The following is a 57,671-nucleotide window of genomic DNA, read 5'->3' as shown; positions in this document are numbered from 1 at the left end:
ATTCCAATCTATATCTTGCATGCTCACTTCGGTATGGTAAATCCATACTTAGCCATAATATTCAGAGATTCTTGCGATTGTAGGTATGCATAAAAGTCTTCGGCTTCTTGAATGTGCTTTGAAGCTTTGACAATCCCGATTGGATACTCAACAGGTAAATAGGTTTTGGGATCCACCTCAAAGGCGATTTTTGCCTTCTGTGAAGTCAACGCATCTGTTTTATATACAAATCCGACATCAGCATTCCCCGTTTCCACATATTGCAGCACTTGTCTAACGTCTTTTGCTTGAACCAGCTTGCTCTGTAACGTGTCCCAAAGCTTCGCTTTCATCAGCGCTTCCTGTGCGTAGTTGCCCGCAGGGACACTTTCAGGAATTCCGATCGCAACTTTCTTCACTTCTTTTTTTGTTAAATCGGTTACACTCGCGATGTTCATCGTCCCGTCTGCAGGGATAACCGCGACCAATTCGTTCGTCAGCCACGTTTTTTGTTTTTTTGTATCTATTAACTGCTGATCAACAAGGGACTTCATGTTTTTGGTCGAAGCGGACAGAAACAAATCCGACGGCGCTCCTTGCTCAATTTGTTTTTCCAACGCACCAGAGCCGCCGAAGTTAAAATTCAATTTGATGCCTGTATGGGTTGATTCGTATGAATGCTGAATTTCTTTGAGCGCATCCGTTAAACTTGCTGCTGCGGATATGGTAAGCTCAATAGTTTCAGCCGTTTTCGAAGATGTCTGGCTGGAAGATCCGTTCTGACCCGCGCTGCCAACATTTGAATCTAGTTGTTGTTTCGTACCGCATCCTGAAAATAATAAAATAATGGAAATAACCATAACGAAAACAGTGCTACTTTTAATTAATTTATGCATTTGGTTCGGCTCCTCATGTTCGTTCATCATCAATTAATGGGTTTCGCGATTAGCTGTGCCTGTCTTGTACGTTCGATTAGTGTACAATTTTCAAGAAGAATATGATTAAAAATATCTGCTTCCAGGTCTTCTAACCGCTTCAATACGAGTCGGTGCGTACCACAAGCTTCCTGCATTGGCTCAAAGCCGTTTGTGATCAAACGCATTTCCTTCAGGAATTCCACCACTGTTTGATGTTCGTCTTGCAACTTGGATAAAGTTGGATTTAATGCATCTGCTCGTTCCACTGTTGATTCTTGTAAAAATGCTTCAATCATCGGAAACACAAGGTTCTCCTCATTTTGAATATGTTCCGATAATTCCTGTTTAAGCAAGGTGAACAGTTCATTAACCCGCTTTAGATGCGGATAACGTTCGCCGTGAACCCGCGTTAGTTTGGTTACATACGGCGTTAACGCCGATAGTTCTTCCCGAAGCTTCGTATGATACTCATTTTGAATATAGGCGATTAGTTCTTTTGGTTCGAGTGAAGGAGGTTGCATTTGCTTATGCTGTGCCTGCTTTTCTTCCACTTCATGTATCTGCGTTAGCAGTTCACCAGCGTGGAGGCCTCGATTGGCTGCTGCTTCACGGAGCGATATTTTCCCTCCACAGCAGAAATCAATCCTCAGTTTGCGGAACAGATCTCCCGTTTTGGGTACTGCTTTCACAATGTCCGCCACCCATGTTTCTTCCGTTAACTGGCTCATCTTCCATTCCTCCATCTTACTTCGATTTTATGCTTAACTTTCATTCTACGTCTCCCTTAAAGCTGAACCAATCAGGGGGTTCCCTCTTTCACTAGTGGAAAGAGCCTGATTATAAAAAATCAGAAAGCAACTGTTCAGCCGCTTCTTTCCCTTGAGCGATGCAATCTGGAATTCCAACGCCCCCATAGCCGGCACCGCATAGAAAAACACCCGGTAAATACTGTGCAAAGTCCTGTCTCATCTTCGCCATATGCTCTTTGTGTCCAATCGGATATTGCGGCATCGATCGATCACACCTACTGACTTCTGTGAATTCCGGTTCCGCTTCCAGGCCCATTAAATCTTTCAAATCCTTGCGCGCGGCATCCACAAGTTGATTGTCTGTCATTTGAACCCACTCCTGTGCACCTGCATGTCCGATATAGGTCCGTAAAAGCGTATATCCTTCAGGAGCCGTATGGCTCCACTTCGTCGAAGACCAAGTACATGCGGTAATCTTTTTGCCTTCTTTGCGGGGGACTAGAAATCCCGTTCCCTCAAAAGCAAAATTAAGATCTGTGTTTTTATAAGCAAGGGCAATATTGGCTACGGAAACATAGTGAATCTTGTGTAACCAGCTAGCGCTTGCAACGCCGGAAAATAATGCAGCCGCTTCAAAAGCTGGAACAGCACAAATCACCGCATCCGCATCTATTTTTTGTCCATGTTCTAAAATGACCTGATAACCGCTTTCTTTCCTTACTTCAACTACACCTTGCCCCATAACAAAACGTACGGTATCCAGCCTTTCCTTTAGCCGCTCCACGATCGTAGATAATCCTAGCCGATAAGAAAGAAACATACTTTTCTTAGCGATATCCGGCAGTTTGTCTTGTACTGCTGGCTTTCTTCCCGCCCCTTTAGACATACCCTTAATCAAACTTCCATGCTTTTGTTCCATTAGTTTAAATTGAGGGAAAGTTGACATAAGGCTCAGAGAATGAGTATCCCCAGCGTAAATTCCAGACAGCAGAGGTTCTGTAATCTGATCCAGAACTTCTTTGCCGAGACGCCGTTTGATAAAATCCCCTAGAGATTCGTCCTCATCACCTTTCTTCGCTGGAATGAATAAATCCAAGGCTGCCCGTGCTTTTCCCAGCGGAGAAATAAGCCCTGTCCGAATGAAGGGGGTGAGCTTTGTTGGAATGCCCAGAATGAAGCCCATCGGCATCGTATGAAGTTTGCCCTTATGCAAAATGCAAGCAGATTTGGCTTTTGGGTTTGTCGATACCAGCTCTGCTTCCAGCCCCAACTCCATGGTCAGATCCAATATTGCCGTCTTTCTGGCCAAGAAAGCATCTGGTCCTTTTTCGATCATAAAATCGTTTTGGCGAACGGTTTGTAGCTTTCCTCCCAGACGTTCACTTTTCTCCACCAGTGTAATCTCCACTTCAAGCTGCCGATCCTCAGCCAGCTTTTTCACATAAAAGGCAGCACTTAAACCGCTTATTCCTCCACCGAGTATAACGACTTTTTTAGAACTTTTTTTCATGAAAACACTTATCCTCTCCAACCCCGGGTATATAAGCGCAATAAGGGTCACTCTCCAAATAGTCTCCTGTTATTGCAAAAGCCCTTGCTCTAGAGCCCCCACAGACGGCCTTGAATTCACAGACTCCACATTTACCTTTAAGTAGGGACTTATCTCTAAGATTCATCATGATCGGAGAGTTGCGATAAATATCTGCCAGGCTATCCTTTCGTACATTCCCGCACATAAGAGGCAGGAAACCGCTCGGGTATACTTCGCCGATATGACTAATAAAAACAAATCCATCTCCATCATTTACGCCTTTAGGAGCACGTCCTAAAACATCTGCCCTCTTTTGTCCGTCTGCTACACTGCTCTCACCTGCTCTGTGCTTTTGCTGCAGTACGACCCTCCGGTAGTGAGGAGCTTCTGTAGCCTTCACGCCGTACGGCATCTGTTGCTGTATTTGATACAGCCATTTCATTACGGCTTCATGCTCATCAGGAGTAATCATATCTTTCTCCATGCCACGTCCGGTTGGAACAAGGAAAAATAAACTCCATAACACAGCCTGCATTTCCTTTACCCTTTCTGCAATTTGCTCCAGATCATGAAGGTTGTACCGGGACACCGTCGTGTTCACTTGAATAGGGATGTTCAGTTCCTTCAAATAACCAATTCCTCGCATGGTCGTATCGTAAGAACCCGCTGTACCCCTAAAATGATCGTGAATGTCTGCACATGAACCGTCCAGACTAAACGCCCATCGCGATAACCCAACTTGCTTTGCTTTCTCTACCGCTGCTCGTGTCACTTTAGGGGTGGCACTGGGGGTCATTGAAACCGACAGATTTTTCTCTTCAATTGCATATCGTGCCAGTTCAAACAGATCAGGACGCATTAAAGGATCTCCGCCTGTGAATACAACCAACGGATGATTCATTTCAGCAATTTGATCTATCAGCTTCTTACCCTCTTCTAATGTCAGCTGGCGAGGATCAGGTTTGTACTGTGCTTCCGCTCTACAGTGAAGGCACTTTAAAGCACAAGCTCGTGTAACCTCCCAGATGACTATAAACGGGTCTGTATGATAATCACGCGGCGTTTTCAAAGATATCATTGATGTCTCTCCTTTTAGAAGTATAAAAACAACACAAAAACATAGAGCATCATTGAAAATCCAATTTCCGCCATGCCAACTTGTTTTGCCTTTAATCCGAGTTTAGGAAGCCATATGGCTCGTATCAAAAAAATCAAAAAAGGAACAAACAGAGGTAACTTTAACCAAGTAGCAAACAACAAAATCACCAAATGATAGATGACGGAAGCATAATGGTAACGTATATTTCTTCTTTCACGAATGATCGTTTTGACATACAAAGCAGTTCCGATAAAGTAAAGCACCAAAAGCAAGAATAGCTCTGTTGCTACTCTCCAATTCTCTCCTCCCCCCATATAAATAACAGGGTATATAAAAGAACAAAAGAGTAGAATTGCAACAGTGTCATTGAGTAAAGCACGTTCATTTTTCGTTTTTGCAAAATAAATATTAGCCATAAAAAAGAGCAATAGAAGAACTCCATACCAGATCAAGGCAGGCTCAAACCATATCAGTGAAATTAACAAAGGAAGTAATATCACTCCGTATACAACGGCGGGTTTGCGGTATCTTGCACTGCTGCCTGTTTTGATCCATTGGAGGACAGGAAAACTGAATAAGTAGATAAAAAACCAGCACACAAATAGGGGAATATGAATAAGTTCCCCTCGAGAAGCAGCTAAACCGAATAAAAATGGAAGAATGAGCATGGCCCAGGCTCCATGTTGATTAGGTATGTATCTGCTCATCCCCTTCAAACCCTTGATCCTTTTTTCACAATCTTTTTTATGTCTGTTATTTCGGTTAATCGATTCATCATCCATTCCCCCAAGATTGAGTTTTATCTTCTAACTTCATTCTAAGTATTATATGAAATTGAACCAATTAGGGAGTTCCCTTTTCCTTAGCGGGGAATATCCTAACCGGAAAAATAACGCTATTTTCTTATGCTATACTGTACTAAAAAAGGGAACAAAGAAAGGATGAACTGTTATGGGAGGACCTTCTTTACGTCAACTGCATGCTCATCATGCCATTCATCAAGGCGGGCTAACTGGCGCTCTAGATAAGACGAGAGAAGTAGAAGAATTACTCGAAGCAAAAGAATTCAAGGTGGCGCGTCAGGCTGCCGACCACTTGATCGAATATTGGGAAACCCGCATTCTCAGCCATGCTGATGCAGAAGAGGAAGGATTCTATCAGGAAAAGGTCGAGAAAAAACCGGAACTGCAGGAGGCTGTCGTCAAACTTACACGGGATCATGACCTGCTCCGAATCATTGTAAAAGAGCTCAAAGCCGGGATCCGTGAAGAAGGGCTTACGCCTGAAGTTCTTCAGCAGTTCCACGCGCTTCTGGTTGTCAATGCTATTCATAGTCGGGAAGAAGAACGTTTGTTGTTTGAGGAACCGTCATGATCAAGATGTGGCATAACGATTCACTTTCTCTATAAAAACGTACCGAAGAAATAGTCCAACGCCTCCTGCGAGTATCTGTCATCTCCTTGCCAAGCTGCTACGGAATAAAAATCATGATTGCCGTGCTGTCGTTTACGAGGCGTGTCCTGTGGGACCAGCAGTCCGGCATATCCCCACACCTCCATGACTACATCACGCTCGTTTTTGCTGGATGGAAACACATCCTTCCAGCGCTTTTCCAATTGACGTGCACTGCTTTGGGCATCACAGTTCTGAACAGCTTCGAGCATGTTATGAAGTATAGCTAGATCCTCATCGGAAACCTGAACATCCTCTTCTTGACTGAACAATTCAAGGTCCATCCAGCAATATAGAAGGTGGTTCAGACGAATACCGCCCCATTTGATTCGTTCAAAATTCAGTACATTCAAATCTTCATTGACGTATTCATTATCAGACATCATTTTATTAAAATTACAATCCCCACAGCTACTGTAATTGGGCAGGACGACAGGCCGCTCACCATAGGTGTGCAAAGGAAGCCCAGCGGTTAATGCCCAGCTCGATAAGGCGCTTCGTAAATGAACCTTTTTCGTGGAAAGGCTGTGCAAAAATGCTGCTGCCACTCGCTCTTTTGTAGCCTTTTGCTGATGCAGCTCATGTAATCTGTTTATAATCTCGTTATGTGTAATGGTGATCGGATCGAACATCAAGCCCTTACTTTTGGCATATTCAAAATCCTCACCCGAAAAAGATCCCCGCTCCTGCTTCCAGCCGCTGGAGGACCAGAATGTGTTCATCAGTATTTTTTTTGCCTTTTTATCCACAACACATCTCCCTTACTCATCTCAACCCCTTCACCTCCAATACAAAGCTCAGGGTTGTAGTGCATTTTATGTAAGATTGCTATTCATCTTTATATTTAAAAGCAATGGCCGTATTTCCTGACCGGGGGTCAAAATAAGAAGAGATTTTCCCCCAGCTCAGTTCATATTCCATATAGGGGTAAGGCTTGGTTTGACGATAGCTTGGCTTCACGGACAAATGTTGCTGTAACAAACGATCATGCTCCCCTTGCCGCTTTCTCTCCCCTTCCTCAGACCAATTATCCCAAGAAGTTGGAAATTCATTGCCCTGAAGCGAAATCTCCACGACAATTAGGCTTGTATCCTTAAAGCATACAGACACAAAAAAATGCCGACGCAGCAAAGAAACCTGATCGAAATGATACCAGATGTAGTCATTCCCTAGCCTTCTTACAGAATGAAAATATTTCGAATACCAAGTGGTCTCTAACAACTGATCTTCTGTTAAAGATGAGTAGATAGCACGCTCACCATCGACCTGAATGATTCCTGATTCCCAGTCATTCATTGCTGCCACTCCTTCAGCTATTATGCCAATCTCCTACAGTTACTCTGTCCTCATATGTACACATGATTGAAAATGGCCTGCCAAGCCCGCTCTAGCACGCGCGTATGTAATTGTTTGGCATAAACATTTCTAACGATGGCAAGAACGATCACACCCACGAATACAACACTGAGCAAAGTGATAGAGGGAACCCAATGGTCAAACATGGCATTCGCCAGCACTTGCAGCAAATGTCGTTCGGGTTGTAAATATTCCACCGCCGCAACGATGCCTGCTGCCAGCAATATGATCACAGATATGATCATAAGCATTACATTGATTACTTTGTATTTAGCAAGCTCTCGCTGAAAAATGCGAGTTCCAGCATATTGCTCCAGCACGATGATCTGTTTGTGAAAATCATTTTCTACCTGTTCTACAGGCAGATCGTGCTTCTGAATAAATGCATGGGCTTTCTTCAATTCGGATTGTATAAATAAACTACTCTGGATAGCAGATCCCAGCTGACCTAAAACATTCATATCTTTTCCCTCCATTTTCGATAGCTTCTAAACTACGAGTATATAGGGTTGCCATGCTCTACAAAACGATCGGTTCCAGACTGCTCTCTAAGTGAGCTAATCAGTAAAAATCAAAGTAACCCCGCCAGGCTCCTTCATTCTGATGCTTGGCAAAATAAAAACTGCCCCCATCGACAATATTCAATTTGGCTTTGGCATCTGAAGCAATCTGAAACACAAATTCATAGCCCTCGCCAAAGTCGATGCCCGATTGAACAAAGCTGGGATAGCCACCGATTTTGTGAACCGCATATATTTCCTCTACGATGTCCTCAAAATAGTCGGGTTCCTCCTCGTCCAAATGGTTGAGGGCATCGCCATATTCCTCAGGAATGTCTTCACCGTCCCAGACCGGATAGTCATTCTCTTTGAGCTCAGGGAATAGCGGGAACGCCTTGATTTGCATAAATGCCGGACCAAAATCTTTTTCGACCAAATCCTCTACCGACGTATACTCACGAATACACATATATCCTTCCATGTCCTCATGATCCAGTACATCGGGAGACAGAAAGACCGTCAACAGCTTGACACTGTGCATAGCCGGAGGAACAAAAGGCAAGGCAGGCAAATACAATTGCATGATCGGAGCCATAACATTCCCCTGTACATCAATGGGTTGCTCCTCCGTTGGCAAAGCCACTGTAACTCTACCAATCCAGCTCTGATCAAGGGAATCCGAAGGTCTGCGACCCCCTGTATGAAAAATAGTAGCTTTACGTTTTAGAATCGTTCTTAGCTTCTCAATAGCGTTGCTGGACAACGAAACCACTCCTCTCTAATCTAGAATAGAAACAGAACAACATCCTCGCCTGCTTTAAATCCAAACTCTCTTAATCGATCTTCCATCTCTTGAATCTGGCGCAGATAATCTTCCGGCACAGCTGGCAGACCCTGTTCATTCACTAATGTCCCGCCAAGTCTGGCGCGTGCATATTCGGCACTTTTCCACATCGCCTCAAACACAGTTTGCGGCTGTACGGTTCGTACCCCATCCATACTGAAAATCAAATCTGCAAAGCGATCCTCTGCGAGTGTACTCAACCCAAAAAATCCAGGCTCGGTTCCCGTATGTACGCTAAATAGTTCATCATAGCCTCCCAGCCCGTGATGGTGTGCATGGAAAATATCCATATCTCCCCACTCCATTCCGAGACTCAGCATGACATCCCAGATATCCGCTCCACGGTAAGATTGGCCTTGATCCGCTACCAGCCTAAGCATGACAGCATGTTCCCTTTCACCTTCCTGATCTGTAAATGCTTTAAGTTTTTCCGCTTTTGCACGTGCACGGGCAGCATCCTCCCGAGGAAGCACATGAACAGTGCCCTTCTCCTGAAAACGCGCTGGCAGTGTGTTCATAAAGTCTGCAACCTTGGCTTCATCTAAACGAATATGCATCTCTACATTATCGAATATATCTATACAAATACAGATTTTATCAAAATGGCATTCGCCTGCCGATCTTCGCCCCACACTAGTCCACATCTGTAAATCATGGACATGTCCATACACGATATATCCTTTGAGCAATTGCAAAATATCCTCATCTGACAACGTAAAACCACTGAATTCCACATCAATCAGCCAATAGATATTTGCATCAGGCTCCACTTGATGGATTCCTTTTATGGCCTTCACAGGCTCATGTTCCAACTCCACGGCAAGGATGCTAGATACATCCTCACTCCCATGTTCAGGTAAATTCATGAATCTCCCTCCTAGCTAGCTGTTTTCACTTTACAGTTTCCTATAATTCTCAATCTATATTAAACTATAACTCACCAAGCACAAAATAGTATAAAAACGGTGCTGGGTTGTTGAACATAACTTTTTAGAAACTTCACAGCTTCGAAAGGGGAGAACTCATGATGCAAAAACTTTGGCAAAAAGGGAAGGCTCTGTCTCTGCCTATTATGGTGTCCGCATCGCTAATATCTGGAGCGCTGTCTGTAAGTACACCTGCGGCGAATGCGGCTGCAACCAAGGAATTGCTTCAGCTATCCGGTCAGACTACTTACTATGGAGAGGTCGAGAATGGGCAGACGAACGGACGTGGTACGATCAAATGGAGCGAATATAAGCAGTATTCGGGTGATTTTGTGAATGGCAAGCGCTCAGGTACCGGAAAATATATAAATCAATACACCGATGCAGATGGACAAAATCATAAAGTCGTATACAACGGCACATGGAGCAATGACACGATGAGTGGCCAGGGTACGCAGACTGAAAAAGTGACCCAAATGGACGGAACCGTACGTTCGAACGAGATCCAAGTAGGTACCTTTCAGAACAATGGATTACAGAGTGGCTACCAAGTGATCCACGCTGTGGCAGATCCAGACTACAGCTTCACTTATAAAAATAGCAAAGAAATACTAAATATCTTGCACAGTAATCAAGATCTGGTCCAAAGATGGCAAAAAGGAGATCTCTTCTCCGTAAATTATAAAAATGGCTCTGTCCAAAAGGAATACTCTATGTTCCCTGAAGAGACTGCTACCAAGGAACGTCAAAGACAAGCGTCTATCAAGTATTTCAAAGGAATTACCGCCAAGGTCACTCCTCACTTGCAGCAGTTTGAAAAGCTGTCCAAGCAGATTCCGCTAAAATAATTAATACGACGCGAAACATGCATTAGCCTCTACGCAAGAAGGCCTCTCTTTCTAATGGAAAGCTCCATTTGAAAAGAGGGGCTTTTTTCGTTTCGTTATGAATGACATATAAGAACTTCGGATCATAACACCTCCTACTATTCTCCCTTATGCCCCCTCATGAACTCATACAAATGACTTATTTTTCACTTAAATCCCCTCCTTTTTTTGCTAACCCCCACTAGATTCACTAAAATATAAGTAATTATTTTAATCATCCGAGGTGGACATCATGGCTAAAATTATGGTTCCTCCTGAGAAACTAGAGGCGGTTTCCAGGCAGTTCGCACAGGCACGTGAGCTGGGGGCACAAATTTGCGGACAACTGTCACAGCATATTCAGATGTTGGAAAATAGCTGGGCAGGAACAACACAGCAGCGCTTTTATCAGGATTTTCATAAAGCGCGTGGACAAATGGATGCTTTCACTCAAACTGTCGATTCTGTCAGCACAGAGCTGCGTTCCATTGCAGTAAAATTCAAGGAAACAGACACCCAAGCAGACACGGGTATTCCCAAAGGAGATCACAGCGGACAGATCGGCAGCAGTGAAGGGGCAACTTCCGGGAAAAAAGGACCCGATCCAGCAGATATAGCTATTAACAGCATTTCAGAAGCCAATAAATGGCGCGGGCAACTGGGATTTGCCGGAACAGCTATCTATAGCGGTCTGGCTTCCACACTTGTGCTCACCAAAACAGTAGAATTCAAGAAAAGTCTGAAGAATCCCACTCGAGCGGTTATACATAATGCGGCATGGGTGAATGGCAAGGGTAACAATGCGTTTATGCGTAATTTGGGCAAAAGCCTAAACCGCCAATTCGCTAAACCCGGTATTGTGATGAAGGGTTTAAAGGGCTTTGATCGTTTAGCTGGAAAGCTTCAAATGGGTAAGCTCGGCCTCGGATTCAACAAAGCCAATAGCTTTCCTCAGTGGACGCGGAACGTCATCGCCGGGGTGGAAAAAGGCCGTTACGGCATAGCCACCCGCCAAATTCCCGGCATGATTGCCAAAAAGCTATACCCTATTAATGCCACCATGAATATTGTGGGCGAGGGTATCAGTCTGGCTGGAAAATGGAAAAGCGGGAAGCTTACCGGAACGGATGTGGCTGTATCTGCTTCTAACGTAGCGATTAAAACCGCTGCAACTTATGGCGGTGCTGTTGCTTTGGGAGCCGTAGGCGGCGCTATCGGTGGTCCGGTCGGTGCAGCCGTCGGTGCTTACGTCGGCGGTACGGTGGGAAGCTGGGCAGGTGGAAAAGTCGCCAAATTCGCCGAAAAGGGGATACGTTGGGCCAGCAAACTATTTAAATGACATACACCTAACAGATGGAGAAGGAGCCTGACTATGGACAAACAAACGGTAATTTTAACGCTTGAGGAACTAGGCTTTGCCTTGACCGCACTGGGCGCAGAAGATATGGCTTCTGGTCTGCTCCAATCTTATTACGGGGAACTAACCGAAGATCGCTGGGAACTGCTTTTTCATGCCGCAACGCATAGCCTGATATCCAAGGGTTTGATGGAACAACGGGATGACGGGCAACAACAGCTCGAATTTGATGCGTTTATTGTTGAGATGCTAGCTCATCTGGTACAAAGCCGCCAGATGCTACGTGGCTACAAGGAGCAACAGGACAAGCAAAATACATTAACGATACACCATGGAAATGAACGTTTTCTGTATCATTTTTCCAGCCACAATGAACTCCATTTCTTTCGCTGGTCTTCCCCAGAAGACTGGCATCACGACATTGATCAATTGTTCGGCCTGCTTGCTTCGAACTTCAATGAGCACAGCCGATACGTCGATCTGACAGAAGAACAATGGAATGAGTTAACCTCTTCCAGCTTCAGCATGCAGCAAATGACAACGTGGAAGCTTCATGAGTCCGCTCAGCAAATAATACAAGACTGGCGAGAGGATTTTGATCGTAATCAGTGTAGCCTAGATAATTTGAGCCAGATGATATACGCGGATACGGATGAAGATGGACCTTCCGTTACAAATCTACTATTTGTTCTTAAAGGAACGAATGATGTGTGGATCGTAAGAAATACAGAACTGGATATGCAGGCCACCCCATGTCTGCGTATTGAAAGTGTAACCGAAGCTGACTGGAGAGAACGAATAACTTATTTCATTCAGGAGTTTGTACGCGACGAGGCGGTATTCCGTGGATAAAATTGTATATCGAAGATCTTTGGCATTTTGGAAAGCCATGGGCAGCTTGATGTTTGTGCTGATTTGTCTGCTTTTGCTGCTGCTCATTTTTATCGACGAAGATATCTCAGCTCTACAAATCTTCTTCTTTATTACGTCCGCCATTGTCGGACTTCCTTTTTTCGGTAGCTATCTTGTGGTTTGTTTGAGCAGAACGCTTCGTAAGGATACCTATCTGTTCATTTTTGACGAGCACAGCATTTCCGATGGTATTCGAACTGTCCCATGGTCTGCAATCACTAAAGTCGAATTCGAAGGGGCCTCCATCCGCAAATGGTTGCGCCCTCGCTTTCCCGCCTTTATTTTTCATCTGAATGACCACAGCACCTGGGAAGTCAGCACCGATTATGTGTTGAACGATGTTGAGCTAAACCAAGCCGGGAAACAACTTCGAACTCTCATTAACCAGCATGGCAAGCCAAAGAAAAAACGTTCCTGAATAGTGCCATTGAATATGTCAAAGCTTGTCTCTATCATATGCAGCTACAAGAGCCACAACCACTGCTGCCGAGTTGGCCGCAGCCAAATCAAGATTGGAGTCAAAAGAATCCGCCGCTTCTACACCGGCAAGATCAGACAAAGAACGGACAGCCAAAAACGGAACACCAAACTGGTACGCAGTCTGAACGACCGCGGCCCCTTCCATATCCGTCACTTTCGCTTCAGGAAACTGGCTACGGATAAAATGGGCGCGCTCAGCCTGGGAGATGAAAGAGTCTGCCGTCGTAATCAATCCGTTGACGATCTGCCCCTCAATCCTGGTCTCCGCCAGCGCTTCTGTCGCAAAAGCAAGCAGCGCTGGATCGACAGGATAACTTGCCGGCATCTGTGGCACCTGTCCGTAGGTATAGCCGAACGCCGTTCCGTCCACATCGCTGTAAGTCAGCTCGGTCGCCACTACAACATCGCCAACATGCAGCGCTGGATCGAGCCCACCCGCAGACCCGGTATTAATGACAAGCTCCGGGCTAAATCGCTCAATCAGCAGCGCCGTAGTCGAGGCTGCGTTCGCTTTGCCAATTCCTGATTGCAGCAGAATAACCTCCTTGCCCTCAAGCTGGCCTGTATAAAAAATCCCGTTCGCAATCTGGGTCATCTTTATCCCTTCGATCTGCGCTTTCAAATCTGCTATTTCTTCCTCCATGGCTCCGATAATCGCTATACTCAAAGTTCTTCTCGCTCCCTCCATGAATTCCTTGTATTCCAGCTTATACTTGAAAAATACCCGTTGCTGCGATGCGCTGCACCGCCTCCAGCAGCCTTTCTTCACTGTTCACCAGACTGACCCGCACATAAGAAGCTCCCGCACGACCAAAGCCTTCTCCAGGGGCGACCGCAACATGTGCCTCGTCCAATAAAAAGTCTGCAAATGAAGCGGATGTGTAACCCTCTGGCACCTTGAACCAGGCAAAAAAAGACCCTTGGGGAGCAGCTACATCCCAGCCAATACCTCGTAACGCTGCAATGAGAATATCACGGCGCCGCTCATATAACGCCGCGAGCTCCCGTACCGGTTCCTGCGTGCCCAGCAATGCCACAGCCCCCGCATCCTGCACCGCTCCAAAAACAGTGCTGTAGGCATGCGTATGATAATGCTTGAGCGCACCAATGATGGACGAATTTCCCACTGCAAAGCCGAAGCGCCATCCAGCCATGTTATACGTTTTGGAAGCCGTATACGTCTCGACGCCATATTCCTTGCCGCCGGGGATTTGCAATAAACTAATCGGCTTATGCCCGTCAAATCCAAGAGCACCGTAAGCAAAATCATTCATAACCGGAAACTGGTACCGAGCGGCATAATTCAGCGTCTTTATTAGGAAATCTGCTGTAGCTACTGCTCCAGTCGGATTGTTCGGATAATTAATCATGAGCAATTTGACCTGCTCTGCGATTTCTTCCGGCACGGTTGTATAATCAGGCAAGAAGCCATGCTTCTCATCAAGCGGAATCGTATGAATATGGGCTCTTGCCAGCGCAGCAGCGGAATAATATTGGGGATATGCCGGATCGGTGGTCAATAACCAATCACCGGGATTCAGCAGCGCCTGTGGAATCCCCATTACGCCTATGGCTGAGCCGTTGAATATGGCAACCTCCCGGTCAGGATCCAGCTCCACCTGATACTCCCGTTTATAGAACGCGGCGACAGCCTCCAGCGTGCTTTTTTTTCCATGAAAAGGTGGATAGCCCTGATTGATCGGTTGATCGACCGCTTCCTTCAAAGCGCTGATGATATGCGCCGGTGTCGGCTGATCCGGGTTGCCGGCTGCCAAATTGATTACATCTATTCCCTTACTTTTATACAGATTCACTTTGTCATCCATTGCGCTAAAATAGTTGTCAGGCAGAGCCTTGACGAGATCAGAGGATGAAAAAATCACGTTCATATCCACCTTCTATCCATAAGATACAGGCTGACAACGTCAGCCCGCAGAAGATAATACCCTATACTATTTGAAATAGCTTGGCAGCTTGTAGCCTTCATAATCAGGATTCGATTGGATGTACTTTTGGAATTCATCTGAATGATATCCTTCAATAATGTCTTTGACGAAGGGCTTATCCTTGTTCTTGCTGTCCACAGCGACCACGTTCGTGAACGGATCTGTCATATTTTCAAGCTTTAATGCCGAGGTCAGCTTTATTCCATTCGATACAGCAAAGTTCCCTTGTATAGCTGCAAAATCAACATCCTCCAGTGCACGTGGCCCCTGTGCCGGGTCGGTAGCAACAAATTGCAGATGATGCGGATTAGAGGTGATGTCGTTCACCGAGGTTTGCAATGGATCGATATTGTCCTTTAACGTAATCCAGCCTACTTCCTTCAAAATATTCAGCGCACGCAGCATATTGACTGGCTCGTTAGGCAGGTTGATTTGGGCTCCCTCACTGATTTCGTCAAGGCTGGTATGCTTGCTGGAGTACAATCCCATTGGAGGAGTCGGGACCTGCACAGCACCAATCAGATCAATATTCTCCCGCTTATTCATAGAATCCAGGTAGAGCGAGTGCTGGAACACATTAGCATCAATATCCCCCTTAGCCACGGCTACATTGGGCTGAACACCGTCTGTAAACTCTTTATATGTAATCGTATAGCCTTTCTTCTCCAAATATGGAGCCACACCATTCTTAAACTGATCGCTATATGGACCGGGATTAAAGCTGATATGCAGTGTTTTCTTTTCTTCACCCGCAGCGTTGCCCGACGTATTCTTGCTGCCGCAGCCTGAAATAAAAAGTACGACTGCTCCCAGCAGCAATATAAATGAAATCCATGGTTTCTTCATTTTGATGTCTCCCCCTGCTCCTTGATATCATCTACTTTTGGTGAGTTAGAATGTTTACAGTCGCCCAAAATACCAAGTAACTTGATGCGTTTTATAGATATTACAATGATTTTTTATTCACTGTCAACAACATTTAATTACGCATCTTCTGCATAGCAAAAAAGGGGGCACAACAGGAGATCCCCTTGAAAGCAAAACACTTCACACGTTTGTCATATATTTCCGTTTTAAATATACCCCATAGGGGTACATTTAAAATATGTAATTAAAACCCTAAAGGAGCTGTAAATATGAGAATGCAATGGGCTTTGCTCGCTGGTACAATCATGATTATTTTGAGTGGGTGCGGAAACAGTAACACGCCGAACCAGGAGCACACGACAAACAGCAGTCAACAGCACGACACATCGGATATGAACCATTCCACTTCCAGTGAGCTTCCTGCCGGACTAAAAGAAGCTGAAAATCCAGCCTTCAAAGCTGGTAGCCAAGCGACTATCCAAGCCGACCATATGGCAGGCATGAATGGAGCTACTGCCACGATTGTGGGTGCTTATACGACTACTGCTTATACAGTCTCATATACTCCAACCACTGGAGAAGAAAAAGTGAATAATCATAAGTGGGTTATTCATGAAGAGATTAAAGATGCAGGTAGCGAGCACTATGCACCGGGCACAGAAATTATCCTTGGGGCAGATCATATGAAGGGGATGGATGGGGCTAAGGCTACCATTGACTCCGTAGAGCCAACGACTGTATATATGGTCGATTATACGCCGACTACAGGAGGAGAGCCTGTCAAAAATCATAAATGGGTGACGGAGAGTGAGCTTTCTGCCCATTAGAACTCTTACAACACAGGCGCTTATGATAGCAAAAGGGAGCCTTACATCGGCTCCCTTTATACGGCTTTATTGAGTTTGGACAAATCTACTTCGCTAAATTCAGCTTGGCATCCTTGATGTCATACAAAGCCCCTTTGTTGGTATCTACAAGCTTTTTCATTTGTTTGTTGGCTAGTCCATTCGCAGGCACGATTGCATTAAAAATAACACCATTTTTCTGTAATTGCTCGTTGATTTCATCTACTGAAAAACGGGCTTTACCCAGAGCTGTATTTTTATCATGAACTGGCGCATCTGTAATGAATATAATTGTTTTGGAATTAGAATTCTTGGGAAATTTACTTATAGCTAACTGAATAGCCTCTAATCCCGATTCCTTCAAATCCCCGCCAGCGGAAGGGCGCAGCATATTCAAATTACCTTTTAACTTGTTTTTATCGGTCGTAAACTCCAAAAATTCTAAATCTTTATCTGCCTTCAGATTGATATCCCGAAATGCAACGACAGCAAATTGGGAACCTGCTGGAACGGAATCAACAAAGCCTTTCACCTTCTGTCTCACATAATCCAGCGTCCCTGTCATACTACTTGTAACATCTATGACGAACACAATATCCGTAGATTTGGAGAAGGTGGTGGATATCTTTTTCAGAATCGTTGATTTGGATTGTGATTCGGAAGCATCTTCATTTTCCTCCATTAATTGTTCACTTTCGCTGGTTGTCAAAACCTGCGGTGGAGCAAGAAAAATCACAACGCTCTGAGCTGCAATATTCCACTTTACCTTCGCACCTAGCGCCTCACTTACAAAGCGAATAGGAACCATTACTTTGCCGTTAATGAGCCTCGGCGCCGCATTGAGACGCACTAATTTACCGTTGATATAGGCATCTCTGGAGCCTACAGTTAACTTGATCGTTGTATTTCCTTTGGTTGCAGTAACGGTCTTGGTAGCTCCATCCCATTTCACTTTCGCCCCAAGCGCCTCAAAAACGGCACGAAATGGCACCAGCATACTTCCGCTAATAGAGGTCGCAGGCTGCTCATATTGTTGCAATTTCCCGTCTATAAACACCTCAACCTGCTGAGCCTTGTTATTATTTATGGGAACAAATTGGGGTACAGACGCTGCCGAATTTCCCGACTGGTCGATCATTTTGATATAAAAGTAGTATCCACCCGTAGATAAATTCAGGTTACTCAAAGGGTAGCTAAACGTTGTTTCTGGATCGAACTGAATCCGTTTAATTAATTGAGTATCTGCATTTTTGACCATAACGTATGAAGTGTACGTGGGTTGAATATTTTTTATTTTCAAACGAACCGAAAATGACGTACCTGAAGAGTTGATTGTAAATGTACCCGGAAAATTTTCTCCAGACGGGATAGACAAAGGGATTTCCGGTGACTCATCAACCGCTTGATCCACTTTAGGCTCCACGACAGGCTGGGTTACTTGAGGTTCAATGACTTTCGTTTCATCCACAGGTTGAGCAACCTCGGGTTCACTGGGAGTGGGAATCTCTTTTATATTGGTCTCCACCTCAGGCTGCGTTACTTTCGGCTCCTCCGCAAGTGGAGTTACTGTAGATTCATCGACTGACTGCACAGTCCCTTTCATAGTTATAGCTATAGGAAGTTCTATATGATTTTCTGATCCTGGATAAGGTGCTGGTCGTGAATCCGCAATCATAATTGTAGAGTTGGCATAATCGATCGTAAAGTCACCAGGGGGAATTTCAATATAGTTGCTATACAGACGAATTGGCGTATCAGGCTTAATCGTAAACGGGAGATCGAATTTAAACACTCTGTTTACTCCATTACCATCATCAAGGGTAAGCTTAAGCTTATCTCCATCTCTGAATACCGTCGAATTGGCAGCGTGAACACTTTCTGTACACAAAGTGAACAACCCTACAAATATCGTTAAAAACGAAAGTAGGAACATCATTCTTTTGAGCTTCATTCTTATTTCCCCTTTTGAATCTATAGTCTTGTCGGTAAATCATAGCATAGGGTTAGATGAAGTTCATGCCATCTGATTACAGTTATGGATATGCGAACTCACTTTTTCCATCATTAGCGCTCTGTTCAATGTTCATATGTATCTCCTTGGTCCGCTTCTTCAACGTGGCATACGTAATATAGCCGCCTTCAGTGCTTTAGTCCCTTCTTCGCTTTTCAAATAATCCGACGGTGTTTCGTTGCCGAGTGCGGGGACTTTTCGATCCATCCAAGTCAGCAAATATTCCCCCATATCGGGCAGCAGCACAATCTGAATCTCCTTGGGAATTTTACTTTCAACCACTTTTGCTCTTATAGCCGGATCTACCTGTGCATACCGCTCCTGATAGATCTGAACCATGTTGGCCCAGTTCTCCGGCTTAAACTCTTTCAAATATATGTCTCTCATCTACGAACCCTCCTTAGGGCCTCAGACAACGCTTTTCATGCTGGAGCAACCATTCTTTTCTCCATAGCCCTCCTGCATAGCCCGTTAGTTTCTGATTGGAACCGATAATTCGGTGACATGGAATCACAATGCTCAGCTTATTTTTTCCATTAGCACTGCCTACGGCTCGGATCGCTTTTTCATTTCCAATAGCAAGAGCAATATCTTTATAAGCTGTCGTTTTACCGTACCCCACGGACACCAGAGCATTCCATACTTTTTGCTGAAAATCCGTACCTTCAAAGGCATAAGGAAACGTAAACTCAAAGCGCTCACCTTTAAAATACTCGTCAAGCTGGATAGCGCATTCCGCTAATACTTGGATTGGAACCTCTTCTATAGCCCTCGTTAAGAGCTCATTCCGATTAGAGAACATAATAGAATAGACAGCCTCATTTGTGCCCTGTATCTCTATCTCTCCAATCGGCGATACATACTTCAATACGTAAAGTTCACTCATAAAAGGATACGCCCTCCTTCCTTTTCTATTCCTTACTCAACTTTCTATACTCACTAGGAGAACAATGGTTCAAGCTGCGAAACGCCTTATAGAAATGGGAGGGACTTTGGAAGCCCGTCTCATAGCAAATCTCAAGATTCGTAAGATTTGTACTTTTAAGAAGATAGGCTGCCTTATCTACTCTTATTTTTTCCAAATACGTACGCGGGGTTTCGGCGGTTTCCTGTTTAAAGATCCGATCCAAGTAAAAGGAGCTTATTCCGATATGGTCCGCAATATCCTGCAATACAAGTTTTTCCTTGTAATGATTGACCAAGAAGGTTACTACATTCTGCACAAGTCTGATATACGGCGAATGGTCTGTATGGGGCTGGCATCTTTTGCAAGCACGAAAACCCGCCTTTTCCACTTTGTCCAAATCAAAGTAAAACTCCACATTTATTTTCTTCGGCTTTTTGGATCGACAGGAAGGTCGGCAGTATATGCGGGTTGTTTTCACAGCGGTAAAAAACAACCCGTCATACTTACGATCACACGCTATAATTTTCTCCCACATTTCTTCAAAAGAAAGACTAAGGTTAGCCATGATCGAATGCTCTGTCCTTTCTATAGTTCATATTCATCTAGCTCAAGGATTTTGCAAAATCCTCATATAAATGTGATGTATCTTGAAGCTCTATCAACTGTTCTGCATTCTTTTGCAAAGCAACTATTATCTTATCAGAAAATGCATTTCCAAAGCTAAACCGTTTAACTCCTAACTGCTGAAGCTGGTGGACATTCGTCAGACCCGGCAGGGATAAAACATTAAGCGGAGCATGTATATGAAACACAACTTCCCTGATCTCTTCATCACGCTTTAATCCTGGAACAAAAATTCCGCTCGCACCATTATCCACATACGCTTTGGCCCGCTCTATGGTCTCTGAAAGTGGGGCATCCATCTGCAAATATGTATCCGTTCTTGCGTTTATAAAAAAATTTTTAAACCCACGCGTATCCAATGCTGTTCTTATTTTGGACAACAGGTTACTGTGCAGGCCCACTTCTCGAAGTCCCTTTTTCGTTTTCAAAGAATCCTCAATATTAATCCCTGCAACTCCCACATCGGCTATCCTTAAAACATGCTCAACAATCGTTGCCGTATCCTCCCCATATCCTGCTTCAATATCTGCCGACACTGGAATCTGAACATGCTCAGCAATCGTCCGAATAATGCTTACATGCTGGTCAAAATCAATAAGCTCTCCATCTGAGAATCCAAGCGTATTGGCAATTCCCCAGCTCGTCGTACCTATCGCCTTAAAACCTGCCTTCTCCAGAGCCACCGCAGATAGCATATCCCAGGCGTTCCCTAAAAATAAAAGTTCCTCTGATGTGTGAAGTGCATGAAACTGATGAATTTTGTTCATAAATATAGCCTCCTGATATGTGATGTAACTCATTTTATCAAGAGGCTATCTTTGTTTCGTCCTCATTCTTGCACTTATGATCTGTAGGAATCTAGGAACAACTAGGTCCATTTATTCACATATAAATCATAATTTTTGAAAAAAACGGTTATTTAAATGAGGGCTTCGACAACTCAAATGAAGCTAGTATAGAGCCATTATCCCTTACCAGCGAAGCAGCTACTAGCCAAGAAGCGGTTACAGCTATTGATCATGATGCTAATTTCTCACCTTCAACACTTCAGTTTCTGAAGGCTAATACAGGACTCGACGGTGAGCAATGGGATAATATTATGAAGCTAGTGAACAAACCAGAGCAAGATTCTTTGAAATGGACTGAATTCTATGGATATGCTGAAGATATCGGCGATAATCGCGGATACACCATTGGTATCTTTGGAGCAACAACAGGCGGTTCAAATGATACGGGACCCGATGGTCCGGACTTATTCAAAGCTTTTGATGCTGCTAGTGGAGCTAGTAACCCTTCCATTGCAGGTGGATTAACACGTGCTGGCCTGAAGGGGAAAATGAGTGGTTCGATTCTAAAGCTCAGCGATAGCGATAGTGTTATCAAGAAGAAGATCAACGCTCTCCAAAACAATGAAGCTTGGAGAGAAGCCATGTGGCGTACGTTCTATGACACCTATATCGAATATAGTGTACAGCAAGCACAGAAACGCGGATTTAATACTGCTCTGACGATTGGTTCATTTGTCGACACAGCACTCAATCAAGGCGCTACTGGTGATTCAGGTAGTCTTGAAGGAATCCTCTCACGTTCAGGCAGTAGTACGAATGAGAAGAAGTTCATGACTAGCTTCTATGCTAAGCGTACATTGGTTGTCGATACCAACGATTATAACCAACCTCCCAATGGTAAGAATCGTGTGAAACAATGGAGCTCTCTCTTAGCTTCTGGCGAAACAGATCTTAAGAACGCAGATGCAGCTGTGATCAAAGCAACGAATTGGGAACTGAAGTAAATATAATATACGTCATGAGGAGGGCATATCGTATGTCCTCCTTTATCTATTTTTTATGAACATTGAGTTGGTGTTGACTGCTAACAACATCCCATTCTCCCATACAGTTCCTCTCATCATTCGAGTATGTAGGTCGCGTGTACAAATAGAGAGACTGTCCCAAAAGCCCGAAAGTTGCAAGCTCCTGAAACAGTCTTGTAAAATGGTTTATGAAGTCGAAATAAGGCCGTTAGATGATTCGATAGCCAGATGGCAGTCTACCGCTACTGCGGATATTACGGATTTGCTGCAACGTCAAACGTTGATTGGTAGAGATAATAGATTCCACATCATTCCCGCGAATCAGATCATCCAGGTCGGCGATGTTGCGATTGCCTCTAAACACACGGAAGTTACCTCTAAACCGCGTGCCAGCAAAGAGTACAAGTGTAGCATTGCTGCTAGTAGAAAAGAAACGCAGACTTTCGATGCCGTCGAGAATGTTATCGGTATTACGAATGCCTAGGTTTCCTCTGAATACTCTCCTGGAACCCCGAAAATTTTCTTCGTTGTAGACTGTAAGACGTGGATACGTTTGAGATACATATGCTTTGTTGTCCATGTTGTAATTCCTACTTTCAACTTTATCTTATGCTTCACCATCCGATTGGCGCGGGCCTCGCAGCATCCATCTAAAAATAGTTATGTGATTGAATAGAGCAGATGCAGACTTGAAAAAGGAACATATGTTCTGTATAATCTACCTTAGCAATTTGGAAAATTTTGAACTAACGGAGATGCGGACATGGACGATAAATTTATTGAGGAACTACGTGAAATTAGCAGAAACGACAAGCGAAGATCCGAATTTCTTATTAAGGGTATGAAGGAAACACTTCAGGAAAGAAAAGAAAAAAACTTTATCGAAAGATGGATTTGGCGACAAAAAAATAAGAAGCTTATAGCGCGGAAGTTTAAATCCTAGTAGATATAACAACTGAATCTTCATAGCTTCATAGCACTTTACAAGTGCTTAGGTCATAGCTCATTTTTAGGAGGTAGAGTCATGATTGAGCTACTAGTCCCAAACGACGATATATTAAATCAAAATCAATTTTTGGCTGATGAAGTTCGATACAATTTGATCCATCGAATTTGTGAGTCAGAAGGGTCAACATGCCTCAAAACGTCCGATAAAAATATGATCTTTGCTCAATCACCCGGACATAAGGCTTGGCTATGGATCTCACAACAAATCACAGATAATCATAAATTGACCTATATAGAAGAACTCTTACGTTATTTAAAAGGAACCACCCTATACCCCGCCTAATTGCGAAAGAAAGGTTTTGCCAGCGCAATGGTATCCGAGCTATGTTCCATTTTGGAAAATGAGCATTTAGTACCCATGCTATATGCAGATTTAAAAAATTCGGTTTCCAATCAAGTTTATAAAAATATCGGCTTTGAGGAAGGCGGCAAAATCACTGATATTGCGTTTGAATAAGCCTTCCTACTGCAAGAGAGCATGTTATTGCTCATTCAAATCAAAGAAGGCCGCAATGTCACCTTCATCACTGGGCCTCCTCTTCACTTATCTATACACTTTACTCCGTAACACCCACTTGTGTTTGAACTGAGGATCTTCGTGTAAGTAAATACGTAGCCACAATAGCGATACCAACCCCTGCTGCTCCAAACCAGGTGATGGAAGACAGCGAAACCTGACCAACAACTACACCGCCAATTCCGGCTCCGGCTGCCATAGCAAGCTGCATTGTAGATTGATTGAGACTCAGCATCACACCGGAAGATTCAGGCACAAGTGTGACCAGATTATATTGTTGAGTAGGTCCAGTTGTCCAGGCTGCGAACGACCAAAGGATCAATAAAGCAAATACTGCGATCAGGGAATGAGCGGCAAAAGGAAGCAAGAGTAAGGAAATACCGTGCAACACCATACCCCCTAATAATGTAAAGGGTATACCCTTTTTATCCGCACTGTACCCACCAATTTTTGATCCGATTAGACTGGCAATTCCGAAGGCGAGCAATACTGAGCTTAGCATATCCTCTCCTACACCTGATACATTCAGCAAATACGGTGAGATGTAAGTATACGCGAGTGAATAACCTCCTAGCCAAAAGAAGGTAATACCTAATCCCAAAGCAACTTCAGGCTTTTTCAGAAGAGCAAACTGTTGTAGTAAGGGGACTGGTCGATCTCCTTTTAAGCGGGGAATTGTCATAGATATAACAATTAGGGCAATAATCCCTGTCAACGCGATGCCGAGAAATACGGTTTTCCAGCCATATGCAGAAGATATCATTCTCCCAAGCGGCACCCCGATAATCAGCGAAGCTGTAAAACCCATAGTGACTGTAGCAATAGAACTGGCCTGCTTGCCGGCTGGGGCAATTTTTGCTGCAATGCTCAGTGCTGTAACCACGACCATCCCCGCCCCGAGGGCCATAAGAATACGCGCGGCGATAAACATTCCAAAACCCGGCAGAATAAAGGAGAGGACATTAGCTACTGCAAATAATCCGAGCGAACTCAAGAGCAGCTTGCGTCTGTCCCATTTAGCGGTTACTGCCATCAGAATCGGCGTGCCAATCGCGTAAGCAAGAGAAAAGACTGTAATCAGCTGGCCCGCTGCGGACACCGTAATCCCCATAGTTGTCGCAATTTGATCCAAAATGCCTGAGATAATGTACTCGGATGTGCCTACCAAAAAACTAACAATTGCCAAAATATACACTTTCCACGTGCTCTGCATTTTTAAATAACGCCTCTTTTCTTTTGATATTTTTATATTTTTATATTTTTACAAATATCGAAATTAAGACTAAAAAAATTTATGTTATTAGGAACGGGGCATATTTCTGCGCTGCTTCCACATCCAAGCTGTAATAAATAAACGTCCCCTCTTTACGGTATGTGAGCAACCCCGACTCTGCCATTTGCTTCAGATGGTGCGATAGCGTTGAAATAGCTACACTGTTCAGCTTCTCGCCCAGCACAGAGCAGCATTGGTCGCTTTCCTCTTTTAGCAGAAGTGCTATCTTGAGACGAGTCGGTTCTCCAAGTGCTTTATATATTTTTACAGCCTGCTGCATCTCTGTTGTATCTTTCACCCTGTTCGGCTCCCTTCTGTTCCAGTCTTAATTTCGATGTTTGTCGAAATAAAATTATCACAAACATTTGTAAAAGTAAATACGTTTATTATAAAGGTACAGCTATTTTACACTCTGTGGTGTAAATGATGTTCTTTCTCATCCGATAAATAACCCCCCATCCATAAAGGATGGAGGGAAAAATGATCTGAGTAGAGAGAGAGTCATGGATGCCATGGCGTTAATTCGGGCTTGCCGTGGGTCTGACAATAATTTCATTAACATCTACATCTGCTGGCTGCTCCATGGCATACAGAATGGAACGGGCAATGGCATCAGGCGAAATCGAAATACGACGGTACTCTTTCATTCCTTGCCGGGCCTCTTCATCTGAAATACTGTCAGCAAGCTCAGATTCGGTTACTCCTGGCGATACCAGCGTCACACGAATATCTCCCCCCACCTCCAAACGCAATCCTTCAGAGATCGCCCGAACCGCATACTTCGTTGCGCAATACACCGCTGCAGTTGGGGTTACACTATACGCGCCAATAGAGGCGATATTGATAAACTGACCAAATCCTTGCTTTTTCATAATCGGAAGCCCTGCCGCAATCCCATGCAGAACGCCCCGTATATTTACATCAATCATGCGATCCCATTCCTCTACCTTCAGGGCTTCTAATTTTGAAAGAGGCATCACTCCCGCATTGTTCAAAATGACATCCACACGCCCAAATGTTTTTTCCGCGTACTTAATGAACGCTTCCATCTGGTCCCTCTTAGTCACATCCAGTTGCTGATAATCAGCCGATCCACCTTTAGAACGAATCTCAGATGTCAGAGCCTCTAGTCGCTCTGTCCGTCTGGCCCCTAATATTACATGAGCCCCATGGTGAGCAAGTAAACGGGCAGTAGCTTCACCGATCCCACTGCTTGCCCCCGTAATAGCTACGACTTTCCCTTTAATATCCAACATTCTTATTCCTCCTCTAGTTAAAATATCACTGAAACAGATTACTTTTTTACTTCCCTGTAAAAAACCATCCCTGCATGATACAAAACACCATTTTTGAATACACCCTCTGCCGTAAATCCGGTGTCGTCCACATATTCGATATAGTCATCTTCTAAGATATAGCTGCCTGTATAGGCATTTTGTCTCTGACCCCGTGCTTCATCATAACGACCATTAGGCAAGAGTTCGTGACGGATATTTCCGTCTTCAGTTACCCACATCCCTATATAGGGATGCTGCGAAGCGTGTACACTTTTTTCCGCTTTGTTACTCTCCATGACTCCCACTCCTTTGCACTTCTATTTTTTTCTCAATTGCTCATTAGGTGTTGTATCTGCATCTTATTATGAGAGGAATGTCCACCAGCCCGGTAGAAGAATCAGAGCAAATTATTGCCTAATCCTCCAAAGACCCTTAATATGTAATAAACTACTGAAAATGAAAACGGGCTACGTTGCAAAGAAGGGATGTGTCATGATGGGGGCAACCAAAATAGAGGGTTCTACCCTGGAAAAACAAGCCGAATTGGCAAGGCTTATAGAACGATTTTCAAATCAGGACGGAGTTCTCGCTACAGCCATACCTTCGCTTCATTTCGTCCGAAGTTCAAATACAACCGTTCCGATACATCAAGTCCATGAACCTGCCTTATGTATTGTGGCACAAGGCAGAAAAGTCGTGATGCTCGCAGAGGAAAGTTACCATTACGGCACATCCGATTACCTTGTTGTGTCGGTGGATTTGCCGATTTCCGGGCAGGTCATTCAAGCGTCAGCAGAAGCTCCTTATTTGTGCCTCCGGCTCAATTTTGATCCGCATCAGGTTTTGGACCTGATCAAGGAATCTGCTTTTCCCACAAGCCCAATGCCTGATTCCAGACGAGGCTTGTATGTAAGCCAAACTAACTCTCTACTGCTGGATGCCGTGGTAAGGCTAGTGCATCTTTTGGAAAACCCGCAAGATGTTCCGGTGCTGGCTCCATTAGTCATTCGTGAGATACTGTATAGGATTTTACAGGGGAATCAGGGGGAATCCTTAAAACAACTGGTCATGACCGGCAGCCATTCCAACCGGATCGCAGAAGTCATAAAGCGGATTAAGCAGGATTATGATAAGCCGTTACGTATTGAGGAATTGTCCAAACTAGCGAATATGAGTCCTTCGTCACTACATCGTCATTTTAAAGAGGTTACGGCTATGAGCCCAATGCAATATCAAAAACAATTACGTCTACAAGAGTCCCGCCGCCTGTTGTTATCTGAATCAGCGGATGCGGCAGATGTCGGTTTTCAGGTAGGTTACGAGAGTCCCTCACAATTCAGCCGCGAATACGCCCGCTTGTTCGGCCTGCCTCCAATTAGTGATATTAAACGCTTGCGCTCAGATCAGGATCACCAGACCACTTGAACCCATTGTTAGATGAACATCTGAAACCAATGGTTCTACTAACGTTTATCCCAATCATAAATGCCAGGATGTAAAAAACAGCACAAAACAGCCGCTCCTCCGGTAGAGACGCGGCTGTTCAATATATTCCTCTATACATGTGGTCATCACTATTTGAGCATCAATACGGATTATCCAGCTTGACGAACAAGGCTCGGATAACATCCTTCTCTGCCGTAGTAAGCTTTTGTCCTGCCTGCCATTGTTGAATCTCTTTCTTGACTTCCTTGGGTTCTCTATAGCTGAGAGCATACCCGATGCTTCCTATACCTTGTGTGCGGTTGGTTTTGTCCATATTTGCCAATGCTCGAGTCATCGCAGTTCTATCTCTTGTAAACAAATCTCCCATAAGACCAGCATAGCTTTCGCTTAAAGCTCCATCCAATCCGTCAGAAGCCTGAATCAGATTTGCAAAGCTTTCCGATGGAATAAAAGCGCGCTGCCTATACAGATATTCGATAATTTCCAGGCTTTGATGTTCTTTGATTTCGTTTATCTTTCCCCATTGGATTCCTGCTAAATGGTCCGTCATATGACGGACTTTTGCTTCATCACTGAGGGATGAATCTTTATAAAAGGACAGCACTAGCTCCTCTTTACTTTGCTGGGTGTGCTGAGTATTGGCTGCAGTTTGCTTGGACTCCCCATTGTTTGCCCCGGACGGCGCCGCAGTTTCAGCATCCTGTCCCACTGGATGGGGAGTGCACCCTATGGTTACAGCCAGCAATAGTGCAGTACAAGCTACAGAAACGAACCCATTACCTTTTAACATGAATCCACTCTCCTGTCTGAACAAACAGTGGTCGTTATAATTGCCCAAAATCCACTCATACCCTACTACTCATCACGCCCTACCGTAGGCTTACGGATCACTGAGACGCTCGATTCCCTCACGATCAGGCGAGGCTCGAATTGCACACGCTCATAATCCCCAGGTGTCTGTTCCTGAATCCGCTTGAGCAGCAGCTCCGCAGCCAACCGTGCCACCTCTTCTCCCATGATGGAAACTGAGCTGATCTGAGGGGTCGTTACCATAGCCCACAGATTGTTATCAATACCGACTACAGCAACCTCATCTGGCACTTTTACACCCAAATCCTTAAATCGATTGACGATCCCTATCGCCACCATATCGTTAACCGCATAAATAGCATCCGGCATATGTTTCAAGCTGTAAAAATAATCGGCAGCGCGCAGCCCTGTCTCAAAGGAGAAATCATCGCCAAAATAAACGAGTGAAGGGTCCACATGCTGGAGAGACTGCTCATAAGCGAAGTATCTTTCCTCGATTTTGTCCTTCGCAGCACCTGCATAGGCAATTCTTGTTCTGCCGATTTTAAGCAAATGCTCCATCACGAGTCTTCCCTCTTGCCGGGCCAGACTGACGATATCCGCTTTGACATCTTCGCCCAGCTTCTTGCCATAGTTAATAATGGACACGGGAACGCTGGCTTTGTTAATCAGATCTACCAACATTTTGGGATACGCCAGCGGCATAATGATGAGCCCGTCGACATGCAGCTTCTTGACCTCACGAACTGTTTCAAGCTCCATTCTGGCATTCCCGGCGGTATTGATTTGCACGACCCGGTAACCATGCTGCTTGGCAGCCTGCTCTACGGACCAAGCGATCTCTGGAATAATCGCGTTACGAATGTCTGGCACGGCCAGTGCGATTTGTCGTGTCTGACGAACTTTCAAGCTCTGAGCCGAGGTGTTGGGCGTAAACCCCATCTCTTCAATCACTTGCAAAATTAAGGCTTTCGTCCTCGGACTGATGCCCTCACTATCATTAATAGCTCTGGAGACAGTCGCTATACCGACTCCTGCCCGCTTGGCTACATCCTCTATGGTTACTTTCTTTTGATCTGTCACGCCCAAAATCCTTTCAAGAACGGAATCGTTTTCTGACTTTCTAAAATAAAGTCTTAATGTTGATATTATACCACAGAATGAGTGTCTAAAAATTGAAGTCGTTTTCTTCTTGTCTTTGCTTCACCTGAAAAATTCACAAAATTCCTTTGTATAAAAGTAACGAGCCAAATATAGCACTGTAGTCACAAGTGATTATATTCACAAAAAAATCAAGTGCTTTTTGTATTAAATTGGTTTGACAATGTGTAAAAATTGTGACATATTATCTTTCGGAAACGTTTCCTAATTCATTCACTTTTATAGAGGCAATGATCATATATTCGTCAAGGAGATGACAGACATGCAAGCATTGAGATGGCATGGAGTAAAAGACTTACGATTGGAAAACATTGAGCAGCCCGCTGCTCTGGCAGGAAAAGTAAAAATCAAAGTAGAATGGTGTGGCATTTGCGGAAGTGATCTTCACGAATATGTAGCAGGACCGATCTTCATTCCCCAAGATGCTCAGCATCCATTGACTGGCGAAAAAGCGCCGATCGTAATGGGACATGAATTCTCTGGACAAGTTGTCGAAATCGGCGAAGGTGTAACCAAGATTCAAGTTGGCGACCGTGTAGTTGTAGAACCGGTGTTTGCATGTGGAGAATGTGATGCATGTAAACAAGGCAAATATAATCTTTGCGATAAAATGGGCTTCCTCGGTCTGGCAGGCGGCGGTGGTGGATTTTCTGAATATGTCGCAGCTGACGAGCACATGGTTCACAAAATTCCAGAAAGCGTATCTTTCGAGCAAGGCGCATTGGTAGAGCCTTCGGCCGTTGCTTTATATGCTGTTCGTCAAAGCCAACTGAAAGTCGGCGACAAAGCTGTAGTATTTGGCGCTGGTCCTATCGGATTGCTGGTTATTGAAGCGTTGAAAGCTTCGGGCGCATCTGAGATTTATGCAGTAGAGCTTTCCGAGGAGCGTAAAGCTAAAGCTGAAGAGCTGGGTGCTATCGTGATTGATCCTAAAACTTATGATGTGGTGGAAGAACTGCACAAACGGACCAACGGCGGCGTAGATGTAGCCTATGAAGTCACTGGAGTACCTCCTGTGCTGACTCAAGCTATTGAATCTACTAAAATTAGTGGACAAATTATGATCGTCAGCATTTTTGAAAAAGAAGCTCCGATCAAGCCTAACAATATCGTTATGAAGGAACGCAATCTGACTGGTATTATCGGCTACCGTGATGTATTCCCAGCTGTTATCAGCCTGATGGAAAAAGGTTATTTCCCTGCCGACAAGCTGGTTACCAAACGCATTAAACTCGAAGAAGTGATTGAGCAAGGTTTTGAAGGTCTCCTGAAAGAGAAAAATCAGGTTAAAATCCTGGTATCTCCGCAAGCCTAATATCGAAAACAAACCAGATGTCTGCTCTATGCAGACATCTTTTTATAAAAAAACGCTCTCCTTCCTGCGACATGCTGTCGTCAAGATGAGTAGCGTTTTTTGATTACCATTTGGATTACTGAGTTACATTTTTCAAAACATCGTCGATCATTTGACTGTTTGCAATTGTACCTGTATACAACCAGCTAGAATCCTTACCAAAATCGTATACATGGCCTTCTTTAACGGCTGGAATTCCCGCCCATACAGGATCTTTTACAATATCTTCTTTACTTACGTTTTTGCTGTTCACGATAAAGATATAATCCGCATCCAGCTCGGCCAGCTTCTCCAGCGATAAATTACTCCAGTTCGCCTTAGCCGTTTTGGAAATCTCCTGTACGACTTGTGGAATCTTGAATCCCAAATCCTTATACAATACATCACCGCTGGATAGATTCTGGTTTACGACATACACATTTTTATCCGTTACCCACAATGCCGCCGCAGTTTTTTGTCCTACCGTCTGACTCAGCTTGGCTTTAGCCTCTGCTGCTTTTTTGTCGTAGTTGCTCAATGCCTGCTTCGCTTCACTGCTCTTATTCAGCACCTCACCCACGGTCAGCAGCTCTTGACGCCAATCATTGTTCATATTAGTGCCTACCACGTAGGTTGGAGCAATTTTAGAGTATTGATTATATTTGTCGCCTTCCACCATGCTCGCACTGTCCATAATGATCAAATCAGGCTTGAAGTTCAGAACCGCCTCAAACGGAAGATCTGAAGCAATGGTAGGAACGTCCTTCAGTTCTTTTTGCAGGTAACCTTGAACTGAATTTTTGCCTACCGACCATTGGGCTACGGGTTTAACACCTAGGGCCACTAGATGATCCTCCAGATAAGAAGCGATCACACGCTGAGGCTGAGCCGGAACCTTCACCTCATGCCCAAGTGCATCCTTCAGCACCCTTTCCTGTGATGTTGGTTCCGCTGATGTATTATTGTTCCCTTGGGAAGCGCCATCGGTTGCCGCAGGACTGGATGTGCCTGAGCACGCGCTGAGCAGCAGGGTAAAACTAAGCAATAAAATAAATGCCATGGAATGCTTTGCGTTTCTATTCATTCGTAAAATCCCTTCATCATGATTTTGATAATGATTATTATCCTCAATAACAGTATGCAGGGCGCCACTTGCCGAATCAATGGAACATTCGGACATGCTTAATGGATTATCCAGACTGGTATCTCTCACAAAAGCAGATGAATATAGGCTGTCCCGGTAATGAACCGGGGATACACCCGTATATTTTTTGAATGCCCGGCTAAAGAAATAGACATCCGGGTACCCCACACTGACAGCGATATCCTGTAAAGTAGCATCCGTCTTCCGCAAAAGCTCCTTAGCCTTGTCCATTCGCAGTTGAATCAAGTACATAATCGGGCTACAATCCGTTTGTTTTTTAAATAACCGAGTCAGATGTCTCGGACTGCATTCCAACAATCCGGCCAAACGTTCGAGCGTTATGGACTCCGCGTAATGATCCTGCATAAATCGAATCGCCTGTGTCACGATATCCCGCGCAGAAGTTCGAGCCTTCGGTTCTTGCAATTGCCGCATACATTCATATGCAAAATCATAGAACCGACCCTGAGCCTGAATCTTGGATAGCGCCTCATGATCCTGCCATGCGTACTCCAGTAGTTGCAGCTTTTGGTACAGTATAACCGGATAAGGCGGTACAAAACCATGAGCTATCGAAGGATGATTATACATCGTGTGTCCCGATAGAGAAGTCGCTTTATATAGTACAAGGATATATTCTATCCCGTATTGCGAGGGTTTCATATTCAGTTCAAAGCCTTTGCTGCCATGCAGTACGTACCCTGAATGTGGCGTATTCTTCCAATCACCATCCAAACGCACGCTACCCTGCAATACAAATACAAAAGCCTGCGCTGGAAGACGATACGGTTGAAGCAACGCTTCCGGCTCCAGTCGAATATGCCGGACATCCATGACACGGATCGACGAATGAAGCCATAGGGACAGCAGTTTGTTTAACTCATCAGCTTCATGTCCCTTGCTCATCCCGGTATGGGAACCTGCCTGCTTTTGTCGATCCTGCTTCACGTATCAAAGCCTCCGCTTCATAAATATCATACTTTTTTTCCACACCAACCTTATTATATATCATCTTTTACTGCGTCTACCATGAGACAAATATTCCTGCACGAAACAAGGTGAATATACCATTTCCATGGTACAATTTGTATAAATACAAGATTTAAAATACATAGGGGGTTTGACAGCATGAGCGGTCCCAACATTGCATTGAGTACAGGAGCTAATGCACCATTCGGTAAGGAAGATACGGTGCGGGTCACCATTACATGGAAGCATGCACCTGCCGAACTGGATGTTAGCTGTTTTATGGTAGGAGCAGACGGAAAGGTTTCCTCAGATGACTATTTCATTTTTTACAATCAACCCGCTGACCCGCACGGCCATGTACGGTTACAGCGTCCAAATGACAGAACCACTGAGTTTACTGTAGCGCTCCAGGAACTGGAACGAACCGGAGTGGAAAAATGTGTGTTTGCGGCCACACTGGACGGCCCGGGTACTTTTGCCGATGTGGTCGGCTGCTCACTTACTGCTCAAGGCAAGCAATCCCATATCACCTACAGTATCACCGAAGCCACCAAAGAAACGTCACTCGTATTCGCTGAAATATACCGCCATACGTCTGGCTTCAAGCTTCGCGCAGTTGGGCGTGGTTTCAATGGAGGACTAAAGCCGCTCGCCGAAGCTCATGGTGTCACCGTAGAGGAAACGGAATCACCAGCAGCACCGTCAGCGGATAAAGCCGGCGTGAAGGAGCCTTCTCCTGTGAATGGAAGGATTAATCTGCTTAAACAGAAGGTACAAATTTCACTCCAAAAGAAGCAGATAGACCGTGAAAAAGCACGAGTAGCGGTTGTATTAGATGCTTCTGCTTCCATGGCGAAACTGTACTCTAAGGGAACCGTGCAAAAAGCCTTCGAACGTGTTCTGGCTGTATCGGCCTGCATGGATGACGATGGTGAAATGGATGTATGGTTTTTTGCGGACAAAGCCAAACGTGCTCCAAGCGTCACGGAACGGGATTACGAGAATTACGTAAAACGAAATTTCCCAGAAATCGGATACGGAAATATAGGATTTGGTAACAATGAGCCTGAAGTAATAGAGGATATTATTTTAAAATATACAAAAGAGGTACCCAATGAAACAATCCCGACCTACATTATCTTTTTCAGTGACGGTGGCGTATATGAAACGAAAAAAATATCAAAATTGCTGATCAAGTACTCGAAAACTCCTATTTTCTGGCAATTTGTTGGTCTTGGTAATGCTGATTTCGGAGTCCTTCAAAAGTTGGATAATCTGCGCGGTCGCGTAGTGGATAATGCAGATTTCTTTGCCTTGGATGACATTGAGTCCGTGACAGACGCAGAATTGTACGACCGTCTGCTGAATGAGTTTCCTGGTTGGCTCAAGCAAGTGCGGGCTAAAGGAATATTGCGGAGCTAATCCTTCACCGCAATGCGATACTCCTACATGATCACTTAAATATCCGCCGAGCAGAACAATAAAGGCAGAATGACCGCAGATAGAGCAATCATCAGCGCCAGCATTTTGCCTCTGTTTTCCTCGGTTTTCTTCAGTTTGTCCTCTAGCGATTTCAATCTCCCTACCAGATCCTATTTATTTCATTTCCTAATTGGATATTTTCATGTAGTATAAGTCTAATTGAAGTAACCCTGTTTGGGCCATGCTGAAGCTATACACTATATGAAGGAGGATTTCATATTGAAATCAAATGAAGCAACTTTGCACAAAAAGCTGCTCCCACGGCACATTACCTTTATGGCTATGGGTGGAGTTATCGGAACGGGAATTTTTAAAGGAAGTACCGAAACGATTAGCTTGGCGGGACCTGGAGTTATTTTATCCTATGTCTTCGCAGGACTCTTGCTCTTAGTCGTTATGGGCGCAATTGCCGAGATGGCTACCGTCTACCCCAACTTGAATATGAAGGATTTTATTCGCAAAGCTTTTGGAGAACGTCTGTCCTTTATTATCGGCTGGTTGTATTGCTTTATGTGGCTGGCCGTCTGTATCATTGAGGTCATTGCTGCGGGGAGCTTCCTGCAATATTGGTTGCCAGATGTTCCTCTATGGGTACTCAGTTTAGTGAGTGCGGCTTTCATTATTGTCGTCAACATGCTGAGTGTCGGCGGTTTTGGGGAGCTGGAATTTTGGCTTGCGGGTATTAAGATTGCCATGATTATTATCTTCATCGCCTTGGGTGGCTGTATACTATTCGGGATTATTCCCACTGAAACTCCACCTTATCTAAGCAACTACGCGCAGCACGGCGGATTTCTACCTAATGGCTGGTTAGCTATCTTTTCAGCGCTGCTGGTCGTTACCTTTTCATACGGAGGGTCCGAGCTGATTGGACTGACGTTGACGGAGACAGAAAATCCGGAAAAGGTACTGCCTAGAGTGGTTAAAAGCTTTATTCTTCGCGTTGTTTTGTTCTATACGTTGCCCATTCTCATCATTTGTGGCTTGATTCCATGGAACCAACTGGATGCGAATACCAGCCCGTTTGTACAGGTATTGTCTTCTGTAGGGCTTCAAGGCTCGGCTCATGTTATGAACTTTATTCTGATCACTGCTGTACTGTCTGCCGCCAATTCGGGAATTTACGGGGCTACACGTATGCTGCATTCGCTGGCTATCAATGGAGAAGGTCCCAAATCACTCGCCCGCTTATCTTCAAACGGGGTTCCGGTAAATAGTCTCAAATTGTGTGCTGTAGTCCTGATTGTCGGTTCCATGGTTGCTTATGTCGCTCAGGACGGGCTGTTCCGTATTTTGATGGCTGTACCTGGCTTCGTCGTGTTGCTCGTCTGGAGCTGCATTTGTCTGTCCCAATTGAAATTGCGCAAATCTTATCCAGTGGAGCCTACTTTCAAGATATGGGGATTCCCTTATGTAACGGCGGTTACAGTGGGATGCCTATGGGTCATTGCGTTTCTATTCTTGCTTGACCCGCAAAATCGCATTAGCATTAGCGTGTGCGTGGCTTTCATGGCATTTCTGGTCATCTGGTCTTTGGTGAAGTTCCGGAGAAAGCAGGCGTAAGCAGCACATGATTCAATCTTACCTGTTTCCTGTTTCGTATGCCTTTCTTGCGTTTCCTTTTGCTGCGTTATTGTTCACATTGCCTTTCCTAATCGTGCAATATCGAAGGCATGGCTATATTCACAAGGCTAGAGCATGGCTGCTTTACTTGATGCTGTTATACTTAATGAACGCCTTCTTTCTGGTCATACTCCCACTTCCGGCATCGCGTCATAATGCTGCATTAGCCGGGGGAGCGTTGCAGTTGATGCCCTTGCAGTTCGTTCATGACATTATAAGAGAAACATCCATCTCACCCGCCCATCCCTCCAGCTATGTTCATTTGCTGAAGGAGCGCGCTTTTCTGCAAGTCGTTTTTAACGTTGTGATGACCGTTCCTTTCGGTATGTTCTTACGTTATTATTTCCGTGCACGATGGGGATGGTGTCTGATTCTGTCCTTTATCCTCTCCCTCTTCTTTGAGGTGACGCAGCTGACAGGACTGTATGGATTTTTTGACCATGCGTATCGCGTGTTTGATGTAGACGATCTAATGGCTAATACATTGGGTGGTATGCTAGGCTTTCTATTAGGCGAATGGTTTTCACGCTTCCTGCCCCGCTTGGAACATCTGGACAAGCATGTGGACATGGCAACGAAGCGAGTGTCCTATACCCGACGGGGCGTAGCCTTTTTCGTGGATTCTATCATATGGACCGGGCTACTCGGAATCATGGAGTCTCTGCATGTGCCTGCTGCTTTCTGGGTTTCCAGTGGGGTATACTTTATGGTGGTTCCTTACCTAACGAATGGACGAACGCCAGGGAAATGGCTGGTGCGTATTCATCTTACAGGGACAGGACAACGGATTTCCCTATGGGAGCTCATAAAGCGTTACAGTCTCTTGTACTGGGTGTATTTTGGACTTAATTACGTACTGGGTGGGCCTGTCCTATGGTCTCAAGTGTCCCCTTGGCTAAGTGTTCTGATTAGCCTTTTGCTGTTAGTGATCAACGGATGGTTCTTTTTCCATCTGGTCATACGCCTATTTAAGAAAGACCCGTTATTTTATGAGGAGCTTAGCCATACTTCACACCAAATTATATGGCCCAAGCACTATCATCATCCTCAAAATGACACCGCTGACTCGGCAGAAACGTCGGGAGCGAATACCGTGAAATGATAACTGAAAGACTGACAACGTGATAAGCACCCGCGATCTACGTTGCATCTAAGCAAATAAAAAAACAGGCGAAGCAAAGGATTTCCTTTGTCCGCCTGTTTTTTATTTTGCGCATAGATATTAGTTCGTTTCCCTTATTTCCACTGTGCAATTTGATCAATAGGCAATCGTGTGGACGGATGACCATCGTTGATACCTTTACCCATGGAAATGAGCATAACAGGGACATAACGATCTTTTTCCAGACCAAAGGTTTCAGCAATTTGATCCTTTTCAAAACCGCCAATAGCGTTAGTATCATAACCATGAGCGCGCGCTACCAGCATAAGCTGCATGGATACCAAACCACCGTCAATCAGGACTGTTTCTTTGTTCACAACTGGATCAAGCGCTGCAAAATGAGCTGCCACTTTTTCCTGTTGCATTTCTTTAATGTCTTTTGGCATATAGCCCAGTTCTACAGCTTCTCCGAAAATTTGTTCGAAATTATCAAAGTTATTCAAATCCCCAAATACAGCGATCACTGCCGAAGATGTTTCTACTTGACGTTGGTTGAAACGGGCCAATGGTGCCAGTGTGGCTTTACCTTCAGGGCTGTCAATGACGAGGAAACGCCAAGGTTGCAGGTTAATGGAAGATGGTGCGCGTGTAGCTTCTGTCAAAATCTCTGTCATTTCCTCGCGGCTAATCTTTACGGACGGATCGTATACTTTGACAGAACGGCGACCCAGTGCAATTTCTTTAAAATCATTTGTTTTGACAATATTGGATGTGTTCATATTATTCATTCCAATCTCTCCCACTATAAATTAATATTTTCTCATGTTTTCTCACTCATTCTTCGGTTTTCAGCCATTGATATATCGAGCACTGGAGAAGTGATGTAAGGATGTCATTATTTTCCGTAAGAGCCGGTGGCAGGATAGAGGTTGAGACATTTTTCCCAATCTATGGATCGACTTCTATGATCGCACCTTGGATATCCACTCCTGACTCTTGACGGCTTACCCTCCCATATCACGCGGGGTCGTTTCCCTTATGGAAATGATTCCTGCGGCTGCTCCGTGCTTCCTTTGTCTCTGCTTATTCCTGTCCGATGAGAAACATGAATCCGTTTTTTCTTAAGCTGTCTTCTGTAACTGGGCCTCACGTACTGGCCCTAAAACGTCGTTTGCATCGTACCGAACTTGCTTGGTGCCGAGCGTGTGAAGAACGCGAATCAGCTTCACGCACAACGCTACAATCGATTGCTTTTTCTTCAGTGGATTCTGGCTTCTTTTGGTAAAGTATTGGTGCAGTGCCTTAAACTCCGCATTCTTCGCCACCATGAGCACCACGGCCCGAAACAGTAGCGCTCTTAGCCTCGCGCGTCCTCGTTTGGTTATACTGGATTTTCCTTTTTTCTTCCCCGAGCTGTTCTCTTTGAGATTCAGTCCGGCCAGCCGTATAATCTGCTGTCCATGCTCGTAACCCCTTAGATCCCCCACTTCCGCCAGGAACCCCGCCAAGGTGACCACAGCCACGCCTGGCACAGTAAGCATCTCTTTCGTTCCTGGGATTTGAGGGAGTAGACGTTCCACCTCGGCTAGAATCTCTTCGGGCTGTCTGGCGAACATGTCGTACTGTTCCAGAAGTGTTTTAATCTCTATTTTTGCTGCTGGAAGTCCTTCGGTCAGACCGATGGAACTTCTCGCCGTTTCCACCAGTTGCCGGGCTCGTTTCGTCCCTACGGCTCGCTTCACGTCTTTCTTCCAGCGCTGGACGATGGCTTCTGCACCTAATTCTACGATCTCACCTGGCGTTGGAAACTCCTGCAAGGTAATGCGCGAAGCTTTCCCTTCCCAGTCTTTAAATACCTGCGTGTACTCTGGAAAAAAGCGATCCTGCCAGTTCTGTACCCGTGCATACAGGAGGCGCTTTTTTTGTTCAAATCTCAAATTAATTCATTACAGAAATGGCTCCTTACCTTAAAAATGAATGAACCCACTTCATCTTCTGACATTAGCGATCAGATAATAATTTTCCTCCCAAACCAATGTTTTCTTTTTCGCTTTCCTTAATCAAAACAATAAAAGCCGACTCGGGTACATTCATTATGGTTGAAGCTGATGTGGTAAGTTCAGTGACCAACGATCTTTTTTGTTCTTTATTTAATTTGCCTGCTTCAATAGTAATTACTGGCATGTAAATTCCTCCTTGTTTCCCCTATGGGTATAATGTAATTGGGGTCAGTCCATATCGGACATATGACCATTCATAACTTGCAGCATATCGGCTAGCTGGTGCCGCTGGGTCTCGTCGAAACTTTGGAGCAACCGGGTCACAAACTGTGAGCGTTCCTGTTTAAAAGTAACAATACGTTCACGCCCATAATCGGTCAGGCTAACCAGCGTAACTCTGTTGTCCTCCGGCTTGGTTCGTCGTGTGACCATCGCTATCGCTTCAAGCTGCTTCAAATGGCGCGTTACGGCTGCAGCGTCAATGCCAACCTCTTTTTGCAGCAGAGTTTGACTAATCTCCTCCACTTGATACAACTTGCACAATAGCTGCAATCTGGATGCGCTGACTCCTGCACAACGCTCAAACTTAGAGCTAATCTGCTTGTTCAGCAACAACAGCATGTCAAAAATATACTCAGGCTCGGATGGTGTCTGGGTGATATCAATCTCTCCTCCCTTAAGCATATCGCTGGGCTTCGTGATAGAACCTTTGATCCATCAACCATTGATCTATCAAGTAATATACATCCTCCTTAAAAATAAATCAAGTCCCTGAGAAAAATAAAGTGCTCTTTGCAAATAAAAGCTGAGCGACTCGCACAAGAGCCGCTCAGCTTCAATTTAACTTTATTATGTTCCGTTGTGCTAAATAATCCCGTGGGACAGCATTGCGTCGGCCACACGCACAAATCCTGCGATATTGGCTCCGACAACCAGATTGCCCGGCACGCCGTATTCCTCAGCCGCCTTCACGCTGTTAGCATAGATATTTTTCATAATATCATGCAGCTTGGCATCCACTTCCTCAAAGGTCCATGACAGACGCATGCTGTTCTGCGACATTTCAAGCGCCGAGACCGCTACTCCGCCTGCATTGGCAGCTTTCGCTGGTCCAAACAGAACTCCATTGCCCAAAAACACTTCAATGGCCTGTAGCGAGGATGGCATATTGGCACCTTCGCCTATAGCTTTTACGCCATTACTTACCAGCAGCTGGGCTGCTTGCTCGTCAATTTCATTCTGTGTGGCGCATGGCAGTGCGATGTCGCATGGGATCGACCAGATCCCCGAACAGCCTTCTGTATAGATTGCGCCTGGACGCTCTTGAGTATACTCGCTAATCCGCAGACGGTTCACTTCTTTCAGCTGCTTCACCAGCTTCAGATCGATACCGTCTGGATCATAGATGTAGCCATTCGAGTCACTACATGCCACGACTGTAGCACCGAGCTGCTGTGCTTTTTCAATCGCATAAATGGATACGTTCCCCGAGCCTGACACGACGACGCGTTTTCCTTCAAAGGACGATCCCTGCGCCTGCAACATCTCGTTTACAAAATATACACAACCGTAGCCGGTCGCTTCCGTACGTGTGAGACTGCCTCCGTAATGAATCCCTTTACCCGTCAGGACGCCACCTTCATGTCCTCCGCGAATCCGCTTGTACTGTCCGAACATGTACCCGATCTCGCGGCCACCTACTCCAATATCCCCAGCCGGAACGTCGGCATCTGGACCAATATATTTATACAACTCAGTCATGAAGCTTTGTGTAAAACGCATCACTTCGTTATCTGATTTCCCTTTGGGATCAAAATCCGAGCCGCCTTTACCACCACCGATGGGAAGACCCGTCAATGCATTTTTGAAAATCTGCTCAAAACCCAAAAACTTGACGATTCCCAGATATACAGACGGATGGAAGCGAAGTCCACCTTTATAAGGCCCTATCGCACTGTTAAACTGCACACGGAAGCCACGGTTGACCTGTACAACCCCCGCATCATCCACCCAAGGTACACGGAAGGTAATGACTCGCTCCGGCTCCACTAGCCGTTCCAGAAGCCCCTGCTGCATATACTTAGGGTGCTTAGCCAATACCGGAATTAGCGAATCCAATATTTCCTTGACGGCCTGATGGAATTCATTCTCATGAGGATTGCGCGCGATAACCTTCTCAAAAACGGACTGCACATATTCGGCTGCTGCTTGTTGACTCTGCTCTGGACGGATCATGGTCATTATTTAATACACCCCTTTTATAATTAGCCCCTCTGTTAAATGACGGAACGACGTTATTCTGCACCTTCGAGAGTGGAACTTTATGTATTCATAAAATTTAGTTAACTATACATGATTTTTTATAATAATACATCTAATTCGCCTATAAAAAATTTTTGTATCCTTCATTAAATAACTCTATGAACCTCTCATTGTCTGTTAGTTTCCTAAAGCTAAATCCCTTGATTCACGGGCTTTTTTCACGATTTCTAAGGCCCTAACACCTTACCCTACATGGCATTATAATGTGAACAAATTGAAACTAAAACATACATTATGTCTGGAATATGGAAATAAGAAAAAGAGGCTGCGCGCAGGGCGTAGCCTCTTTTCCCATTCTTTTACACATAAAAGGCTTCAAGCTGACGCACAATTTCTGCCTCGTCATGCTCTACCACCTGCTGATGCTGCGATTTGGAGAACAATTGTTCAATTTGCGCTGGGAACTCCTGCTTGATGTCCACCAGACGAATGGCTTCATCAAATTTGGCCGGATGCGCTGTCGCAAAGGTTACACATACTTCGTCCGCGCCATTATACGCCTCATACGCGGCAATACCGCAAGCCGTATGCGGGTCGAGCAAATAATCGTATTCGGCCTTGTATTTCTTGATTAGCTCCAGACACTGCTCATTCGAAGCACCGAGCGCTTCAAAATCCTGCTGTACCCGTTTTAAATCCTCTGCACTGATCACAATCCGTCCCTCGGTTTTGAGGTTATTCATGTATTCAGATACCTTGGCTGCATCTTCTCCAAGGAAGTAATACAGATATCTTTCGAAATTGCTCGCCACCTGAATGTCCATCGAAGGACTGTATGTGCTTTTGAAGTCACCTGGCTTGTATTCACCTGTCTTCACGAAGCGCTCCAAAATATTATTTTCATTGGTTGCAATGATCAGCTTATGGATCGGCAGGCCCATTTTCTTGGCAAGAAAACCGGAAAAAATATTGCCGAAGTTGCCAGATGGCACACTGATATTGATTTTTTTCGTACCCGCTGACTCCTGCGCCCGGAAATAAGCATAGAAGTAATATACGGTTTGCGCCAAAATGCGCACAAAGTTAATCGAGTTAATCGCCCGCAAATGATGTTTAGCTTTGAAATCCAGATCGGCAAACAGGTCCTTAATGACCTTCTGACAATCGTCAAAGTTCCCTTTTACGGACAGATTCAATACATTTTCATCGTCTACCGTCGTCATTTGCAGCTCTTGTACCTTGCTCACCTTTTGGTGTGGGTGCAAAATACAGATTTTAATGCCTTCCTTGCCACGCACGCCCTGAATCGCTGCCGCCCCAGTATCGCCCGAGGTTGCACCCAAAATGTGAATGATCTCATTCTGCTTTTTGGACACGTAGGAATAAAACTCACCCATAAATTGCAGGGCCACATCCTTGAACGCAAACGTAGGCCCGTGGAACAGCTCCAAAATAGACAGGGAATCGTTGATCTTCTTCACTGGCGTGACTTCCGGGTGACGGAAGCTCGCATAACTGCGCTCGACCAGCTGCTCCAAATCTTCACGAGGAATCTCATCATTGATATACAGCGCAAAAACTTCCAGCAGCAGCTCTCTGTAGCTCAATGTTGCCCATTGCTCCAGCGTAGCTGCCGACACAGTCGGAATCTGCTCAGGTACCATCAGACCTCCATCGTCAGCTAACCCCATGAGCACGGTATCAATAAATCCCTTGGCTTCTACTCGACCTCTAGTGCTTATATATCTCATATACATCCCCCAATAAAAATTCAATTCGAACCTTTTTTCGAATATATTATTGTCTATAATACCCTGTCGCGGTGCTGTAACCAAGCCTTTTTTTCATATTTCAAAGACTTTCTCCTACTTTACCATACCCTGATGCATCAGGCATCTGCCATCAGTAGACAATTGGAACGTCAGGAACAGGCCGTGAGTCTGAAAAAAGAAGGCTGCTCCAGTCATTAGGAACCTGAAATCGAGAGTGCAGCCAGCTTGAGCGAAGGCGATGTGCAGCTTCCCGTAAAACGCAAATCGTTGCCAACTTCCTCTACCTGCTGCAACACATCAAAGAAGTTGCCCGATACAGTGATCTGATTGACTGCTCTGACCACTTGCCCCTGTTCAATCCAGTATCCCAGACAAGCCAACGAAAAATTACCAGACGCCGTATTCGTACCCGCATGCAGCCCTTGTAGCTCGACGATCATCAACCCACGATCCGTCTCGCGAATCATGTCCTCCAACGTAGACGTCCCTGGTTCCACATACAGATTATGATACGACACACCGATTTTACCGTTATAGCTTCCCTTGGAAGCATTAGAGGTACTTTCCACCCCAGCCTTGCGAGCCGTCTTGCGGTTATGGAAATACGTCCGTAGTTCTCCGTCCTTGATGATCTCATTACGATGCGTTGCGCTGCCTTCGGCATCAAACGTACTGCCTGCGGGAACGTTCTCCATCAACGGATCATCAATCAGCGTAATGCGCTCGCTTGCCACCTTTTGCCCCAGTTTCCCAGCCAATCGCGAAAAGCCTTTATCCACCGATTCCGCTGAAAATACCGACGTATACGCAGCCAGCAATTGCGCTGCTGCATCATGACGGAAAATGACTGGATAGTTATCCGATTGGATCGTGTGCGCACCCAGCTTGGAAACAGCCTCTTTTACGGCTTTATGCGCCACATTCGCGATATCAATTTCCTCCACACTCCGCAGCGAATAATCATGCCAGCCCCCAGTTACCGTCTCGTCATGGTCTGCTGCAATCACATACACATAAGCGCTCGCCAGACTTTTGCGACGATGGCAGTGCAGTCCTTTTGTATTTACTATTAGAACCTCATTTTCACGAATGCTGACCGAGCAATGCCGAGCCATCACAATCCGTGGATCTGCGGCAAGCGCTGTGCGCTCCATTTCTAGCGCCGCTTCGATCAGAATCTCAGGAGCCGTGTCAGCCAACGCTGCGGCATAGGCAGGCTGCTCAGGGTAGCTCTCAGAGCCTGCGAACAACTCATCCTGTTCCTCACTCTCCAATATGTCCGCGTTGCTGCGTGCCTCTTCCAATAAAAAGTCGATCACGTCCGGTTCCACCTTCTCCGTAGAGGCATAACCCATTTTCCCGTTAATGACACCCCGGAAGGAAAGCCCATCGTTTTCGACGATGGTATATTGATCAATTTCTCCCTTCAGTACCTTTACCGAAGTAGAACGTCCATTGACATAGTAGATTTCCATATCCGCGTAGCCGATTTCCCGACCTTTTGTGAACAACGCTTCCTGAAATTGCTGAATATTCATCGCCTATTCCCCCTTCCGTCCGCCAACGGTCATCTCGGACACTCGTATCGTTGGCTGTCCGCAGTTGACCGGAAGACTTCCGCTGACCGAGCCGCACATCCCCTGACCATGATCCAGATTGTTGCCGACCATATCAATATTTTGCAGGGTTTCAATCCCTTTGCCGATCAACGTTGCGCCTTTAACCGGCTCCGCAATTTTGCCGTTGCGAATCATGTATGCCTCTTCGACTGCAAAATTAAACTCGCTCGTCGAGGTATTCACCGAACCGCCGCCCAGCGATTTGGCATAGATTCCGTACTCCGTATTGGCAATGATCTCTTCACGGGTCGAATCCCCATTCGCAATAAACGTATTGTTCATACGGGAAGCAGGCGCGAATTTATAGGACTGTCTTCGTCCTGACCCTGTCGCAGGTACACCCATCTGGCGCGAGCCCATGCGGTCGATCAGATATCCTTTTAAAATGCCGTTCTCGATCAGTACGTTGCGCTGTGTCGGCGCTCCTTCATCATCGATATTGAGCGAGCCCCACGCGTTCTGAATCGTTCCATCATCTATAGCCGTGACGAGCGGTGAAGCCACCTGCTGCCCGATCTTATTGGCAAACACGGAGGTTCCATGAGCCACCGCCGTAGATTCCAACCCGTGTCCACATGCTTCGTGAAAAAGGACGCCGCCGAAGCCGTTCTCAATCACTACGGGTAATCTGCCGCTAGGTGCATATCCCGCTTTGACCATCGTGGTCGCAATACGAGCGGCGTGTCTCGCATTTTCTTCGATATTCAGATTCTCCAAGAATTCAGTCCCTGCATACGCGCCCGGCCCACGGAATCCAGATTGTCTATGCTCCCCATCAGTCGCAATCGCGCTTATTCTCATGCGTGTATACGTACGGGTATCCTCCACCAGCAGCCCGTTACTATTGGCAATTAATACGTTCTGGATCGAGTTGCTAATCCCAATGGAGGTTTGTGTGATGGAAGGATCGTATTGGCTTGCCGCCTCATGCGCCCGTCTCATCATGTCAATCTTGGCACGTTTCTGTGAAGCGTCAGGAATGATCGCAATCGGATGTTGGTTAGGGATAGCATGAGGATGGAGTGTAATGGTGTGTGTACCTGGCACTCCACCTCCGCGAATGGCCTTGGCGGCCGATTTGGCCAGTCGGATCAGGCTCTGTTCGCTCATATCACTGGTGTAGGCGTACACCGAGAAATGCTCCTTCATGATCCGAATGCCAATCCCAAAATCCCGGCCTGACAGCGCCGTATCCACGACTCCCCCGGTCATGCCCAGTTGTCCATTGGTGCGGTCCTCGACGAACACCTCTGCAAAATCCCCGCCCGTCTCCAGCGCGGCTTGCAGCATATCCTGAATCTGTGTTGGATGTATCATCACGTTCCTCCTCTTTTTTGCCATGTTTCTTATTGTACGGTTATTCGTTCAAGATAATAAGCGGGTTCATGTTTATTTCCCATAACTTTACTATACATGATGTTGGGAGTGGGTGTAACTATTTGGGTGGCGAGTGGTTTCGAGGGGAGTGAAAATTTATGGGTGGGGATGAAGGGATTGAAATGAGAAAACCCGATCAGACCGTGAAGGGTCATGTCGGGTTATTTGGGCGTTTTGATTACTGGGTGGATTGAGCAAGTACGTGCATATGAGGCCGCTACGTAGACGGATCATTCTTCCGATCGCTGTTGCCCCCAGATTTTTGTGATTATATTTTAACGGTAAAAATCCGGGTTCAAAGGCGAACGCTCCACTTCTTCAGAACGATTCCGTCCCCTCCGCTGCTATGCTTGGATTCGCTTCATTTTATTTGCCAAAATACTTTTTTTCAAACGAACTTTAAACAGTTCTCTTCGTAAATCCAGTTCCATGATATGAAGATGGTCTGCTGCTTCTTTGACGGTTTCCATGTGCAGTATGCTTGCCTTTTGAGAAATAATAGTTAGCGCATCCCAAATGAGCTTTGTGCATGTTTTAAGTCTCTCTATGTGTTCGTCTTCTTGCTGTACCAAACTTTCGTATTGCTCAGCCGTATTTTCAGATGGGTTTGTATGTTCCACGCTCTTAAGTATCATGGGTTGGGTATCCAAGTTATCAGCTCCTTTTTATTCAAAGTGTAGCAAAGGATGATAACGGATGTGGTACGTGGATACGTAACATTGAAATAATCATGAGTAGTGACCTGGAATAATTCAGTATGAGAGATATAAATAAAATTTTCGGAAGTGAAAAATTAATACTCGATAAATTAGTATGAAATTCATACTTTAAATTTTTTCGAATTTCTCAAATATCTCTTTTAAAATTTGATCGAGTGTATTTTCCATATTTCCATATTCTCGGCCCGGGAAATTATCTCTTTTAAAATATTTTTTTTGTTTTTTATGTCTTCATCATCAGAGTACATACTATAGAAATTCCCTATTGAAGCAATATAAAATTCAGGCGGTCCTTTCCAAGCTACAATAGGAACTCTTTGAACACTGTGGAACTTGTTCCTTTCAGCTAAAGCAAATTCAAACATTTTTACTAAAGTTGGATTATATAATTCCCCATTAAATTCAACGTATTCATATTCTCCACATATAGCTTTCTTAACTAAATCATCATTACTGGAAATTCGTCTAATGTTATCATATTCTTCAGGGTAAACATCTTCATAGTCCACTAATTCGCCCTCAAAATAAATAGGAATTTCACCATCTATAATATCACCATACAATTCTTTAAACCCTTTATGAAACAAATTTAAGATAAGATTTTTCGCTACATATATTGCGTCTATTTGATTAAATAATTTTATTTTATTATCAATTTCCTTTAAAAAGACTAAAATTTGCTCATCTAATCTATACTTATACTGCTTTTGTATTACTTCTTGTATAAACGTATCATTTAACTTTGAAAACAGGTCTGACCTTTTACATTTTTCTATTAACTTAATAACATCTTCTATTAATGGAATATACAAATCCTTTTTTCTAGTCATTATAGTGGATATATGAATATGATAATCAGAACGAATTCCCAAAAATTTTTCACGCAAATCATGGTTATGACTTTGATCTAATGCTCTAGTGATTTTGCTATTATTAATTAATTCAAAATCGAATTTATTGTCATTACATAAAGAAGAGCATATCTGTATTTCTTTTGCATCAGGCTCCATATTGACAAAAGCAATACAGAGAGCATTACCCATTCTGCCCTACTCTTTAAGCTTACTTACACTAGCGTGTATATCTTTTAAAATTTTCCCCGGCTTAGAATCGGTGGTCACTTGAATATAAATTAGGACACCCTCTTTGGATTCTTTCCACATATCAGGTGTCCCTTTTCTAGTTTTAGTTGTACCTTCTACAATTCCATTATGAATAAGATCCCCCCATTCGTGATTCATACGAGGAAGAAGTTCACAGGCTAATCGCTGCAATTCCCCACCGCTTAAGGATCTTAATATATATTCCGTTTTATCCATATTCCCCACCTTATAATCAAAACTTATAGTTATTATAGAATTGAAAATATCTAAAACATATTTCAGTAAACTTTATCTTTTCTACTTCTTTGTAAAGAAAAACTAATTTCATTCTGCTCTTCCTCGCTGAATCTTAATAGTATATTTTCAACGTGTAGAATAAAGTTTTTCTTTATGTTAACTTCGATCATAAAAAATTCTTGAGCAATATGTAACACCCTTTTAAAAGTTCCAATACAAACAGCAATGAATATTATAGATGAAATCGAAATAAGTACAAAAAGTGAGACATCGCTAAATTCCCATTTTTCTATTTTTTTAAAAATAGTTATAATATATTGCAACCATATTGGCGCGAATAAGGCCAAGAAGGCGCCTGTTGCTAAAAAAGACGGGCTCTTACTTCTCTCAATTTCCTTATCTAAAAGTTTCACTAAAAGTTTAAGCTTTTCAGCAGTGTATAAATTCTTTCTTTTTAGATAATTAATCAGGATTTGCGACTGCATATTATTAAAATCTTCTGTACGCCATATACCACTTGCTGCTTCAATTTTGTAGTGATTATAAAGTATACGCTGAGCTTTCTTGTTGTTTATAAATAAAGCTATAATTGAAGAAAATAATATGGTTATAAATCCAATAAAAGTGTACAAAAGGATATAATAATTTATTAATACAGTAGGCATCACTAAAAGAGATAAATATGCAAAAAAAATTAAAAAGACTAATAATCCTGTGCTAATGGTGTAAGTAATTCGCATATATCTAAATACCAATGAATAGGTTGTAACATTATTTTTATAATAGTTTAAAAGCTCTTCTATTAACATTCATGATTTCCTGCTTTCTAGCTTTTTACGTGTACTTGTCAAGTCAAGTACACTTAAGCACCTTGAAATAATCCGTCAGAGTTATAAACGACCCTCCTCTTTTAGTGTTTTGTAACTTAAAGCATTCAAAAAATACATGACAAGCAAAATCTCTCACATGGTCGACCTTTAAGTATAGCTAGCATTTTGTGGGATACCTTTAAGTCATATCCAGCTCTGGTATGGAGTCTTAAGTACAGATATAGACGATGATTTTGAATTACATTAATATAAATATTTCCTTTTCTTTTTTTACCACTTTACTCAAATTCACATCATAATGAAGCTTCTTCTTAATTATAAATCACAATAATAAGATTATCTTTAATGAGCTTAATTAAATAAGTTTCTGTACTACTGGACGAATAATTGGTACACCAGCTTCTTTTAATATTTTATAAAGTATTGTTATACCTTGTACGCTTTGCTCTTGTTCCTCTATATTTCTCTTTTTATTCAATATTTTTCTCATTTTGCTCGCAGTAAATATAACTCTCTTTTTTGCTCTTGACAGTGCAACAAAAAAGGCACGTTTATCTTCCTCTGAATTATTATTAAAATTCCAAAAAGCAGCATCTTCTAATCCAACAAATATAACTGTGTCATACTCCAGACCTTTACTTTTATGAATTGTCATCATAGGTATACTGAATTCCCCATATATATCATCTATGCACAATTTCCAATCTTTTCTTAATTGCAAGGTTATCGTTATTTTCTTTATAAGATTTTGAATTACCTCATTTAAATAATTTCCTCTACTATATTGAGGAAAACTTTTTTTAATTTTCCTCTTATTAGTAAAATCAATAATCAAAGATATTATGCACTCTATAGAAGATAAATCAATTGTATTAATTAAACAATTTGTTAATCTTTTTTTGAAATCCACAATAAATATACCTAATTCATCCTCCAAATTATATAATAATTCATACTTAGTACTCTCATCGAAACCATTTATATAAAACAGGAAATCAACTACAACTTTCCGTGATTCGGGAGCTTTATTCGTAGCCGTCAGAATTATCATATTAAGAATAAATTGCACAATATCTTCTGACAATAGTTCTTGGTATTCTTTTTCTTCCCTAGCCTGTATTCCTTGCTCTGCCAATATTCTCTTAAAGGCTTCACCATAAATATCTTCTTGTTGTTTCACAATAATACAAATATCTCTTGGTTCAATACTCTCTTCTTTAATCCATTTAACAACTTCTCCAGCTAAACAAGCTGCCTCTTCTTCAGAATTTTGAAAGGCCCATATTTCACATGTTCCATCCAATTCTTCCCATTTATCAGAAGGTTTCATCTCAATAGAATCTTGCTCTAAACTTTTAGAAATAATATTTTGAATAGTCACTAATTTCGGGGAAGATCGATGATTAAGAAATAGCTCCTTTTCCTCTGCTAGAAAATCTTTTTTAAAATCATTGAAAACACCCTTAAGTGCTCTAGCCCAAACCATAATACGTTGTTTCTCGTCGCCAACAGCAGTTAATATTGCTTTGGAACCTAGAAATGAAGTTTTCAAGAGTGAATATTGAATGTCTGTTGTATCCTGAAATTCATCCAAAAAAACGTGGCTATAGGTCAATCTTAATGCTTTGCGAATATACCGATTCTCTTTTAACAAATAGTCAGATAGTTTAGAAATCATAGGAAACGTCAGCGCACTTTCATCGTTTTCAACCTTTTTTAATAATATGTTCCACATTGCTGAACTTAATAGTTCTTGGATATTATCTTGATAATCAGAGGATTGAGATGCTAAAATTTTGTTACACAATAAATTAGATAACTCGTCATTACGTCGAATTATTAATCGCCAACTAGGATAATCAGGATAGCAAATAGGAATATATTTATCGGCAATCTCTGCTAAATCACTATTTTTCAATAGAACTTTATAATTTTTTGAAGGACGATACTTTTCGTCTAACCCTAATCTAAACTGATCCAATATACGTTTTGCAAATGTATCATATGTCATAGATTCAAACCTTCTAGAGAGTTCTTTTTCGCATCTTTTCTCCACCCTATTGGTAAGATTTTCTGCCGAATCCTTTTTAAAACTTATTGCTAATATTTTTTGGGGAGCACTACAACTACCTGTCTCAAGCAAATAGCAAGCTTTCTGAGCCAGAAGCTCCGTCTTTCCTGCCCCCGGACCCGCGATTACAATGTTGTTTGTGAGACTTTTTACAGTATCAATTGCATTTTTCTCAAGTAATATACCATCTTTCTCCTTCCAGATATCAGGATTAATTAATGACAATGTGTTCATTGATATCACCTTCTTTTTTTGACTCTATCCCTAATAATCTTTTTATAGAATTTATTAGCTCAAGAATTTGGACTGGGCATCTTTCCTTTAATTTCTCATCTCCGATTGCAGATAATGCTAAAAAATGTGTACTCGGTTTACTTCTAGACAGAAACAAAGAGCTGTAATGTATCATTAATTTTTTTTGATCTTCAGTATAAGTTCCCCCATAACCGTCGACTTTTCTTTTTAATGCTGTTTTGATTGCTTCACTAATACCTTCTTGTTCTTGTTCTTCTTGTTCTTCAAAAAGTAAAGTTTTTGATAGTGCTATATATTCTTGTGAGAATGCTTCCAGCATCACAAAGTCAATATCTAGAGGGTAAGAAAAATGAATACCATATTCTTCACCCATTAATTTTCTCCTCCATAAGTCCATGTTCTCAGCATGCGATAGACAAATAGTGGCCACTTATGCATCTCAACTAATTCAGAATCCTTTAGAACTCCTCCATTATATTCTAAAAGTTTTTCCTTGTTTATTACATGCCCTTTATGTACCAGCAATTGGTTAATAACGTATTTAACTCTAGTCCAACCACCCAAGTTTCTTTCTCGGTCTAGATCAAGCAGTGTTATATGGGGGATATCAAGAGCATTCAATAATCTCCACATGTGATTAACATAGACTCCACCAAGCGGGACTACAGAAATAGCATTTTTCTCCTCACTCAATCCAAATACTTCTAGCATTTTAGGTATAATAATCTCTTCACTATCACCCTCACCTAAAATGACTAGTTTTGCAAAATATAATTCAGGGTAAACCTTTATTGCTTCCTTAATGTATTTGTATGCTTCATCTGACTTTTTAGGAAAATCTAATTCTTTTACTATGGTTGCCCCTTGTTTATTTGAATTACATCCCCCTATCCGTATGTGTCTTATTTCGAGTGGATCTACTTGTTTTATTATTGACTCGCTATGTGATGAAACTAATACTTGAGCGTTGTCATTGGTTGAAATTACCCTAAGGTTCTGCATTACTTTACCTAGTAAATGAGGAGCTATATGATTTTCTGGTTCTTCAACTGCTAAAATTGTAAATACCGTTGGTATCTTTTTAAAATTATATTCTGATTGTTCTTTTTTACTTTCTTTATGCTCCGCTTTAATCTCGTTCTCCATTTCTAGTAATGAAGCAACAAGAGAAAGATAAAACAGTGAACGTAGCCCATCACCAAGTTGTTCAACCGAGTAGTTGTTAGGCAACAATGTTGGTGAAAACTGAACTTCTATTCTTTTCAAAATAGATGATAGTGTCGTGCTATTAAAAGCTATTTCTGCATTCCTATACCTATCATCCCAATGATAGTTCCCCCATTCTTTGTTTAATATTCCTCTAACTTTTCTTACTCCTCCTATTTCATCAAATAGGTTCTTTTCGACTTCTTTCATTTTATGCTTTATTTGCTCATCAATATTCTTTGGCCAGTTAATATTAGTCATTAGACGATACAAAATAGTTCCTGATACATTTCTCAATTGAGTTAAAGGGTCTCTCATTGCAGGTATATAAACCAATTGAATAACTGCTCTTTCATATGCAAGCACAGGTCTTAAGTCTTCTTCTGTGATACTGTTTCCCTCGGGAACTGTTACATAGAATAGCTTTTCTTCAACAACACCCTCTGGAGTATTTGCCAAGTTCCAGATAGCAATTAGTCTAATCCTAACGTAGGGTAATGCATTAGGTTGGTCAATAACCATATGCTTAAAAAATTGAGGTATCGTATTCAAATCTTCTTCTTCATTACGTAATTCTGGAAACTCAATTTTTGCTTCTATATATAATTCAGACCCGTCTTCTAAATCTTCGGGGTTTTTACCCATAGGTAAATGGAAATCCGATCTTTCAATTGTACGATCCAGGGGTTGAACACCAAATAATTTGAGTAGTCCTTGAATTAAAGCTGTTTTCCCACAACTATTCGCTCCAATTATTGCTGTCAAATTATTAAGATTTATAACTGTTTCCTCTTTATTGAAGCTTCTAAAATTAGATATTTTCAACTGAGAAACTTGCATATATCTCTAATCTCCTCTTTGGTTTATATATTATATCTCAATTAAGTACTACTATTATTTGTTTTACGTCTTTAACGCGGTACCAGAAGAACATCTAACACATACATCCAACAACATATTTGACAGTTTGTATCATCTTTTCAATTTCTGATCTATAATTTCACTTAGCATTCTCGATGCCTTGTACAAAAAAGTTCTTATGATTCAATATATATGATTCCCGACCGATTTTCCAGGTGATGGAATAAAAAATAAGTCATTGGGTCTATAATAATCATACATAATACCCTTTTATAATATTATTTTCTTAATAATACAAAGGAACTCAGCTAAACTTTAACTACTTGAATTGCTTTAAATTGAGTATACCTTCTTGTTATATGAGAAAATAATAGATACATAATTAATATAAACATCCGCTAAAATGATGTGATTATATTCGCTTCTATGAAATTATCCTGTCTTCTCCAACCTGTGTACTTCAACGTTTTGCATCTCGATATATTACTACTACGCACTCCACATGGGTCGAGACGATGATAAAGATATACTCCCTCTATTTGTATGTTTTTTACTACTCTACACCTCTCTCCCACATCTCTTACTTTCAAAAATACATATTGAAAATCACCCAATGAATGGGTCATTCTGTAAACTAACTCTCTCTTTTAACCGATAAATACATATGCTGGGTTGTTTATTAAATACCACCTCTCGTACCCTTATAGCGTACAAACCTTGTTATACATATTTATATTGACTCACAGTTGCACTCATCTGCGGCTTCTTTAATCAGAAGCGCATTCAAGATGACGTGCTTTACTTGGAAATACCCATCGCATCTAGAAAGGAGTTATGAACTCACTTGAGCGTATTATCAGATGGAATCGGATATGAAAGCCTACGCTTTTATGGTCCCTTTCAGCCACTACACATCGAACAACTTCAAATAACACGCGTCATTAACGATCATGCCTTTTTACATATCAGTGGCATGCTCTCCGAAGAACAAGGAGCTGTATGCATCGGACAGGATATGGAGCAAGAGCCCATTGTGATCCGTCAGTTGAATGATCAGGGACAATCGCTGAGAAGGCTGTTCCATGGGATTGTTACGCATATGTCCGTACACTGCGTGCGAGGCGTGTATACGTTTGAACTAGAGGCCGCTTCCCATTCGTACCAGATGGATATTAAGCGTAAAAGGCGCTCCTATCAAGATATTCACCGCACCTATGATGATCTGGTCACTGCGCTGGTTCGAAAATATCAATACGGAGATGCCATTGATACGGTAAGCAACCATGCCAAACTGGAGACATTTGTTTTACAATATGAGGAGACCGATTGGGCGTTTTTAAAACGTCTCGCTTCTCGCTTTGGCTCCGTACTTGTGCCAGAGGTAACCGCAGCCTCGCCCAAGGTTTTCTTCGGGATGCCCGAAGGCAAGCAGCATAAGGTGGAGCGAGATGTATTTTATCGAGTACGTAAAACGTTTCATGAGCTGGATACGGAAAAGCCGGGAGAACGTGCTGGCTCGTATGTCACCTATATGATCGAAAGTCTGCAATACTATGCGCTGGGCGACCTCATCACGTTATCCATTGGACAAGGCAAAGAACTGGTCGTGGTTAGAGCAATGACTACGCTAGCGGATGGCTTACTGCGTACCCGTTATGATCTTCAATCCGAACAGGATATCCGGTATGCCCGTTATGAAAACGATCAGGTCACCGGGATTTCACTGACAGCAACAGTGCTCAAGGTACAACAGGATTTTGTACAGCTTCAACTGGACATCGACCCGAAGCAAGATACTGCCAAAGCCTGCTGGTTTCCCGTAGCCACCCGTTATGTCGCGGAAGAGCATAGCGGCTGGTACGATATGCCTGAGATCGGGGAGCAGGTGGAATTGTATCTGCCTACCCACCTCGAACAAGATGCCTATGTAACGGATTCACTGCGACAACAACGCCACACAAATGGTCAGCCGAATGTGAAGGTATGGCAACATGTGCAAGGTAGCGGCGTAGAAATGTCTGAGCATGAACTGACCCTATCCACCTCCGGTGAATTTTCCATTACACTGCATGAAAGTAGCGGAATTACGATCGACAGTCCGGGGAATGTGCAGATTCAGGGTGGTCACGTGAAGCTCGATGCTGGCGAGGAGCTTTCACTGGAAGCTGGAACGGCGCTATATCTAAAAGGCGGAGCCAGCGGCATGGTACTAGATGGTGAGACGGATACCAAAGCTCCAGTGATATATCAGGAAGGTACGGTGAAGGCTCCTGTTTTCGTGACTGACCTCCCTCCTGTGCCTGAGCCGCCACTCATGAGCATCAAAGCATACGAGGCGGCGCAAGCTCCATCAGCTACTAAGACATCAAGCAGCACTCCTACCGCCAAAGTGACAAGTCCGGCTGCACTTCAACAGGCCAACTCTTTGTTGGGTACGGTGTCCAAGCTATTAGGCTCCATTCCAGTGATGGGAAAAGTGGCTGGCGTTGTTGCGGGAGCTTTAGGTGGACCTGCGGCGGGTGTCATTCTGAAAGCAACCGCAATGATCCCTGTTCGGAGCAAAGGAACTGCTACGATTGGAGGCGGAAAGGGGAACGGTATTCATCCGTTGAAACACTTGGCTGGTCTAGCACTCCAAGGATTGATTAACCAGTATGAACATGATCAAGCGAGACAAGCCTACTATAGCAAGTGGATTCTTGGGAAAGTGTTTACGAGTGCACGTCATATAGCGCATTCCGGTGGCCCACTGGAACTGGTTCAAAACCTGCTGAAAGAGTCTAATGCCATGGTTCATGCGTATCAGCAGATTCCTATAGATCTGAGACAAAGCTGGAGAGCCAATTATGACAGCTACATGGCAGCTGAAAAAGCCAAAGTATCCTATAATTTTGATGAGTATGATAAAGAATTTATGGGTACTATGTGGGTCCTCAGTAAAAATGGAGTTACCGATCAGAAAGCAGCCCAAGCCACTCTTGCCTATAACGAAGCTATTAAAAATGGAGAAATCAAATTACATCACGAACCAGAAAATGTGGATATTTTCGTAGAACAGATTAAAGCAGCTAAAGAAGGAAAGAACTATTGGACAGGCGAAGAAATACCAAAATGGCAAGCAAATGCAATTATAATCAGTAGCATATTTTCTGAATTTCAGATGGTTGGAAGTTTATACGGAGCTAAATTTGGCAGGAATATAAAGATACCTTCTAAATCAATTAAAGCTCCAAAAGTTAATGTTGAAACACCGGGGACAGGAGTAATTAAAGTATCTCCGGCTGACCAAATAAAAGAGCGAGTATTACAAAACATCGCCCAGAGCAAGGCCGCAAGGGAAGCATCCAAGTTTGGGGAATATGTAAAAAAAGAAAAGCTTACTCTTGATGCTATTAAGAAACGACAGGCGTTAGAGGGGACGGGACAAGGTGGTAAACCTGTTATAGAGAAAGAGAAATGGCTTGAGAGTCTACAGAACACAGAAAACTTCAAACAAGGGACTAAAGAAAATGGATTAAACCATATTTTTGATGGTGAAATACTCAAGAATGGAAATGCCAATGGTTTTCATTATGAAGGAATGCCAAGTAGTAACGGTAAAATTGTCGGAAATATTGACCCACCTAATGAGTTTGGTGTCTATCAAGCTAATATTGAAATTAATGGAGTATTAAAAGGACCTAAATCCACATTTTTTCCAAAGGAATGGACACCACAACAGGTGATAGATTCAGTAAATGAAGCTTTTAATAATAAAGTAATTATAAAAAACAATAAATATATAGGAAAAACAAGCACGGGAATGGAAATAGAGTTTATTTTAAGAAATGATAAGATAATTTCAGCTTATCCAGTATATTGAATTGGAGGTTGTTTGAATAATGATAAAATATAAATATAAATTGAGGTATATGGAAGAATTTAATATAGTTATATTGGATTTTGACGAAGAAAAATCACTGGAGTTCGCCAATATGATAAGTGATCCCTTAGGATCTGATATACCTTGGAGATTTAAAGATTTGAAAATTGATATTGATAATTATGTTGATTTATTAAGGGGAAATATACCCGAATATAGACATGGAGGAAATGCATCAAGCGTTATATCCTTTAGAGACTATACAATAATTGAAGATCCATTTTATGACGAGGAAGAAGATGAAATTGAACCGATTTGTAAATTAGAGACAGTTGAATTTGTGAAAATTATATTAGTATGGGCTTATGAAA

General features: G+C 43.3%; 57 protein-coding genes and 1 pseudogene (2 of these 58 running past the window's edge). 16 read left to right on the top strand and 42 right to left on the bottom strand.

The window, feature by feature from the left end; translation table 11 throughout:
* From modB to MKX59_RS08510, 6 genes are all read right to left on the bottom strand, one after another.
* Positions 1-27: the 5' portion of a molybdate ABC transporter permease subunit gene (gene modB / locus MKX59_RS08535; RefSeq protein WP_028542273.1), read on the bottom strand. Its footprint begins 651 nt before the window's first position; 27 of the gene's 678 nt are visible here — the first part of the coding sequence; the start codon lies at positions 25-27; its stop codon lies off the left edge, out of view.
* The gene (gene modA / locus MKX59_RS08530) at positions 24-875 is read right to left on the bottom strand and encodes a molybdate ABC transporter substrate-binding protein (protein ID WP_076264745.1); all 852 of its coding nucleotides are present in this window, start codon (positions 873-875) and stop codon (positions 24-26) included. Before modA ends, modB begins: the two co-directional genes overlap by 4 nt.
* 29 nt (positions 876-904) lie before the next feature.
* Entirely contained in the window at positions 905-1,624 is a 720-nt protein-coding gene (gene ric / locus MKX59_RS08525) for an iron-sulfur cluster repair di-iron protein (RefSeq protein WP_076264746.1), read from the bottom strand.
* Positions 1,625-1,733: 109 nt separating this feature from the next.
* On the bottom strand, positions 1,734-3,155 hold the full coding sequence (gene hemG / locus MKX59_RS08520; protein WP_076264747.1) for a protoporphyrinogen oxidase: 1,422 nt from the start codon (positions 3,153-3,155) through the stop codon (positions 1,734-1,736).
* On the bottom strand, positions 3,139-4,254 hold the full coding sequence (locus MKX59_RS08515) for a TIGR04053 family radical SAM/SPASM domain-containing protein (RefSeq protein WP_076264748.1): 1,116 nt from the start codon (positions 4,252-4,254) through the stop codon (positions 3,139-3,141). The genes hemG and MKX59_RS08515 overlap by 17 nt, the downstream gene beginning before the upstream one ends.
* 14 nt (positions 4,255-4,268) lie before the next feature.
* The gene (locus tag MKX59_RS08510; RefSeq protein WP_340858192.1) at positions 4,269-5,057 is read right to left on the bottom strand and encodes a YwiC-like family protein; all 789 of its coding nucleotides are present in this window, start codon (positions 5,055-5,057) and stop codon (positions 4,269-4,271) included.
* A 169-nt stretch (positions 5,058-5,226) separates the two neighbouring features.
* Here MKX59_RS08510 and MKX59_RS08505 point away from each other — a divergent pair, with 169 nt between their 5' ends.
* Positions 5,227-5,649: a hypothetical protein gene (locus tag MKX59_RS08505; RefSeq protein WP_023989712.1), complete on the top strand. Its 423-nt coding sequence runs from the start codon at positions 5,227-5,229 to the stop codon at positions 5,647-5,649.
* A gap of 29 nt (positions 5,650-5,678) precedes the next feature.
* Here MKX59_RS08505 and MKX59_RS08500 read toward each other — a convergent pair whose 3' ends face one another.
* The 5 genes from MKX59_RS08500 to MKX59_RS08480 form a co-directional block, all read right to left on the bottom strand.
* Entirely contained in the window at positions 5,679-6,476 is a 798-nt protein-coding gene (locus MKX59_RS08500; protein WP_023989713.1) for a hypothetical protein, read from the bottom strand.
* A 79-nt stretch (positions 6,477-6,555) separates the two neighbouring features.
* Positions 6,556-7,023, bottom strand: a complete 468-nt coding sequence (locus MKX59_RS08495; protein ID WP_023989714.1) for a hypothetical protein — start codon at positions 7,021-7,023, stop codon at positions 6,556-6,558.
* 50 nt (positions 7,024-7,073) lie between these two features.
* Positions 7,074-7,544 (bottom strand): DUF6097 family protein, encoded by a 471-nt coding sequence (locus MKX59_RS08490; RefSeq protein ID WP_076264750.1) that lies wholly within the window; start codon positions 7,542-7,544, stop codon positions 7,074-7,076.
* A 100-nt stretch (positions 7,545-7,644) separates the two neighbouring features.
* Entirely contained in the window at positions 7,645-8,346 is a 702-nt protein-coding gene (locus MKX59_RS08485; protein ID WP_076264751.1) for a DUF1963 domain-containing protein, read from the bottom strand.
* 20 nt (positions 8,347-8,366) lie between these two features.
* Positions 8,367-9,293, bottom strand: a complete 927-nt coding sequence (locus MKX59_RS08480; RefSeq protein WP_340858186.1) for a cell division protein ZipA C-terminal FtsZ-binding domain-containing protein — start codon at positions 9,291-9,293, stop codon at positions 8,367-8,369.
* A gap of 161 nt (positions 9,294-9,454) precedes the next feature.
* On the opposite strand from MKX59_RS08480, the gene MKX59_RS08475 reads away from it, so the two are divergent.
* The 4 genes from MKX59_RS08475 to MKX59_RS08460 all read left to right on the top strand — a co-directional run bounded on the left by MKX59_RS08475 (position 9,455) and on the right by MKX59_RS08460 (position 12,906).
* Positions 9,455-10,201 (top strand): hypothetical protein, encoded by a 747-nt coding sequence (locus MKX59_RS08475; protein WP_076264752.1) that lies wholly within the window; start codon positions 9,455-9,457, stop codon positions 10,199-10,201.
* A 271-nt stretch (positions 10,202-10,472) separates the two neighbouring features.
* Positions 10,473-11,558, top strand: a complete 1,086-nt coding sequence (locus MKX59_RS08470) for a WXG100 family type VII secretion target (RefSeq protein WP_028542261.1) — start codon at positions 10,473-10,475, stop codon at positions 11,556-11,558.
* A gap of 33 nt (positions 11,559-11,591) precedes the next feature.
* Positions 11,592-12,428 (top strand): hypothetical protein, encoded by an 837-nt coding sequence (locus MKX59_RS08465; RefSeq protein WP_028542260.1) that lies wholly within the window; start codon positions 11,592-11,594, stop codon positions 12,426-12,428.
* Positions 12,421-12,906, top strand: a complete 486-nt coding sequence (locus MKX59_RS08460; protein WP_023989721.1) for a DUF5381 family protein — start codon at positions 12,421-12,423, stop codon at positions 12,904-12,906. The genes MKX59_RS08465 and MKX59_RS08460 overlap by 8 nt, the downstream gene beginning before the upstream one ends.
* Positions 12,907-12,924: 18 nt before the next feature.
* On the opposite strand, the gene MKX59_RS08455 is transcribed toward MKX59_RS08460, so the two are convergent.
* The 3 genes from MKX59_RS08455 to MKX59_RS08445 form a co-directional block, all read right to left on the bottom strand.
* On the bottom strand, positions 12,925-13,635 hold the full coding sequence (locus MKX59_RS08455; protein WP_013311357.1) for a 5'-methylthioadenosine/adenosylhomocysteine nucleosidase: 711 nt from the start codon (positions 13,633-13,635) through the stop codon (positions 12,925-12,927).
* A 40-nt stretch (positions 13,636-13,675) separates the two neighbouring features.
* Positions 13,676-14,851 (bottom strand): aminotransferase class I/II-fold pyridoxal phosphate-dependent enzyme, encoded by a 1,176-nt coding sequence (locus tag MKX59_RS08450; protein ID WP_340858182.1) that lies wholly within the window; start codon positions 14,849-14,851, stop codon positions 13,676-13,678.
* A gap of 69 nt (positions 14,852-14,920) precedes the next feature.
* The gene (locus MKX59_RS08445; protein ID WP_053325891.1) at positions 14,921-15,760 is read right to left on the bottom strand and encodes a MetQ/NlpA family ABC transporter substrate-binding protein; all 840 of its coding nucleotides are present in this window, start codon (positions 15,758-15,760) and stop codon (positions 14,921-14,923) included.
* Between the two features lie 290 nt (positions 15,761-16,050).
* Between MKX59_RS08445 and MKX59_RS08440 the strand changes: the two genes are divergently transcribed.
* Positions 16,051-16,608, top strand: a complete 558-nt coding sequence (locus tag MKX59_RS08440; RefSeq protein WP_076264755.1) for a YdhK family protein — start codon at positions 16,051-16,053, stop codon at positions 16,606-16,608.
* 85 nt (positions 16,609-16,693) lie between these two features.
* Here MKX59_RS08440 and MKX59_RS08435 read toward each other — a convergent pair whose 3' ends face one another.
* From MKX59_RS08435 to MKX59_RS08415, 5 genes are all read right to left on the bottom strand, one after another.
* The gene (locus tag MKX59_RS08435; RefSeq protein ID WP_076264756.1) at positions 16,694-18,577 is read right to left on the bottom strand and encodes a stalk domain-containing protein; all 1,884 of its coding nucleotides are present in this window, start codon (positions 18,575-18,577) and stop codon (positions 16,694-16,696) included.
* Between the two features lie 159 nt (positions 18,578-18,736).
* Positions 18,737-19,024 carry an antitoxin Xre/MbcA/ParS toxin-binding domain-containing protein gene (locus MKX59_RS08430; protein ID WP_023989726.1) on the bottom strand — a complete coding sequence of 96 codons (288 nt, stop codon included), beginning with the start codon at positions 19,022-19,024 and terminating at the stop codon, positions 18,737-18,739.
* A 13-nt stretch (positions 19,025-19,037) separates the two neighbouring features.
* Positions 19,038-19,523 (bottom strand): methylated-DNA--[protein]-cysteine S-methyltransferase, encoded by a 486-nt coding sequence (locus MKX59_RS08425; RefSeq protein WP_023989727.1) that lies wholly within the window; start codon positions 19,521-19,523, stop codon positions 19,038-19,040.
* 25 nt (positions 19,524-19,548) lie between these two features.
* Positions 19,549-20,109 carry a bifunctional transcriptional activator/DNA repair enzyme AdaA gene (locus MKX59_RS08420; RefSeq protein ID WP_023989728.1) on the bottom strand — a complete coding sequence of 187 codons (561 nt, stop codon included), beginning with the start codon at positions 20,107-20,109 and terminating at the stop codon, positions 19,549-19,551.
* Between the two features lie 37 nt (positions 20,110-20,146).
* Entirely contained in the window at positions 20,147-20,935 is a 789-nt protein-coding gene (locus tag MKX59_RS08415) for an isocitrate lyase/PEP mutase family protein (protein WP_068942129.1), read from the bottom strand.
* Positions 20,936-21,267: 332 nt separating this feature from the next.
* Here MKX59_RS08415 and MKX59_RS08410 point away from each other — a divergent pair, with 332 nt between their 5' ends.
* Positions 21,268-21,960 carry a chitosanase gene (locus MKX59_RS08410; RefSeq protein WP_226887739.1) on the top strand — a complete coding sequence of 231 codons (693 nt, stop codon included), beginning with the start codon at positions 21,268-21,270 and terminating at the stop codon, positions 21,958-21,960.
* 229 nt (positions 21,961-22,189) lie between these two features.
* Here MKX59_RS08410 and MKX59_RS08405 read toward each other — a convergent pair whose 3' ends face one another.
* Positions 22,190-22,561, bottom strand: coding sequence for a hypothetical protein (locus MKX59_RS08405; RefSeq protein WP_340858175.1), 372 nt, complete (start codon positions 22,559-22,561; stop codon positions 22,190-22,192).
* Positions 22,562-23,005: 444 nt separating this feature from the next.
* Between MKX59_RS08405 and MKX59_RS08400 the strand changes: the two genes are divergently transcribed.
* Both MKX59_RS08400 and MKX59_RS08395 read left to right on the top strand, forming a co-directional pair.
* Positions 23,006-23,272, top strand: coding sequence for a hypothetical protein (locus MKX59_RS08400; RefSeq protein WP_231517237.1), 267 nt, complete (start codon positions 23,006-23,008; stop codon positions 23,270-23,272).
* On the top strand, positions 23,273-23,446 hold the full coding sequence (locus MKX59_RS08395) for a GNAT family N-acetyltransferase (RefSeq protein WP_238808085.1): 174 nt from the start codon (positions 23,273-23,275) through the stop codon (positions 23,444-23,446).
* A 100-nt stretch (positions 23,447-23,546) separates the two neighbouring features.
* On the opposite strand, the gene MKX59_RS08390 is transcribed toward MKX59_RS08395, so the two are convergent.
* From MKX59_RS08390 to MKX59_RS08375, 4 genes are all read right to left on the bottom strand, one after another.
* Positions 23,547-24,719: an MFS transporter gene (locus MKX59_RS08390; protein WP_028542251.1), complete on the bottom strand. Its 1,173-nt coding sequence runs from the start codon at positions 24,717-24,719 to the stop codon at positions 23,547-23,549.
* A gap of 79 nt (positions 24,720-24,798) precedes the next feature.
* On the bottom strand, positions 24,799-25,077 hold the full coding sequence (locus tag MKX59_RS08385) for an ArsR/SmtB family transcription factor (RefSeq protein WP_013311367.1): 279 nt from the start codon (positions 25,075-25,077) through the stop codon (positions 24,799-24,801).
* 220 nt (positions 25,078-25,297) lie between these two features.
* Positions 25,298-26,035 (bottom strand): SDR family oxidoreductase, encoded by a 738-nt coding sequence (locus tag MKX59_RS08380; protein ID WP_028542250.1) that lies wholly within the window; start codon positions 26,033-26,035, stop codon positions 25,298-25,300.
* Positions 26,036-26,073: 38 nt separating this feature from the next.
* A complete protein-coding gene (locus tag MKX59_RS08375; protein WP_028542249.1) occupies positions 26,074-26,352 on the bottom strand; it encodes an Atu4866 domain-containing protein in 279 nt (92 codons plus the stop codon).
* 199 nt (positions 26,353-26,551) lie between these two features.
* On the opposite strand from MKX59_RS08375, the gene MKX59_RS08370 reads away from it, so the two are divergent.
* Positions 26,552-27,481, top strand: coding sequence for an AraC family transcriptional regulator (locus MKX59_RS08370; RefSeq protein ID WP_340858996.1), 930 nt, complete (start codon positions 26,552-26,554; stop codon positions 27,479-27,481).
* A gap of 160 nt (positions 27,482-27,641) precedes the next feature.
* Here MKX59_RS08370 and MKX59_RS08365 read toward each other — a convergent pair whose 3' ends face one another.
* Both MKX59_RS08365 and MKX59_RS08360 read right to left on the bottom strand, forming a co-directional pair.
* Positions 27,642-28,292, bottom strand: coding sequence for a hypothetical protein (locus MKX59_RS08365; RefSeq protein ID WP_028542247.1), 651 nt, complete (start codon positions 28,290-28,292; stop codon positions 27,642-27,644).
* A 65-nt stretch (positions 28,293-28,357) separates the two neighbouring features.
* Positions 28,358-29,395, bottom strand: coding sequence for a LacI family DNA-binding transcriptional regulator (locus MKX59_RS08360; protein WP_023989739.1), 1,038 nt, complete (start codon positions 29,393-29,395; stop codon positions 28,358-28,360).
* A gap of 340 nt (positions 29,396-29,735) precedes the next feature.
* Between MKX59_RS08360 and MKX59_RS08355 the strand changes: the two genes are divergently transcribed.
* Complete coding sequence (locus MKX59_RS08355; protein WP_028542246.1) at positions 29,736-30,788, top strand: 2,3-butanediol dehydrogenase; 1,053 nt, start codon at positions 29,736-29,738, stop codon at positions 30,786-30,788.
* Positions 30,789-30,903: 115 nt separating this feature from the next.
* Here the strand turns inward: MKX59_RS08355 and MKX59_RS08350 are convergent, their stop codons facing one another.
* On the bottom strand, positions 30,904-32,898 hold the full coding sequence (locus tag MKX59_RS08350; protein WP_081819229.1) for an AraC family transcriptional regulator: 1,995 nt from the start codon (positions 32,896-32,898) through the stop codon (positions 30,904-30,906).
* A 180-nt stretch (positions 32,899-33,078) separates the two neighbouring features.
* Between MKX59_RS08350 and MKX59_RS08345 the strand changes: the two genes are divergently transcribed.
* The 3 genes from MKX59_RS08345 (at position 33,079) to MKX59_RS08335 (ending at position 37,126) form a co-directional block, all read left to right on the top strand.
* Positions 33,079-34,341, top strand: coding sequence for a VWA domain-containing protein (locus MKX59_RS08345; protein WP_028542244.1), 1,263 nt, complete (start codon positions 33,079-33,081; stop codon positions 34,339-34,341).
* Positions 34,342-34,620: 279 nt separating this feature from the next.
* Positions 34,621-35,964: an amino acid permease gene (locus MKX59_RS08340; protein WP_338532716.1), complete on the top strand. Its 1,344-nt coding sequence runs from the start codon at positions 34,621-34,623 to the stop codon at positions 35,962-35,964.
* Between the two features lie 7 nt (positions 35,965-35,971).
* Positions 35,972-37,126 carry a VanZ family protein gene (locus MKX59_RS08335; protein ID WP_340858158.1) on the top strand — a complete coding sequence of 385 codons (1,155 nt, stop codon included), beginning with the start codon at positions 35,972-35,974 and terminating at the stop codon, positions 37,124-37,126.
* A 134-nt stretch (positions 37,127-37,260) separates the two neighbouring features.
* On the opposite strand, the gene MKX59_RS08330 is transcribed toward MKX59_RS08335, so the two are convergent.
* The 15 genes and pseudogenes from MKX59_RS08330 to MKX59_RS08260 all read right to left on the bottom strand — a co-directional run bounded on the left by MKX59_RS08330 (position 37,261) and on the right by MKX59_RS08260 (position 53,417).
* Positions 37,261-37,914, bottom strand: a complete 654-nt coding sequence (locus MKX59_RS08330) for a nitroreductase family protein (RefSeq protein ID WP_340858155.1) — start codon at positions 37,912-37,914, stop codon at positions 37,261-37,263.
* A gap of 333 nt (positions 37,915-38,247) precedes the next feature.
* Positions 38,248-39,027, bottom strand: a pseudogene (locus tag MKX59_RS08325) (transposase); the annotation flags it as partial.
* A gap of 100 nt (positions 39,028-39,127) precedes the next feature.
* Positions 39,128-39,310, bottom strand: a complete 183-nt coding sequence (dmpI, locus tag MKX59_RS08320) for a 4-oxalocrotonate tautomerase DmpI (protein ID WP_023989746.1) — start codon at positions 39,308-39,310, stop codon at positions 39,128-39,130.
* Between the two features lie 44 nt (positions 39,311-39,354).
* Positions 39,355-39,747 (bottom strand): MarR family winged helix-turn-helix transcriptional regulator, encoded by a 393-nt coding sequence (locus tag MKX59_RS08315; RefSeq protein WP_028542241.1) that lies wholly within the window; start codon positions 39,745-39,747, stop codon positions 39,355-39,357.
* Between the two features lie 243 nt (positions 39,748-39,990).
* Positions 39,991-41,367 carry an NADP-specific glutamate dehydrogenase gene (gdhA, locus tag MKX59_RS08310; protein ID WP_028542240.1) on the bottom strand — a complete coding sequence of 459 codons (1,377 nt, stop codon included), beginning with the start codon at positions 41,365-41,367 and terminating at the stop codon, positions 39,991-39,993.
* Between the two features lie 380 nt (positions 41,368-41,747).
* Positions 41,748-43,139: a threonine synthase gene (gene thrC, locus MKX59_RS08305; RefSeq protein WP_025718158.1), complete on the bottom strand. Its 1,392-nt coding sequence runs from the start codon at positions 43,137-43,139 to the stop codon at positions 41,748-41,750.
* Positions 43,140-43,354: 215 nt separating this feature from the next.
* Entirely contained in the window at positions 43,355-44,698 is a 1,344-nt protein-coding gene (locus MKX59_RS08300; RefSeq protein ID WP_023989750.1) for a TldD/PmbA family protein, read from the bottom strand.
* Positions 44,699-44,701: 3 nt separating this feature from the next.
* Complete coding sequence (locus MKX59_RS08295) at positions 44,702-46,096, bottom strand: TldD/PmbA family protein (RefSeq protein ID WP_340858149.1); 1,395 nt, start codon at positions 46,094-46,096, stop codon at positions 44,702-44,704.
* A gap of 404 nt (positions 46,097-46,500) precedes the next feature.
* Complete coding sequence (locus MKX59_RS08290) at positions 46,501-46,806, bottom strand: hypothetical protein (RefSeq protein WP_175405293.1); 306 nt, start codon at positions 46,804-46,806, stop codon at positions 46,501-46,503.
* 209 nt (positions 46,807-47,015) lie between these two features.
* Entirely contained in the window at positions 47,016-47,918 is a 903-nt protein-coding gene (locus tag MKX59_RS08285; RefSeq protein WP_340858146.1) for a hypothetical protein, read from the bottom strand.
* 6 nt (positions 47,919-47,924) lie between these two features.
* The gene (locus MKX59_RS08280) at positions 47,925-48,194 is read right to left on the bottom strand and encodes a hypothetical protein (RefSeq protein ID WP_103744722.1); all 270 of its coding nucleotides are present in this window, start codon (positions 48,192-48,194) and stop codon (positions 47,925-47,927) included.
* Between the two features lie 62 nt (positions 48,195-48,256).
* Positions 48,257-49,024, bottom strand: a complete 768-nt coding sequence (locus MKX59_RS08275; RefSeq protein ID WP_068942109.1) for a hypothetical protein — start codon at positions 49,022-49,024, stop codon at positions 48,257-48,259.
* 376 nt (positions 49,025-49,400) lie between these two features.
* Positions 49,401-51,350, bottom strand: a complete 1,950-nt coding sequence (locus MKX59_RS08270) for an ATP-dependent helicase (RefSeq protein WP_340858143.1) — start codon at positions 51,348-51,350, stop codon at positions 49,401-49,403.
* Positions 51,328-51,744, bottom strand: a complete 417-nt coding sequence (locus MKX59_RS08265) for a hypothetical protein (RefSeq protein ID WP_340858140.1) — start codon at positions 51,742-51,744, stop codon at positions 51,328-51,330. Before MKX59_RS08265 ends, MKX59_RS08270 begins: the two co-directional genes overlap by 23 nt.
* Complete coding sequence (locus MKX59_RS08260) at positions 51,744-53,417, bottom strand: ATP-dependent nuclease (protein ID WP_340858138.1); 1,674 nt, start codon at positions 53,415-53,417, stop codon at positions 51,744-51,746. The genes MKX59_RS08265 and MKX59_RS08260 overlap by 1 nt, the downstream gene beginning before the upstream one ends.
* 865 nt (positions 53,418-54,282) lie before the next feature.
* Between MKX59_RS08260 and MKX59_RS08255 the strand changes: the two genes are divergently transcribed.
* Positions 54,283-57,300 carry an EndoU domain-containing protein gene (locus MKX59_RS08255; RefSeq protein WP_258043371.1) on the top strand — a complete coding sequence of 1,006 codons (3,018 nt, stop codon included), beginning with the start codon at positions 54,283-54,285 and terminating at the stop codon, positions 57,298-57,300.
* Between the two features lie 19 nt (positions 57,301-57,319).
* A protein-coding gene (locus MKX59_RS08250) for a hypothetical protein (RefSeq protein WP_103744725.1) crosses the window boundary here: on the top strand, positions 57,320-57,671 show its 5' portion. Its footprint extends 113 nt past the window's final position; 352 of the gene's 465 nt are visible here — the first part of the coding sequence; its start codon is at positions 57,320-57,322; its stop codon lies beyond the right edge, outside the window.

The sequence above is a fragment of the Paenibacillus sp. FSL R7-0340 genome (assembly GCF_038002205.1).
GTDB classification, from domain to species: Bacteria; Bacillota; Bacilli; order Paenibacillales; family Paenibacillaceae; genus Paenibacillus; species Paenibacillus polymyxa_B.
Note: the sequence above shows the minus strand (reverse complement) of the source record. Positions and strands in the feature narration are given on the sequence as shown.

What these genes read in the sequence shown, in the direction of transcription:
- modA (WP_076264745.1), bottom strand. Translation starts at nt 875, where the DNA reads ATGCATAAATTAATTAAAAGTAGCACTGTTTTCGTTATGGTTATTTCC.
- ric (WP_076264746.1), bottom strand. Translation starts at nt 1,624, where the DNA reads ATGAGCCAGTTAACGGAAGAAACATGGGTGGCGGACATTGTGAAAGCA.
- hemG (WP_076264747.1), bottom strand. Translation starts at nt 3,155, where the DNA reads ATGAAAAAAAGTTCTAAAAAAGTCGTTATACTCGGTGGAGGAATAAGC.
- MKX59_RS08515 (WP_076264748.1), bottom strand. Translation starts at nt 4,254, where the DNA reads ATGATATCTTTGAAAACGCCGCGTGATTATCATACAGACCCGTTTATA.
- MKX59_RS08510 (WP_340858192.1), bottom strand. Translation starts at nt 5,057, where the DNA reads ATGGATGATGAATCGATTAACCGAAATAACAGACATAAAAAAGATTGT.
- MKX59_RS08505 (WP_023989712.1), top strand. Translation starts at nt 5,227, where the DNA reads ATGGGAGGACCTTCTTTACGTCAACTGCATGCTCATCATGCCATTCAT.
- MKX59_RS08495 (WP_023989714.1), bottom strand. Translation starts at nt 7,023, where the DNA reads ATGAATGACTGGGAATCAGGAATCATTCAGGTCGATGGTGAGCGTGCT.
- MKX59_RS08490 (WP_076264750.1), bottom strand. Translation starts at nt 7,544, where the DNA reads ATGAATGTTTTAGGTCAGCTGGGATCTGCTATCCAGAGTAGTTTATTT.
- MKX59_RS08480 (WP_340858186.1), bottom strand. Translation starts at nt 9,293, where the DNA reads ATGAATTTACCTGAACATGGGAGTGAGGATGTATCTAGCATCCTTGCC.
- MKX59_RS08475 (WP_076264752.1), top strand. Translation starts at nt 9,455, where the DNA reads ATGCAAAAACTTTGGCAAAAAGGGAAGGCTCTGTCTCTGCCTATTATG.
- MKX59_RS08470 (WP_028542261.1), top strand. Translation starts at nt 10,473, where the DNA reads ATGGCTAAAATTATGGTTCCTCCTGAGAAACTAGAGGCGGTTTCCAGG.
- MKX59_RS08465 (WP_028542260.1), top strand. Translation starts at nt 11,592, where the DNA reads ATGGACAAACAAACGGTAATTTTAACGCTTGAGGAACTAGGCTTTGCC.
- MKX59_RS08445 (WP_053325891.1), bottom strand. Translation starts at nt 15,760, where the DNA reads ATGAAGAAACCATGGATTTCATTTATATTGCTGCTGGGAGCAGTCGTA.
- MKX59_RS08440 (WP_076264755.1), top strand. Translation starts at nt 16,051, where the DNA reads ATGAGAATGCAATGGGCTTTGCTCGCTGGTACAATCATGATTATTTTG.
- MKX59_RS08435 (WP_076264756.1), bottom strand. Translation starts at nt 18,577, where the DNA reads ATGAAGCTCAAAAGAATGATGTTCCTACTTTCGTTTTTAACGATATTT.
- MKX59_RS08430 (WP_023989726.1), bottom strand. Translation starts at nt 19,024, where the DNA reads ATGAGAGACATATATTTGAAAGAGTTTAAGCCGGAGAACTGGGCCAAC.
- MKX59_RS08425 (WP_023989727.1), bottom strand. Translation starts at nt 19,523, where the DNA reads ATGAGTGAACTTTACGTATTGAAGTATGTATCGCCGATTGGAGAGATA.
- MKX59_RS08420 (WP_023989728.1), bottom strand. Translation starts at nt 20,109, where the DNA reads ATGGCTAACCTTAGTCTTTCTTTTGAAGAAATGTGGGAGAAAATTATA.
- MKX59_RS08415 (WP_068942129.1), bottom strand. Translation starts at nt 20,935, where the DNA reads ATGAACAAAATTCATCAGTTTCATGCACTTCACACATCAGAGGAACTT.
- MKX59_RS08410 (WP_226887739.1), top strand. Translation starts at nt 21,268, where the DNA reads ATGAAGCTAGTGAACAAACCAGAGCAAGATTCTTTGAAATGGACTGAA.
- MKX59_RS08405 (WP_340858175.1), bottom strand. Translation starts at nt 22,561, where the DNA reads ATGGACAACAAAGCATATGTATCTCAAACGTATCCACGTCTTACAGTC.
- MKX59_RS08400 (WP_231517237.1), top strand. Translation starts at nt 23,006, where the DNA reads ATGATTGAGCTACTAGTCCCAAACGACGATATATTAAATCAAAATCAA.
- MKX59_RS08390 (WP_028542251.1), bottom strand. Translation starts at nt 24,719, where the DNA reads ATGCAGAGCACGTGGAAAGTGTATATTTTGGCAATTGTTAGTTTTTTG.
- MKX59_RS08380 (WP_028542250.1), bottom strand. Translation starts at nt 26,035, where the DNA reads ATGTTGGATATTAAAGGGAAAGTCGTAGCTATTACGGGGGCAAGCAGT.
- MKX59_RS08375 (WP_028542249.1), bottom strand. Translation starts at nt 26,352, where the DNA reads ATGGAGAGTAACAAAGCGGAAAAAAGTGTACACGCTTCGCAGCATCCC.
- MKX59_RS08370 (WP_340858996.1), top strand. Translation starts at nt 26,552, where the DNA reads ATGGGGGCAACCAAAATAGAGGGTTCTACCCTGGAAAAACAAGCCGAA.
- MKX59_RS08365 (WP_028542247.1), bottom strand. Translation starts at nt 28,292, where the DNA reads ATGTTAAAAGGTAATGGGTTCGTTTCTGTAGCTTGTACTGCACTATTG.
- MKX59_RS08355 (WP_028542246.1), top strand. Translation starts at nt 29,736, where the DNA reads ATGCAAGCATTGAGATGGCATGGAGTAAAAGACTTACGATTGGAAAAC.
- MKX59_RS08345 (WP_028542244.1), top strand. Translation starts at nt 33,079, where the DNA reads ATGAGCGGTCCCAACATTGCATTGAGTACAGGAGCTAATGCACCATTC.
- MKX59_RS08335 (WP_340858158.1), top strand. Translation starts at nt 35,972, where the DNA reads ATGATTCAATCTTACCTGTTTCCTGTTTCGTATGCCTTTCTTGCGTTT.
- MKX59_RS08330 (WP_340858155.1), bottom strand. Translation starts at nt 37,914, where the DNA reads ATGAATAATATGAACACATCCAATATTGTCAAAACAAATGATTTTAAA.
- dmpI (WP_023989746.1), bottom strand. Translation starts at nt 39,310, where the DNA reads ATGCCAGTAATTACTATTGAAGCAGGCAAATTAAATAAAGAACAAAAA.
- MKX59_RS08315 (WP_028542241.1), bottom strand. Translation starts at nt 39,747, where the DNA reads ATGCTGTTGTTGCTGAACAAGCAGATTAGCTCTAAGTTTGAGCGTTGT.
- gdhA (WP_028542240.1), bottom strand. Translation starts at nt 41,367, where the DNA reads ATGACCATGATCCGTCCAGAGCAGAGTCAACAAGCAGCAGCCGAATAT.
- thrC (WP_025718158.1), bottom strand. Translation starts at nt 43,139, where the DNA reads ATGAGATATATAAGCACTAGAGGTCGAGTAGAAGCCAAGGGATTTATT.
- MKX59_RS08300 (WP_023989750.1), bottom strand. Translation starts at nt 44,698, where the DNA reads ATGAATATTCAGCAATTTCAGGAAGCGTTGTTCACAAAAGGTCGGGAA.
- MKX59_RS08295 (WP_340858149.1), bottom strand. Translation starts at nt 46,096, where the DNA reads ATGATACATCCAACACAGATTCAGGATATGCTGCAAGCCGCGCTGGAG.
- MKX59_RS08285 (WP_340858146.1), bottom strand. Translation starts at nt 47,918, where the DNA reads ATGGGTAATGCTCTCTGTATTGCTTTTGTCAATATGGAGCCTGATGCA.
- MKX59_RS08280 (WP_103744722.1), bottom strand. Translation starts at nt 48,194, where the DNA reads ATGGATAAAACGGAATATATATTAAGATCCTTAAGCGGTGGGGAATTG.
- MKX59_RS08275 (WP_068942109.1), bottom strand. Translation starts at nt 49,024, where the DNA reads ATGTTAATAGAAGAGCTTTTAAACTATTATAAAAATAATGTTACAACC.
- MKX59_RS08270 (WP_340858143.1), bottom strand. Translation starts at nt 51,350, where the DNA reads ATGAACACATTGTCATTAATTAATCCTGATATCTGGAAGGAGAAAGAT.
- MKX59_RS08265 (WP_340858140.1), bottom strand. Translation starts at nt 51,744, where the DNA reads ATGGGTGAAGAATATGGTATTCATTTTTCTTACCCTCTAGATATTGAC.
- MKX59_RS08260 (WP_340858138.1), bottom strand. Translation starts at nt 53,417, where the DNA reads ATGCAAGTTTCTCAGTTGAAAATATCTAATTTTAGAAGCTTCAATAAA.